A 57671-nucleotide genomic window follows, 5' to 3' on the forward strand; every position below is an offset into this window, starting at 1 on the left:
TGCCGTCGTTCCGGGAGTCGTTAATGCCCCGAGAATCGCAGCTTCCGCTTCCGCGCCACCGATTTCAACTTCAATCGACTGGAACTCCTTCTTAATTTCAGTCGCAATCATCGCCATTTGTAAGTGGTCGGATTTAACCATTGAGGCAATTCCAACCGCTTGTTCCATTGAAAACTCGCCAGCTAAGCCACCCTTAACATCAATCGGTACAGACGTTGTGACGGCTAGTAAATCTTGAATAAAAATTTCATTCAATGACTTGTTCGTTAAGTCCGCCATTGTTTGACGAACCCGTTCGAGCATGCCACCAATGTTTGTGCCTGCTTCACCATTAACGTTATCAATGTGTTTAAAGGTTGAAACAGCCGCCATGATTTTATCTGCCCCAGCAGCTAAATCGACCGTTTGCGTTCGCCCATCACCTTGAATTGTAATCGAACCAGCAGGAATGACCCGTGCCTTAACATCACCCTCTGGCGTTTTAATCACCACGGCTGACCGATTACCAATCAATGCGCGTGAAACTGGCACGATGTTCTTTGTTTCATCCGAATTTAGATTAAAGACTGTCGCAATCCCATACGGATTTGATAATTGCGTAATTACTTTCCCTTTATCAGCAACTTCAACGGTTGCCAACATGTCCAGTGGAATCTTGTCGATATATGCGACTTCATCCACAATCGGAATCACTTTATCAAGTCGATTATTGACTAAAACGCCATCATCCGCTTGTAAAATGGCTGCCGTAATTTGGTAACCTGATTGCCAATAAAGGTTAATCAGTTTGGCACTATCCACAAAATCAATCGTTTTAGGGATAACAACGATATATTGGCGACTTTTGTCAGTTTGCTGATACAATTCCGCAATGTTTACCGTATATCCAATCCCTAATCCCAATCCACCCGGTGTCTTAGGATTATGGCCAATCATTGTTGATTCAGTAATGATTGTCTCAGTAATGGTTTCCATCGCAACATCACCAATAACCGGTGTTGCTTCATTAATCCGAATCAGATCAACTGCTTCGATTGTTAGTTGGCATTTTTCAAGCAAACCATTAATCGCCGTTTTAATCCCAAACAGATTTTGCTTAGTCCCCTTGATTCCCGTTGTTTCTGCAATATTAGATTGAATAAACTGAATGCGTCCGTCTGATTCAATTTCGGCAAGCACGACTTCTGTTGACGAGTTACCAATATCAACACCAATGACCCTTTTCAAGTTAATCAGTCCTCACTTGAGATAAACTAGTTATCTCCTTTGAATTTCTTACGAATACCATACATTTCAACGGCTTCTCTTACAAAACCAGCTGTAATCTTAGCGTTATATTTATTTTCCAATTCGTTTGCAATAGCTAATAATTCTTCTTTTGTGGAACGATATGGTCTAAGTGCGCCGTACATTTCCAAAAGGCGTTCGTCCGGAATAGCTGTTAATTCAGCAGCCCGATCAAAGTTGCTCTTCAAAGCACCACGACCAGCACTTTCAGCGATTTCACCTTGCGCTTTCAATGTTGCTGGTGCAATCCGTAAATCTTCTGGTTTAACTTGACCATTTATTGCCGCTTCGATTGTAATTTCATTAATGTTCTTTCCGTTTGGTGCGTTGACCATTTCGGGATGTTTCTTGAAAAGTGGATAGTCAGCCGCAGTCATTTTAGTGTGACCAGCTTGATTATCTACTTTCCTAGTTGGTACTGTCGTTTCAGATTGCGGTGCTTGTTGACCAGCTTCCTTAACGATTTTATTAATTAGATCATTAATTTCAGACATATTCTCACCCACATTCTGCTAACTAAAGTTTAATTCGACTTCTTCAGGTTCTTTACCAATCACAACATATTTCGTTTCCTTAATATGCATTAATGCCGATTTAGCTTGATATTGAACCCGTGACATTTGATCATTGACAGTCGGTACCGGTGTTGGCGATTCGCCTTTAGCGTAACGAGCTGCATTGCGTCCGATTGCCCGGTATGTTTCCGGTGTAATAACGGGTGCCTGTGGGAACAATTCAAGATTTGATAAAGGTTCCAAATCCTTTTGGTGGATGATGGTTGTCCCTTTAGATTGAATTGCAATCGCAACCCCTGATCCTGAGTAACCGTCAGCTTCAGCGCCAGCAAATGAAACGTCTGCTGTTCTGTAAACTTTAATTACTCTGGCTTTTAATCCTTCTTCTTCAATCCCAGCAATGGTTTGTCGTAGAATCTCTTTGTGTGCAAGCCCCGTCATATTCTCAGTCATATGTTCTGCAAAACCGGGTAAGACTGCAATGACAACTTCATCCGTTGTTGTTCCCTTTTTAGCAATCCCCGTTCGCTTGAACCAATCGAGCTTAAGTGGTGCATCCGTTGCTTCTGGTTGACCAATTTTAGATGCCGTAGAAGCAGGTTTTTCCGTCACTTCTGATCCTCTGAAATCAACTTTACGGTCAACTTCTTGTGCTTCTGCAATGACTTGCTTAACAATCTGTCGTAGTAAATCTTCATTCACTTCAACCATGAATTACTGGCCTCCTTTTTGCAGTAATCAATCTAAACGTTAGACGGATTGATTGCCATTGGTATCGCTTTAATCTTTTCCCATAGCTCATCATCGATATGATATCCGGTACCAGGGCCATGGTAGTCATTACCATTGTTAACGGCTGAAATCACATTCCAGTCCTTATCAAAAATTGCTGATGTTTGCAAGAAATCACCGGCAATCCGTTGTTGTAATAACTTCAAGACAGTTTCTGCGATATCTTGGAAGCCACCTTCATAGAGACCTTTAATGATATCAACACCGGTAATGTTTCGGTCTAGAATTCCTTGTGCTGCCTTCATATCCTCAACCATATTTCGTTCAGGCATATCTTTAGAAGTATAGGCATAAGTTGCAGCTTCGACTTCTTCATCCGTAATAACCGGTAAATCCAACGCCTTAAAGACAGCTTGTAAAGCTCTAGCAGCTTTGTTCCGTACTTTAATCAAATCTTCTTCTTTAGCAGGAATAATCCCGGCATTAATCTTAAGATCGCGTTGCATTGCATAGTAGTCATCATAATCGGTCGCATCCGTATTAGAACCAGCAAACGTATTATCATAGTTTGGTACTGATGAGTAGCCTGATGAAATATAATCTGTGCCAGCAATAAATTGACCTAATAGTCTTTCCGTTCGGCGAATGTCAGAATGCGAGAAAGCCTGATCATTACCAGAAGCACATTCGATATCTAACATCATACAGAGTAGGTTTTCACCTAAAACTTCACGAATACCGGATGGCACAGCCCCTGGAATTCCGATACAACTAACAGCACCGTTTTGTAGTCCTTGTACCCCACAGCCTTTAGTGATAAAGATACAACGTGTTTCAAGGTATAACATCGACTTCCCTTCAGCGTAACCCATCATGACTTCAGAACCTGAACCCGAAGTAAAGCGCATCTTCAAACCACGTGAAGCATAACAAGAAGCTAAAAAACCTTTTGACCAAGGCGTGTCATCACCATCCGTGAAAACTCGTTCTGTTCCATAAACAGAAATTGTTTCAGCGTATGCTGTAAAACCGCGCATTCCCAAGTTCAATTCCATTGCTTCTTCAACAGAACATTGTGTGATTACCCCTGGACGACCCGTTTGTGCGCCAACCATAATTGAAATCGCGTTTAATGGTGCATAACGCGCAACAGCAGTTGTTGTTTCTTGTTCAGGGAAACCCCGTAACGCTGCATCCGCTGCATCGGCAGCTAACAACACTGGATTATCCCGAATATTAGTAACGTGAGCTTGTGTTGCTGGTGTCTTACGTGGTCGCATCTTTTGTGAAGCCATAATCATTTCTGCAAAGTTCAACTTACTAATAACGTCCGCTGCTTTAGCAGGTGTCATTGCAGTTGTAATCGGAATGATGTCTTCCCGACGAACGTTAGGATCAACTAATTTATTGGCAATTTCTAATGAATCCATCGCCATTACTTTTTCAGCGTCCTTAGTCACAACAGCGTGTTTAGCAATAAATTGATCAATTAAATCAAATTCAGCTTCCGTTTTACCATCCATTTCAACGATCTTACCATTTTCAACTCTTACACTTGGCTTAGGGTCGTTAGGACTTTCCATTGCGATTAAACCTTCTTCTGGCCATTCATCGACAAAACCGTCTAAATGGACAGGACGTTTTTCTAATTCTTCAACTCTTTTTTGTCGTTTCAAAATTGCACCCCGCTTTCCTTAAATATATGAAGGAAAATCATTCATTGGCGTATCACCTAGAGTACCCAGTAATTGCTCGCCAACTTCTCTAGCTGAAATAACAGCTTGACGAACAGCACCGGAATCCCCTGTGATGTGCAGAATGCCTTCGTTTGAATAACTCGTTCCAAAACCAGGTGAAGCAAAATCAATCGCTTCAACGTTGGCTGCCTTTAATGCCGTATCAGCCATTACAACGCCAATCCCAGCAGGTGCACCGGCAATTAAGCCGTATGCTTGACCTTCTGGTGCACCAAATGCCATATGACACGCTTGACTAGCACGGGCTGTGTATTGCAATTCTAAATGGCCAGCCTGGTTGTTATACACGTCACCAAACCGAGTTGGGACATTTTCTAACGCAATTTCGATTGCACGTCTAACGTCTGAAACATCTTGCCCACCAATTAGAATTAATGATCCGTGACCAGCGCCACCCTTTGTATCTCTTGGTAATTGAACACTGATGACTGTTGTATTTGTCCCTTTAACAGCTTCATCGGCCGCCATGATTTGTGGTCCGCCACCCGTTCTAGCAGAGAGGATTCCAATTGCACGGTAGTCCCCTTCGACATGTAACTTGGCAAATAAATCGCGGTCAACGTTTGCAATGACCATGCCGATTGTATCGCCAATTGGTGCTGTTCCCACAAATTCGGTTAGATTAATCGCAACATCCTTCATCTGATTCACCCCGTTTGTGACTTCATTAATGTCGTTTGATTGTAGTACCTTACTTAAAATATCGGTAACTAACTGTTCATTTTGATCTGCCATCTATCAATCACTTATTCCTGTGTTAGTTTTGATTGCATTTTGATTAATTTTTCAATTTCTTCATGAGGCCGTGGAATGACAAAGTTCGAAACAACTTCTCCAATATTTTCAGCAGCTGCAACACCTGCATCAACTGCTGCTTTAACCGCACCAACATCGCCACGGACCATAGTTGTAACTAAGCCATGTCCTACTTTCTCTTGACTAACTAAGCTGACGTTTGCAGCTTTTACCATTGCATCCGCTGCTTCAATTGATGGAACTAGTCCTCTTGTTTCAATCATGCCTAATGCTTCTAATGCCATAATGACGACCTCCAAATTTTTAATCTATAAAATGAATACACTTACATTATAGTGAAAGCGTTTGTTGATTTTTCGGTATCTTCTAGTATTCCATATTCTTAAAGTGTCATTAATTAGTCTAACAGTCTACATTCGCTATTAAAAAACACTGATATAACAACCTTTAAAAGACCCATAACTGTTCCATAAGTTTTCTATTAATAATTCCTTATTGATAATAATTCGACAGAATTCTAACAATTAGTTGTTTTTTGTAACTATTTTAGTTTGAAATATCATTTTATTGTTGTTTTTAAATGAAATTGTTAAAAATTAAGCGTTTTCAATAAAGCCTCTTGAAAAAAATTTTCCTGACTGTCATATTCTAACTAGTACCTTTCACGTTAGGAGTCTTCTATATGGTCCATAAGATAATTGCAATTAGTGGCAGTGATTCACCACTATCCTCTAATTTACGTCTGCTTCATTATTTGAAACTTCACTGCGCTGACGTATTTCAAATTCAATTACTTTCTATTAATCAATTACCCTTTCTATCTGCTGAAAATGCTGAAAAATATCAAGCCGATCTTGATTACGTACGCAATGTACTCCACGAAGCTGACGGCGTAATCATTGCAACTTCTGAAATCAATTATAGTGTTCCTGCAAACATCAAGAATCTAATCGATTGGTGTTCGTTAGACCCTTCAACATTACAACATAAACCAATCATGTTACTTGGCGCATCCACGGGACGCTTAGGAACTGTCCGGGCGCAGCAACATCTCCGCCAAATTTTAACATCACCCGGTATTAACGCCTGTATCACACATGAAACTGAATGTCTTGTAGGAAATGCACCTGATAAATTTTCGCCCGATGGTCAATTAATTGATTCCGAAACAAAAAAAATTCTGCACAATCTTTGCGCAGAATTCCATTCCCTCATTCAAAATAATTAATCATAAAAGGTGGTTCAATTTATGACACATGCTACGGGTTTAGAACGTATTATTCAAGAATACGTCCCTGGTAAACAACTCTCTTTAGCCCATATCGTCGCTAGTCCAACACGAGATCTATATGAAAAATTAGGGCTCAGCGATTGTCACGACGCAATCGGAATTATTACAGTTACACCTTCTGAGTCGGCGATTATTGCAGGCGATCAAGCGCTTAAATCGGGCGCCGTTGACGTTGGATTTGTTGACCGATTTAGTGGTTCTGTATTTATTACTGGTAAGGTTTCAGACGTCTATGCTAGCTTAGAATCTGTCATTTATTTTTTTGAAAATCGATTACACTTCTCCATCACTAATATTACTAAGAGTTAATTCGTTTACGATACTCTGATGGGGTACAATTAATATATTTTTTAAATATCTGACTAAAATAACTAACTTGTGGGTAGTTTAGCCGTACGGCGACTTCTTTCACGGTTAGTTTTTTATTCGCTAATAATTTGGTTGCCTTTTGCATTTTACGTACACTCAGATATGTCGAAAAGCTAAACCCGGTTTCCTTCCGAAATAACTTACTAAAATAATACGGAGATAAATAAATATGCGCTGCTACCTTGTCTAAAGTTAGCGGACGTTCAATATTTTCATCAATAAATTGGATTGCTTTAATAATCATATCATTAGTAGCATTAATTTGACGTAATTTAGCCATCATTTCGATTGCCGTTAGCTTTTCATGTGGTTTTTTAACTGGCTGAGATTCTTGAACGTTAAAAATTACTTGTTCTTGGCCTAATTCCAAAATATTCAATCTCAAGAGATGTTCTACCAACGACTGAACTAATTCACTTGTTTCCTCTAAATGCTCAGTTGCAACTCTCCGATAGCCTACCTGATTAGATCTACGCTTATCAATATATCTTGCGCAGCAAATATAACCAACAATCATGTTAAATTGTTTAATTTTCAATGGTAGCGATGCATGTTCTAATTGATAGTCATGTCGCTGAATACCACTAAGTGTTAAATCCTCACTGACATCATCATCAATCAACATCGCAGGTTCCACTTCAAGTGATCCGTATACTTCTGTTACCAAATGCCCTTCTATATCAACGATGTATAAAATTGCATCCCCGATTTTAGCAAGATTAGCAAGCATACTCGGAATCACTTGCTGATTAGCAAAAACCAATTTGCGAATATCGATTTCTTTCACGAATAGCACTCCCATTCTGAAAATAACAATTGATGCCCTAAACATAATTAAAATATTCACTATTCGGAATTACTATACTACAAATCCATAAAAATAAACAAGTATAAATTTAAAACAATCTTTCTGAAAATCGCATATATAAAGGCGTCATTTATTTGTAAGCGATTTAATTGTTTTTTAAAAATAATGGACTAATAAGTTAATTATTAGGTAATAATATCACAATTCCATTCAAATTTTTAAAGCTTTTTGTTTTCATTCCCATGCTTTTCTAAGCAAATATTTATCGATATTTAAAGCGTAATTTTGAAAAAGCTTGTAGTTCTCATTATCCCAAAAAATCATTTCTGTCATTTAATTTTATTTACACAATCATCAATTTGGTTGCTTCTTTGATAATATGCTATACTATTTTTACTTTTAGCGGAGGCATTCATGATGATTTCTATTTCTTATGGTACTTTGACTGTCAATCAGCATCAGTATATTCTTGCAGTTAGTCAAGCCGGTTTATGCTTCGTCGGCTCTCCAGATCAGACAATTAGCGAATTAACCACTTTTTTACCGGATGCTCAACCAAACGAGAATCAAACCGTCGTTGCACCGTTTGTAACTGCCTTGCAAGCCTATCTAACCGGCAAACAAACCACTTGGACCCTACCAATAGATACCACAAACGGAACCGCTTTTCAGCAAACCGTCTGGCAAGCATTGCAAACCATTCCGTATGGACAAACTACAACTTACAGCGCTTTAGCCGCTCAAATTGGACGGCCAACCGCAGTTCGAGCAGTCGCCTCTGCTGTTGGCCGTAATCCACTATTGATAGTCATTCCCTGTCATCGCGTCTATCGAAAAGACGGTAAAATAGGGGACTATCGTGGCGGGCTTGAGTTGAAGCAAGCTCTTCGTTTGCTTGAAATCCAGAGTAAATAAGAGAATTAATTTGAAATTTTATTGATAAAAGGCTATACTTATGATTAAGTTGGTGGTAGAATGTACGGTTACTCTACTCCTTTCAAATTAAGAAAAAGAGATGATTATTACGCAAGTAACTGATGTCTATGGGTTAACCCATGAGAACTGCAAGCTAGTTGAAACTGAAAATGATTTTACGCGCATCTTCTTAGCAGAAGGTCCTGATGGTACACGCTATACGTGCTTACTACCAGATGCTAAACCAAATCCAAAGTCTAACCAACACTTTGAATATGGGAACCCTGCAGATGCACCCTACTGACCACTAAAAAAGACGCCAACAGTTAAAGCCTGTTGGCGTCTTTTTTTGAAACAACTACCCGCTGGACTGGAGTATTCACCGTTCTGTCATTAAGATATCCAAAAATTGTTCGCCGTATTTTTCAAGTTTGTTTTCTCCCACACCTTTGACATCTAACATTTCAGTCAGCGAAGTGGGCATCATTTCACACATTGAATATAGGGTCTTATCCGAAAAAATTACAAATGGTGGTACGCCTTGATTTTCAGCTAAATCACGCCGTAACGCACGTAGTTGCTCAAACAATTCATTGTCTTCTGGCAACGTCTGTTGCACTTTAACTGCCATTTTACGGGTTACTTTAGCCTGACCCTTCAAGACCGCAACCCCCGTTGTCGTGATTTGGAGCACTGGATATTGGCCACCTGAAGCTTGTAAATAACCAGATGCCACTAAATAATCGATCAAACCACTGACTTCCTTTTGCGAATCCCCCCGCATTAAACCATAGGTCGGTAATTCATCAAATCGAAATTGCATGATTTTTTGATTCTTGGAGCCCGTCAACACTTGAGCCACCAGCACCTTCCCAAATCGTTCGTCCATCCGTTTAACACACGATAAGACTTTTTGTACATCAATCGTGATGTCTTGTTCTTCACGCGTATCCAGACAGTTACTACAACGGCCGCACGCTTCACAATCATCATCAAAATAATTAACGATGTACTGTTGCAAACATTGTTGCGTATTAGCATATTGCGTCATTTCCTGTAACTTGGCATATTCCTGTTGCTTATGGATGTCGTCCATTTCTGACTGATCAATAAAGAAATGTTGAATCTGCACATCATTCACTTTAAACAATAGAATGGCTTCACTTGGCAAGCCATCACGACCGGCCCGGCCAGCTTCTTGATAGTAAGCCTCTAAACTCCCAGGAATCTGAGCATGGACCACAAAACGCACATTACTTTTATCGATGCCCATGCCAAACGCATTAGTCGCGACCATTATCGGTTTGCGATCATAAAGAAAATCTTCTTGATTCTGGCGGCGTATTGTTTCGTTCAGACCACCATGATACATCGTCACATCCAACTTGGCCTTTTCAATCAGCTTTGTGAGCCGTTCAACTTCTTTCCGCGTGCTGGCGTAAATAATCCCAGATTTTTGTTTGTTGACCTTTAAATAGTCGATTAAGTAGCGATCACTATTTTGATTTTTAACTACTTGGAACGCAAGATTTTCCCGTGAAAAACCGGTTTTAACCTCATGTTGGATTTTCAAGCGTTGCATAATATCATCTGCAACCTGTGAGGTAGCAGTCGCAGTTAATGCCACAATCGTTGGCTGTTGCCGCATTTTTTGAATCGTATCGGTTAACCGTAGATAACTCGGCCGAAAATCGTGCCCCCATTGCGATATACAGTGCGCTTCATCGACCGCAATCAAATCAATTGTTAATTCCGCCAAATCGGTCAAAAAATAATCTGAATCTAAGCGCTCCGGTGAAACATAGAGTAATTTCACTTCGCCGCGTGCGGCCTGATTAAAGCGTTCTTGGACTGCACTTTGAGTCAATGTACTATTGATAAACGTGGCCGGAATTCCATTTTCATTAAGCGCATCGACTTGATCTTTCATCAAAGAAATCAAAGGCGATATCACCAGCGTTAAGCCAGATAGCATCAATGCTGGAATCTGATAACATAGCGACTTCCCGCCACCAGTTGGCATAATTGCTAAAACGTTAGTCCCCGCTAACAGTGATTCAATAACCTCCAATTGGCCTTCTCTAAAATGATCATAGCCAAATTTTTCTTTTAATACACCTTGTGCTTGCATCTCATTACTCCCGCCCGTTGAAATTTCTACCCTCTATCATAACAAAGATTCGTTAATTCCGGTTAATTGAATCTCAGTTTCAAGCATTCTTTCAATCAATTCTTACTGGCTGACAAAACCATCGATTTAGTGTTTAATTAGAAGCATCAAAGACTGTCAGGAGGCTTCCTATGACCTTGCAAATTAATGCCATATTGACCGCAACGCAAACGGTTATTGATTTCATCGATCTCCCCATTGCCCAACTATTAATTGAACAAACACCGGCTAATACAACCGCATTCGCACACCCCGCTTTATTCCTCGGTTTTGCGCAGCAACAACTGCAACAAATTGGACAACTCTCCCCACTTGAAACAGCCTCGACTGATCAAGTTGACACGGGTATCTGGATTACCATGAATCCTGAGTGGACTGAACAAATTGGCTACGTGGGGCAGCTACTAGCCGAACAAAGTCAACCACCGATAACGAGCGCCTCGCTTCCGTCCAACGTTCCTCAAAATTTCCGAACAACCTTAGCTCCAGCCGTTGAAGCCCTCATCTTGGTCCTCAGCCGCTTTGGTTATCCCCTGACCAAAAGCGCACCAGTCAAAGCAAAGCCGGCTAAAACACGTCATCGATGGACAAAAGCCGTCAGCCAAATCGAATTCACTGTTGCCACGCGCGAGGCACAGGGCACAGCCATCTGGCAAAAGCGCAACGAGATGTTATTGAAAGTGGGAGCACAATTGCGGCCAACCGCGCCACTTAATAAGGATGGCTCGTTTGGCTTTGCTGCTAAAATGGGTACTCACTTGCGCAACGAACATGCAGCGCAAATTCAAGACAATCAAACGACTGAAGACATTGTTTTCAAGAGCGTGAATGAAATCGGCCTCTTCTTATACTATGGCGGCACCAATAGTTGGCTTGAATTACGCGACGCAAATGGACGCTCAATTGAAGATTGGACTAAAATCTAAACAACACAACATTTAATAACGTAAAAGCAGTGCCTTTGATGCATAAAATCATCAATGACACTGCTTTTTAATGTTTCACACGAAACATTACTTACTTTTTAATATTTTTAAGTGCTTCTCGTTGGGCAAAAGTCATTAAATCATGTGATGCAACAAAAGCAACCACCCAGTTTGGATTAACCTTACCATAATTTCGCAACGCCCAACCAATTGCTTTTTGAATAAAAAATTCATCAGTATCAATGTCCGCCGTTATTGCCTCTACAAGGAAGCCTACATCCGTTTGGTCATAAAAACTTAGTTGCAAGGTAATCGCAATCCGTCGTAGCCAAAAATTATCAGCACCTAAAAATAAATGACTAACCCAGTCAAACTCGTCCGGACGGTATTTAACATATGCGCTAAATACTTTGCGCCACTCATCAATACTATCCCACCAGCTTTTTTGAACAATCAAGATCATTAAGTGTTCTAAATCGGCCCGTCGCCACCGCCGAACTGCCCGTAAAGCCAAGTCAATGGCAACATATTGATATTCACGTGTTGATTGCTGATACAGCTCATCAATCAATTGCATTAACCGTGACGGTTCAAATTGTTTCACAGACTGCCATAATTGACGTTCAATCAGATGCCGCTCTGGTGCTCTGACTCCATTAAATTCAAATTGACTCTGCATGTATTTTTTCATTGCCGTCTGATTCTCTGGATATGTCGGTAATTTAAAATTCATGTATTTCATCATCCCTCTACTTCAACTTTTTAAAAGTGTCGAGCTAATTGACTAGCCGATGCCATTGCAGCTTTCATGATAGCTGGTGCCTCTTCTGGTGAGTGATCCGCCCCTTCAATGCTTACCGGTAAGACTTCATCGACCCCAGCAAAGCCAAGGATAGCTTTAACATATTGTGACGCAAAATCCGTACCAGCATAAACCCCGCCGGCGGATTGAATATGCACTGCCCTTTTACCAATGACTAACGGTTCCGCCGCTGTCTCAGTATATTTGAAAGTCTTGCCAGCAACCATCACAGTATCCAGCCATGCTTTTAATTTCGTAGGAACATTAAGATTCCATAGCGGATTAGCAATCACGAACTTCTCCGTTGCTATGTATTGATCAGTATAATGATTAAATTGCTCTAATTTTACTTGTTGAGTAATCCTTAATTCAGTGACTGGTTGTCCCGCTTTTAGCGCTGTCCATGCGCATAATAGGTCTTGATCGATTTCCGGAATATCCGCTTGATAGAGGTCTAACCAACTGATTTCATCTGCCGGATGATTAGCCTGATAAACCTGCATGAACTGATTTAATACCGTAATTGTGCGTGAATGCTCAGCCGTCAGTGGATGAGCCTTAACAACTAGTACCTTACTCATTAAATTCCGCTCCTTTTCAGTAACTATATTTTAATATATTGCCATTAATATTGTCTACCACAGTTTGCCAACTTGTCACTATTCTTTAAAGCGCAATGCTTCTTAAAATCAGCGATTAACCACTAGCCCATTTTGTTCCATATAATCTCTTCAGTATGTGTGCCATTACTCTTTAGGACGGATAAACTTGCATTGGCAACCATTTTTTGCGCCCGAATTTTTGCAAAGGGAATCCCCAGCATGGTATTAATAACAAATAATAAAATAATCCCATGCGCAACAATTAATACATCACCATCAGGGTATGTCTTTTGTACGGTTTTAATCACAGTCATCCCGCGCTTTAAAACTGCTTGATAGGATTCCGCATGAATTTGCTTGGCATCAAACAATTCTGGATGATGAAAGTAGTTTTCATACTGCGGATGTTGCGTCAAACTAGCACCTGGCTGTCCTTCCCAATCACCGAGTGCCATTTCCTTTAAATTATCAACAATCATCGTTGGCGGTGGCGACTGATTAAGTTGCGCTACTATCGCATCCATCGTTTCAACGGCACGGGTTAAGGGGGATGTCAGTAATGCGTCAAACGACTGCTCCGCTAACAAGGTCCCTAACCGTTCAGCCGCCGCTTTCCCGTCCTCCGTCAAAGCCGTATTGGTCCCGCCACCATTGAAACACTGTGCTTGATTGACCATTGTCTCACCATGACGCACAAAATAAAAAGTTGTCATCTGTATCCCACCTTTACATGTCTCATCATACTATAAGACAATAAAAAAGCGCTGTCAAAATTATCCAGATTTTCTTAAAATAATGATTATCATTCGTCTCATATCTTTTCCATCATACTGTATTCTTTCTATGGAAATACTAAAGTCATTTATACTTTTACCATGATTGTTCTAGCGTAAACCCATGCACTTATATAAAGAAATTTTCTAGATAATAGTCCAAAATGATCCGACTTTTACCGTAATAACCGATGGTGATTGGTACTTTGATTCAGCAAACATCATTCAAGCCTCAATATGACATACCGTTAGCGGCCCTTTCATCGAAACCGGTTTTTAATTTAACTTCGGCGAAAATATTATGAGTGGCGAGTATTTTACGCTCGCAACATTATCATTTGCAACAAAGTACGCGTATTGCGCGAAATTCCAACCAAATAAAAGGACTGACAAAATTGTCAGTCCTTTTTAAGCTGCAACTACATAGCAATTTCTTAAGTCCTTGCAATCATTATTTTGTAATCAACTTCTTTTCAATCAAGTAATCATGCGCCACGTCACGCGCTTTACGATGTTTAACTTGAACTTGATAGTTCATCTGTTGCATTTCGTTTTCAGTAATCTTATCAGCCAAACGGTTCAATGCTTTAACCACTTCTGGATGTTTTTTAGCAAACTCTGCCTTCATGATTGGTGCCCCTTGATACGGTGGAAAGAAGTGCCGATCGTCTTCTAAGACAACTAACTTGTAGCGCGCAACTTCCGCATCGGTTGTATAACCGTCGACAACATCGACTTTCCCATCTGCAATCGCTTTATAACGAACACTCGGTTCCATAATCTTAGCGTCCAAGTTCAAGTGATAAGTCTGCTTTAAACCTTGGTAACCATCTTTTTGATGATAAAAATCTGGATCAAAGCCAGCAGTAAACGGGCGGTTCAAGGCTGCTAAATCAGAAATCGTCCGTACATTATATTTCTTAGCAAAAACTGCACTAACGGCTAAATCATAACCATTTTGATAGTGCATCGGTGATAAATATGCCATATTAAATTGTGTTTGTAATGCCTGTTGTGCATGGCGATATGTTTTCACCGGATTCTGGTTAGTCTTAGTTGGCGACTTCACCAACGTTTGTAAAACCGTTCCTGTAAATTCAGGATAAATATCGATTTTATCAGCCTTCAATGCATTAAATAAGAATGTGGTTCCCCCAAAATTTGGCTTGACCGATACTTTGTATTGCGGACGATCCGCTAAAATCAAATCACGATACATATTCATCAATATTTCAGGTTCACTACCCAACTTACCGGCAATCGTAATCTCCGTCTGTGGGGTTTGAAACCTTACGATACCTTCAATCACGCCAAAAAGACCCACAAAAATTGCCAAACTGAGCGTGATCTTTTTAAATGATAACATGCCTAACCAGCGAATTAATGCGCTGACCACTAACGCCAAACCAGCCGATAATGTGGCTCCTACCAATAGTAAGGCATTATTATTCGACTGAATCCCAACAAGAATAAACGTCCCAAGACCGCCCGCGCCAATCAAGGCCGCTAAAGTTGCTGTCCCAATAATCATGACGAGTGCAATCCGCAAGCCTGAAATAATCAGCGGCATCGCCAAGGGTAATTCAATTCGTAAAAGACGTTTAGCCCGTGGTAATCCAAAAGCAACTTCTGCTTCTTTTAACGCAGGGTCAATACCGCTAAGACCCGCATATGTATTTTGAAAAATCGGCATTAAGGCATATAAAACTAAAGTAATCACAGCTGGTACTGTGCCAATTCCAACCAATGGGATTAATAATCCTAATAGCGCCAAAGAGGGGATTGTCTGTAAAACACTCGTGACTTGGAGCATTGCTTCAGCTAGTTTTTGATGCGTCATTAGAATAACCGCTAACGGAATTCCAATCACGGCTGCAATCAATAATGCTAGTAGTGAGATTTCAAGATGTTGTCCGAGGGCTTGCAATAACTCACCGGATTGTGTCGTTAAAATCTGTGTAATTTGTTCAATCATCATCAAAGCCCCCGTTTCGCAATGAACGTCGTTAGATCAACCATCGTCAATTGCCGCTGCATTTGTCCATCGGTTGCTGCTATCACATTATCCGGCTGAGCGATTAACTGCTGAGCTAATTCAGCTAAAGTGGCGGTCTTAGCAATCGTCGGTTGCCGACTAACACTAGTGCCTAAATCGACCAGCAATAAATCTTGCACCGTCAACGACGTCGGTTGACGTTCGATGTCAAAAAATTCACGAACGAATTCATTTTTGGGCTGGTTAAAAATGGCTTCTGCCGTCCCAATTTGTTGAATACTCCCCTGACGCATCACTGCAATTTCATCACCCAATCGCAGCGCTTCTTTCATGTCATGGGTCACAAAGACCACCGTATTATGTAATTGCTTCTGCAAATGCAATACGAGGTCTTGTAATTGCGTCCGGGTAACTGGATCCAATGCGCTAAATGGTTCATCCATTAAAACTACTTTAGGCTTGGCGGCAAGCGCTCGAATTATCCCAATTCGCTGTTGTTGCCCCCCTGACAGCTCGTTTGGATACCGATTAGCATATGTATCCGGATTCAGATTAACAAGTGCTAACAGCTCACGGGCACGCTGTTGTCGATCAGCTTTAGACCATTTTAAGACTTCAAGTTGTATTGTAATATTCTCTTCAATTGTCAAATGTGGAAAGAGCGCAATGTTCTGTAATACATAGCCAATATTAAGGCGGAGTGTTTGCACATCCATTTGATCAATGGGTTGCCCATCAAACTTAATCGTCCCACTTGTCGGTTCAATCAACCGATTTATCATCTTAACTGTGGTCGTCTTACCACTACCACTTGGGCCCACCAACACAAAAAGACCATTGTCTGGAATCGTCAATGTTAGCCCATCTAAAGCTAGACTTTGCGCATACTCTTTGGTGACACCTTCAAATTCAATCATACGCTGCTCCTTTTGCCCGTTAACAATTTTATTAACTTATTGTAACACTTGCCGATTATCACGCCAATTCACGTGCTTTCACGGTCAATTCAATCTTTTTGATTCACTTGCGGACTATGCTAGGATAAAGTTGAATTGAAACTGAGGAGGTTTTAGTATGCAAACACATTTCGATACAATTGTCATCGGTGGCGGGCCTGGTGGGTTAGCGGCTGCCTACAGTCTCGCTGAGCAGCAGTCCGTCTTAGTCGCTGAAAATGATTTATGGGGCGGTACTTGTCCCAATCGCGGCTGTGATCCTAAAAAAATGCTCTATTCAGCCGTCGAAATACTCGATCAACAACAAGCACTGCAAGCGCATGGCTTACGCGGAAAAAGTACCATTAATTGGTCTGAACTCATGGCCTTTAAACGTCACTACACCCAACAGGTCCCAGAGAATACTCTAAATGGTCTGCAAAGTGCTGGAATTCAAACTATTACCGGTACCGCCCACTTTGTTGATTCACAAACTTTACAAATCAACAAAATAAACTATACTGCTGCGCATTTCATCATTGCGACTGGCCAAACACCTACGATTCCCACCATTGATGGTCAAGAATTTTTGCAGACGAGCAATCAATTCTTAGACCTCAAGCATTTACCCGATAAAATTGCCTTCATCGGCGCCGGTTATATTGCTATCGAATTGGCCAATATTGCGGTTACCGCAGGTGCTGAGGTTCATATCATTCAGCATAATAATCGAATTTTACGTGATTTCCCAGTGGCAATGACCTCGGAACTCGTGACTAGTCTTCAAAACAAAGGCGTCCAATTCCACTTTGGAACAACGGTCACTGGAATTCATAAATCAGCAAAAGGTCTCACTCTCAACAATCCTGACGGTTTGATGCTAACGGTGAATGCCGTTTTTGCCGCAATGGGCCGCAAACCCAATATCGCCCAATTAGCATTAGAAAAAGCTGGGGTAACAACGAGCAATCATGGCATTCAAGTCGATGACCATTTAATGAGTAGTAATCCACGAATTTATGCAATCGGTGATGTGGTCGACCGCCCCCAACCCAAGCTAACACCGGTCGCTGGCTTTGAAGCGCGTTACGTAGCTGGTCAACTATTGCAAACCAATACGACTGCAATTGCCTATCCACTAATCCCGCACACTGTCTACGCTAGTCCACAGATCTCACAAGTTGGTATCACCGTTAAAACGGCCCAAGATAATCCTCGCCAATATCGGATTAAACAACAAACCACTACCAATTGGTACACCTTCAATCGAATTAAGGAATCAAACGCAATCGTGACAACTATTTTTGAGCGCCAAACCAACCAACTTGTTGGCGCCGCAGCCTACACCACACTTGCCGAAGAATTGATTAATTACTTTACAACCCTGATTAAAAATCAGACCACCGCAACTGAACTCACTGATACCATTTATAACTACCCAAGCCCAGCGAGTGACTTGAAATATTATTATTAACATAAAAAAGTCTAATTTAGCATCCGCTGAATTAGACTTTTTTCTATTATTATAGCTCGTTGTCGATGACCCCCGTTCCCTCTCGATACTCAGAAGGTGTCATCCCAGTTTGTAGTTTAAATAATCTGTAAAAGTACCCATGATTCTGATAACCAACAAATGATGCTATATAATTCACATCATAATATTTAGTATTCTGCAGCATATCCAAGGCAATATTAATTCGATAATCATTTAAATACTGCGAAAAACTACGCCCCATATCTTGCTTGAATAATTGCCCTAAATAAACGGCGTTTAAATGTAATTCCTGAGCAATCATTCCTAATGACAATGGTTCTGAATAACGATTTTCAACAATTTGACACATCGTCGCAACATTTGTAGTCAAATGTCGTTGGACCACCTCGCTAGTTTCTTGGAAAACATTAACAATAGCACGCTCAATTTCTGAAACGACCGTTGCCTGATTGATCGCAACAATCGCCTTTGTCTTTGTTTCTGATTTCAATAATTTCTCGTTCAAAACTAAAACAACAATCAATGCAAATTGTCGCACTAGTACGTCGGACGCATTCGAATTTTCTAACCACTTAGTTTGGGTCACAAACCATTTTTTAAACATGGATAGGTCAAATCCTTTAATAGCAGCTTTAACTTGCGCATATCCTGGTAAAATTACGCTATCATCGGTCATTTTATGATTCGTTAACCACTGCAATCCATAAGGTGATTCAAAGAAATACTGACGGGCAATCTCCGCTTCCAATTGCTGATAAGCTTGCCTGAAACTGCCAACCACAACAATATCGCCAATAATCATCGGTCGGTGCCGATTACTGACTCGTGATGGTGCCTTTTTGATAAACTGTCTTAATTGATTTTCTGTCCCTTGAAAAATAATGATATAATCGTGGCCTTCTAAAAAGAACCCTTTAACAGCGAAGATCGTCTGCAAATATGCGACCAATGCCCTTGGTGGCTTTGGGTTTAAAATACCAATTAACCGGACATTTTGTTGACAACTTATATTTAACTTTTGCATCAAATCTTCACTATTTTGCATGTCAGTACTTTGTAATAGGGCCCGTGTCTGCGCCTGCATTGCCAGGTCAGCCATCTGTTGATAATTTTTTTGTTTCTCTATATGCTCAATTGCACTTTGGAGTGCTTCGATTAACTCATCAGTATCAATCGGTTTTTTTAAATAGTTAACGGCTCCTTGTTGTAAGCCTGCTTTTACATAGTCAAAATCTGAGTACCCCGAAATAACAATCAGTGCCATATCCGGTTGAATTTTCTTTGCCTGAGCAACAAAACTCGGACCATCTAATTCTGGCATATTCATATCAGAAATTAAAATATCGATTGGTAACTCTTGCAATTGTGTTAATGCTACTAGTGGGTTTTGTTCTGTTACTTTGACCTCCAACCTCAGTGACGCCCAATCAATTATCTTACGATATCCGCGTAATAACATGTATTCGTCGTCAACAATCATTACATTGAACATTTTAGAATCATCCCTCTACATTAATAAAATGCATTGTTACCTGAACACAATTTGTATCAGTAACGCTAATTACCATATCAAATGAATCCCCAAAATAAGCACGCATTCTTAAGTACACATTTTGAAGACCAATCGATGATCGTTTCTCAATACTATTGGTATCTCTCATCTTCTGATTGATTTGAACGACTTGTCCTTCAGTCAATAAATGTCCGTTATTAATGATTTCAATTGTAATTTGTTGATCCGCTTGATGTACCTTGATACTAAGGGCATTATTATTCCGAGTAAAATCAACGCCGTGAACAAAATAATTCTCTACAATTGGTTGAATCATAAACTTCGGTACTTTAATTGCACCGACACCCGTATCCATTTTAATTTGATAAGCGAGTCGATCCGGAAACCGAACTTGGTATAAATAGATGTATTTATCAACAAAAGAAAGTTCTTTTTTTAATGTAGATTGTGCTGAAAAATCAGTATTATTTTTCAATAAAGCCGCAAAACTGTAAACTACTTTTGCAAGTTCTGGCTGGTTAGCATCAATTGCTGCCATTCGAATATATTCCAATGTATTCGACATAAAATGCGGGTTTATTTGCGCTTGTAACGCACGAATATTTGCCTCTTGATTCGATATTTTCAATTGGTATATGGTATATACGTATTCATGAATCTCTTCAAACATCTGATTAATCCCGTCGGCAAGTGTTTTTAAATCTGTCTGTTTAGGGATAACAGTAACCCGCGTAGCCAAATTACCTGCACTAAAATGACTAACCGTCTCTACAATCATCTCTAACTGTTGCTGGTATCGTCTGAAAAGCAATCGCAGTCCACTACTAAGTCCAATCAATAGAATCAACCCACTTACGACAATTGGCAAAGTTCGGCTAAACATCATTTGTCTTGCCTTAATCTGATTGACAATCATCACCGCAGTATATCCGGACGGTAATATTTTACGTTGCACCTGATATCCCGTTAGCTGATCAATTCGATTATTAGCCATTGCCTGAACAATCTTTTGCTTTTCTTTATTCATAACACCCTTACCTGAATAGTAAAAAATTAGCTTACCCTGTGGTGTGCGCATAAATAGTTGTATCGGAATCGCTGCATCAATCTGGCTTAATTGATGTTTAAAATTTTGCACCCTAAACGTTATATTCAATGTCCCATCTACATTAAGCGTATATGGGTTAATCAACGGGGTTGTGATAGCAAATGGGTCCTGCCGCTGTTCGCTTCTATCGAATATCAATGTACCACCTGGTCTATCTTGTGTTGCCATAAATGTTTTTTTCTGGTTAGCAAGCCGTAAACTGAAACGCGCTACTTGTGGATGATTCATTAAAAATAATCGTGTTTCATTCGGCCAAAAGAAATAATGCCCAGAACTAATCGTCTGATCCGTCGCGTAATCACTATATTCCGTTAGTGATTTAGTGAAATATTCATTCAAGTTTGCTAAGGTCTCCGAATTTGCAACTAACTGATTTGCAAATTGTTGACTAATTTGTAAACTTCGCGAAACATCACTTGCCATTTCAGTCGTGATCGTTGTTTCAACTTGATTTAATTCTGCATTATAATTTTTAATACTCGACCAGACAAAGAAAGTCGTCACTAACAAGACAGTCATCGTTAGAATAACCGTGTATAAATTAATGAGCCAAATAAAGCTTGATTTCATGTGTTTCTTCGGTCTAATCATCACTAAGCCACTTTAAGTTGCCGATCAATTTTTTGATACCAACCTCGAGATAGCCAGTCGGCTAATACCACATAGGTGCCCGGTAAGAAGAAAAGGATTAATCCTGGCCATTTTTTAGCCGCTAATACAATTGCAATGGTTGCTGTAATAAAAAAGAGTAATTGATAAAAACTACTGAAAAATTGTGCAAAGGCTAACTTAACAGCATTGTACATTGAGACTTCATATCGAGCTCGAAGCAGTAAGGTAAAAATACCAACGCAAAAAGTGAGTGTAATTCCAAAAATAATCAGGAATTGGACCATTACCATCCAAGCATAGTTAAGCTGGGTGCTCAAATATAAGTTATACATTAGGATTAGAATGACGCCGATAAATACCCATGCATTTCGATTAACATGCCAAAAATCCTGTTTAAATAGCTGCCAACTGGACTTAAACCGATAACGTTGAGAAGCCCACTGATTCTCCATAAAAAGTTCTGTCACGACATGTAATGCTGGCCCGATTCCAAAAACTACTAATCCCAATAATGTGAAAAACCAAAAATAAATGGTCATCAGGAATAAAACATAGACCCTTGTAAAAATAGTTTGTGTTGCTTGTCCAATCATTATGCTATCCCCTTGCTAACTCACTATGCTTTAAATGCGCTTTCATTGTTAATGATACCTATATCAGGATGATTGTCAAATGAATTTTTCCGTGAGTAAAATCTAAAAAATACTCAGATCAACTTGTGATCTGAGTATCCCTAGCTCAAAATACTTATTGTTTTGCTAAGAATGCATCATATTGAGATTGTAATTCTTTTTGGACCTTGTCATAACCAGCAGTCTTTAATTCCTTATCCATTTTAGCAATGGTTGGTTCTGGATCAGCTGTCCCTGTATTTAAGATATCTAAATACTTACTCATGACATTTGATAAGTTGGTTACTTCGGTTTTAACTTTTGTTGTATCAGGGTTAAAACCCAGTGCAACTGATTGTTTAGCGTCTTTGATATCTGCTTTACGTTTATCGATCATTGCATCTGTTACCGAATTTTGAGTATACAGATTATTGTTATTCCCCATCATCCAAGCCCCAATAAAGTAATTTGGTTTGTACTTATCAGTTAACTTAATCTTCCCTTTGGCTCTATCAGTAAAGTTCCATTGTTGACCTTCAAGACCCCAAGTAATGTTGTTTAGTAATGTTTTATCAGTATTCAATAAATTAAGCACTTTAACCGCCGCTTCTTTATGTTTAGATGTCTTTGAAACTGTCCATACAGCAACTTGTGCCTGCGTTGATGATTTAAGAGGTTCCGTAATTGGTTTTGAAATCATCTTCTTACCACCGGCATTATTGATTAAAGCTGTATCGCCATAATCATAAGGGCCTTGTGTTTCTTGACGGACGAACCATGTATTATCTTGTAAATTATATTGCGTACTTGAAGTTGCCGCATCTTGAGGGATGTAGCCCTTCTTATAGAAGCCGTGTAGTGTGTTTAAGATGCCTTTCATTTCTGCAGTATCATAAACATTGACCACTTTCTTATCCTCACCTTTTGCATCAATTGCAAATGGTAAGCCATTACCTAACGGAAAGTCCATATGTGCAGGCGAAGCTTTATACCCTTGGCCAATTGCGAAAGCTGCTACCCCTGGTTTTTCTTTATGCAATTGTTCAAGGGCCGGTTCCATGCTTTCATATGAGTTAACATCATCAATGTTAATATTATACTTGTCTATGAATGATTGGTTAAATGTTAAAACATTTTGTGCATAGATATTGGCATTAACTGGGAACCCGTAAATCTTATTATTAACAGTTAAGCCCTTCCAATAAGCAGGATCTACGCTATTATAAGCTTTTTTAGCATCTTTTTTAAGTAAGTCAGTTAAGTCAGCATAAGCCCCCTTAGCAGCATTTGATGGATAATTCTGGGCAAAAGCTAAATCATAATCATCTCCCGAAGTCACCATGACATTATATTTTTGTTCATAATCCCCCCAGCCAATAAAGGTCATCTTTAAATTGATGTCTTTATAAGTCTTATGAATTTCCTTATTCGCTTTGTTAATAATTGCAGTATAATTCTTCGGTTTATCACCGGGCATGTACATCGAAACAGTGGTCTTTTCATTATCTGCACTTTTTCCTGATTTACCACACGCGGCCAATACAGTTGCACTTAAGGCAACCATCCCAACCACCGTTAAATTTCTAACCCATTTTTTCATCTTGTAATTCCTCCTCTTAACATTTTAAGATTGCTAAAACACATTGCTTACCCTTTAACACCTCCAATTGTCATCCCTTTTACAAAATACTTCTGAAAGAATGGATACGTTAATGCAATTGGTAAGGTTGCGATAACAACCACGGCAAAGCGCATTCCTTCAGCAGGAATATTTTGCGTTAACATCGCAGAACCACCACTTGACATTTGTTGCGTCATCACTTGGATATTATTTTGAATCTTAACCAATAAATATTGCAACGGGATTAACTTATCATCTGTGATGTAAAGTAATGCATTCATCCAATCATTCCAATAGCCTAATGATGTAAATAAGCTAATTGTTGCAATCCCAGGAATCGCTAATGGAATCACAATACTTCTGAAAATTCGCATTTCAGAAGCGCCATCAATTCTCGCAGATTCGATAATCGCTTCTGGAATTGATGTTTTGAAGAACGAGCGCATGATCAAGACGTTATACACCCCAAAACTCATTGGTAAGATTAGCGCCCAAATATTATCTTTTAATCCCAGCATTTGAGTCACAACTAGGTAAGTTGGTACCATTCCGGGAACAAACAACATTGAAATTAATGCAAAGATTGTAAAAAACTTGGCATAGGCAAAATCTTTTCGTGAAATGGCGTAAGCATAAGTCGATGCGAATAAACTATTCATCATCGTCCCAACAATCGTAATGAAGACGGTTACCCCTAACGATGTAATGACTTGCTTACTCATCTTACCGAGGTAAACATAACTCGTTGTCCCCCAATGTTTAGGCCAAAATTGGTACCCATACATTGTAATATCAGATTCTTTTGTTAACGACAAAATAATAATGAAGAAAAACGGAAGAATACAGCTAAGCGCAAAGATGGCTAGAAAAATATTGAAGAACAAGTTTGTTCCGCTACTAAATTTACGAATTTCAACTGCTGAAATATGTTTCTTTTTTCGCATCTCCGACACCCCCTAAAATAATGCTGATTCTGGTTGCTTCCGCCGAACAACCCAGTTTGAAAGAATAATTAATAGCGCACCAACAACTGATTGCAACAACCCAGCTGCAGTCGACATCCCAATATCATTTGAAGTGGTTAATGCGCGATAAATATACGTGTCAAATGTTTGAGTCACATTAATCAATGCGCCAGAGTTTCTGGGGATCAAGTAGAACAACCCAAAATCACTCCGGAAAATCCCACCGATGTTTAAGATTAACATCAATGTGGCAATTGGCATGATATGTGGTAAAGTAACATTCTTAATTTGTTGCCACTTGCTTGCACCATCGATCATTGCGGCATCATAATACGACGGATCAATCCCCATGGCTGTCGCAAAGTACAAAATACTATTGTAACCAATTCCCTTCCAAACACCGAGAAAGACAATAATGAACGGCCATACCCATGGCGAATTATAAAAATCAATTGGACGACCACCAAAGGTTTGGATCATATGGTTGAGAATCCCTTTATCAGTGCTTAAGAATGCGTAAACAAAGTATGCTAGGATTGCCCAAGACAAAAAGTATGGGAAAAGCATTGCCGTTTGATACGTTTTCAAAAGCCGTTGGTTCCGTAATTGACTCATAACAACCCCAAAGAAAATCGCAAAAAAGAAATTCAATAAGAGGAAAGTCATGTTATAACCAACTGTGTTTCTTAGCACAAGCCAAAAGTCGGCCGATTTGAAGAAGAACTTAAAGTTGTCAAATCCAACCCATGGACTATGCAAAATACTATAGATAAAGCCTTGATCTGAATATTGAAAATTTTGAAATGCTACAACATTGGCTAATACTGGAATATAGAAGAAAACGATTAAGAATAATGTCCCCGGCGTCACCAACATTAAAAAAGCACGATTATCCCATAATTGCTGTAAAAATGGTTTCTTTTTCTTAATTGAGCGAGACATTTGTTTAGATCCTTTAGTCATCGTTTCTTCCTCCTTTCTGATTCAAATTAATTGTAACCGCTTTCTAAAACAATAACAATCTACATATTCAATACCTTTATATACAAATTTAAGATTTTATCGATATCACGACTCTAAAAAGAGATATCACCCGCACTGACAATTTCTTGATACAGACCATGACCAACCAATCCGTTACTTTTTTTATCCATTGGTAATAACGGTTCCCTAAGTTCTAACAAGGCATCTCGCCCAGCTTGCCATTCAGAGATTCGCCAAATCACCGTATCAGCTCGCATTAATTGACCACCTAGGCGAATATCCATTATTTCATAGCCATTGCCACGGCGTTGCTGGTGCCATACTTGCCGTGCTAATGACGCTAAGCGTGTTAGCGATTGTTTAAATTGGCGAATTGCTTTAATCGCTGATTCCCCCAATTCAAAACCTGCGTCAACTGCCCTTAACTGACTGATTGCTTGCAATGCCAATACTTTATCAATCAATGTTCGTGCCAACTGTTGATAGTAAACTCCCGTCAGTCGATTAGCTGCAGATAAACTAGTTTGCCCTAATTGTTGCGCCAACTGTTGCCATTGTTGTTCCATATTGATTTGTGCAAAATTAGCTGCGTACCGTTGCAATAGCAGATCTTCGTAAAGCACTAACTTGCTGACATTATCAGCATCCGTATTAGCACCTTCTGTAAAGTTGTCGAACCGATCTAACGCCTTGTAAAAGGTTGGCTTCTCACCTTGCGTAAGTTCAAAATCGCGATCAATAATCGCTGGTGTCACCTGATCATGATACTGGTAAGCCGCAAAAGCCTGTAATCCATACCACCCAGTACTAATTGGTACTTCCGAGCCATCATCAAACCACATCGTAGCAATCACTTGTTTAACTTGTGCTTTTTTAGCAGCGTTTAAACCTGCTTTAACTGTCGCTAACATTTTACTTTGATCTGGTGCTAAGGCACTCCAAGTCCAGATGCCACCAGCAAATACAACATCATCACTCAACTCAAAATGTTGCGCTAACCGACTTGTATAGGTCGCTTCATCTTCATGGTAATAGTCCCAGTAGACCTGCCCCACCTTAGGTAAACTCGCTTTGAATTCTGATGTAAAATGCACATCAGGATCGTACATTTCATGTTTTGGTGATGCGAAAGTGAACCAAAGATCACTCCACATATAGGGTTCTAAGCCCATTGATTCGGTTACTTCTACGACCATCTTAAGTTGTGACAAAATCAGCGTTTCTTGATCTGTAAAACCATTTTGGTCCAAATAAGCCCCACGGCCCAATTGGTACGCTTCATCCATCCCAATATGAATCCGATTCGTTATAAATGGTTCTGTCGCAGCACGCACCACATGTTCAATAAACGTCCGCGTTTCAGAGGCCCCCACTAATAGTGTATCTGCAGTATCCCGAACGGCGTGATGTGCATCCCATTTCAAAGCATTGTGCATATGCGCCAAGGTTTGAATAGCTGGCACCACAGTTACTCCGAAGCGTTCCCCATATAATGCGACTTCGTGTAGTTCTTGTTGTGAATACCGACCGCGTCCACGACCAAAATAAGGCTCTTCTGGCACTTCAAATAAATCTTCCAAGTATAACCAGAGTTCTGTATAGCCCATACTAGCAATCTTATGAATATATTGTTTTAGCATCACCACAGTTGCGACTCCATTACGAGCAACATCTAACATCGCGATTAATTGCTCAAAATTGGTGCCTTGTTTGACTTCAAAATCCTGACCACCTGTCACAAGCCCATTATAAAGTGCAACAGCATGCATCAAATCCGCGGTCGTACCGTATGTAATGGTGCCTTTACCACCTTGCCGTGTCACTTCAATTCCAGCTACTCCCTGTGTACATGCCACTAGCACGGGTTGAGCCATCGCATCTGCATCTAAAAAGCTATTTGCAGCCAATAGTTGGGTAGTTGTTAAGCCTTCAAGTTTAACCATTGATTGTCCTCCTCAATCATTATAGCTATATGATAGCGCTTACTCAATCTTGTTAATATCACTAAACCATAGTAATTTGTCTATAAATTATAGGTCACACAAAAGGGATTGGAACAATCTATCGTTTGCCCCAATCCCTGATAAAACATCTATGCTTGAGCGACTAAACTACTAAAAAAATCTGTTAGTGCTGGATTATTTTTTGTATTGATAAAGTTAATTATTTTGACTGGATCATTTGCATTGGCACGAATAAAATCATAAATCTGTCGTTTTAATTCATATGCAATTTGCATTGCTTGTAAAGCTTGATATGACTGTTCCGCCAACGTTGGTGCCTTAAACTGTTGTTCGATTATTACACCATGCGCTGTCTGATTATTGACCTTAAGTTTATCACAATCCAGTAACGCCAATGTATACGAACGCCCAACTGGCACAATCTGCTCTGGATCATCTACGGAAATTGTCAACTGTCCATCTGCAGTTAATTGGAAAGTGGTCTTGGCAATTTTTGTCCCTTGATGTTCATACAAGCTGTATTCATTTGTATAACAACCGAAAATCTGAATTGTGATAACTTCTGGTAGTTGTTCCAAATCTTGTTGTACCGTACTCGTCATTGGCACAATTCCCCCTTGTTTCACTAATACAGGATATTGCGTGATTGGTCGATACAAATTAATTTGTTGTTCGCCGATATACTTTTGATGGGTAAAGAAATCATACCAAGTGCCCTCAGGAATCCAAGTGGTGGCTTTTGCTTGTTGTAATTGTTGGTCTTGCGGTTCCACAATCGCTGATACCAATAACTGACTACCAAAGAAATATTCATCGCGATAATAGTAATAAGTTTCCATATCAGGATAGTGATAATAGATTGGTTGGACAAGTGGCGTTCCCCATAGGTGTGTTTTGATATTCTCACTATCTAAGTAAGGAATCAATTGATGACGTAACCGTAAAAAATCACCCATCACTTGGCGGTTTTCAATTGGATACCGCCACGGTTCCTTACCCGAAAAAGGATTGTCTGAGCTATGCAAGCGATTGATTGGACTAAACACACCATACTGCAACCACCGTGTTTGTAATTCTGGATCATACTCACCAATCATATGCCCACCGATATCGTGACTCCACCAAGAATAACCGATATTGCTGGCAGTTGCTGTGAAATACGGTTGGAACTTGAGTGATGCCCAACTAATCCAAGTATCACCTGAAAAGCCTAGCGGGTAACGATGACTACCGGGACCGGCATAGCGTGAAAGAATCAATCCACTCCCATTGTTACGGCGCTGATTATCCAAATAATGATAATGATTAAGCGCTTTTAAAATATCAAAATCGGTAGTATCAAAATACCGATCCTGTTGCCAGTCGATCCACCAGAAATCAATGCCCTCATTTTCAAGCGGATGATGGACATCCTCAAAATAGCTTCGTCTAAATTGTGGATCCTTAATATTGAAAACAGCCGGCTCTTTTCCAGTTATATCTAGCCCCAATCGTTTAGCTACTTGCGGATAAGCTGCTTCAAAAGAACGAATCCCGGCTGCCGGATGGATGTTGAGCGTTACTTTCAACCCCTTCTGGTGGAGCCAATTTAACAGACGCTCGTGCTGCGGAAATAAAACCGGTTGCCAAGTATAACCAGTCCAACCACTCCCCTCGTTAGCTGGGATATCTGTTAAATGCCAATCCATATCAATCACAGCAACCGAAAATGGCAAGCGCTCTTGTTCGAACCGTTCAAAGAGTGCTTGGTATTCATCTTGCGTGTAAGCATAATACCGACTCCACCAATTACCTAATGCATACCGCGGTAAAATCGGTGACGGTCCCGAAAGTTTAAAGTAATCCTGCACCGCTAATTGATATTGCCGGCCATACGCAAAGTAATAAAGATCAACCTGATCACAGTTTTCTGGTCCTAATTCTTGATTATCGAATAAAATATTAGTCGTTGTATCATCAATTAAAGCATAGCCATGCCGCGAAATAATCCCTTTTTCCAAATCAATTTCGCCATCCGCCTCATCTAATGTCCGCGCGGTCCCAAATAAGTTCCCGCCAACTGGTTCCTGACCAAATAACCACCGACTAAAATACGGCTCATAGCCATACTTCGCGTCAATCCACAACGTTGTCGCTGAAAATTCTCCACCATCGTAATACAAATGAAAGCCCACTGTTTCAATCTCAATCAAATGCGCTTGCCGGTTATGATAAACTTCCACTGTTGTTGGTGTTGTAAAATTCCGATTCTGTGCAAAATAAGTAAAGTGTTCTTCAAATTGACCTTCATTAGACCATTCAATTCTAATTAAATAGTCGGTAATCACACTAAAGCGATAATTAGGTCCTGTAATTATTTTAGCTGGCACGTCTTTAATCCTCCATTTACTAATGATGCCTAATTATTTAGTTTAAGCATGTCGTATTGTGATTGATATAAGCGATAATATTGTCCATGTTGAGCAATCAAGTCGGCATGATTTCCGCGTTCCACGATTTGACCACCCTCAATATAAAAAATTTGATCACTATTTTTAATCGTTGATAGTCGATGCGCCACAATAAATGACGTTCGCCCTTTCAATAATGCATGTAAGCCTGATTGAATTAACGCTTCGGTCTTCGTATCAACACTTGACGTAGCTTCATCTAAAATTAGAATCCGTGGATCTGCCAACAACACCCTTGCAAAGGCAATTAGCTGGCGTTGTCCTGAGGATAATGTACTTCCGCGTTCTTCCACTTTAGTTTGATAACCATCTTTTAAATCCTTAATAAAATGGTCTGCATGGACAATTTTAGCAGCTGCCATAACTTCTTCATCCGTTGCATCAAGCTTCCCGTAACGAATATTCTCCATAATTGTACCCGTAAAAATAAATAAATCTTGCAACATCACGCCAACTTGCTTGCGCAGAGAAGCCAGTGTCACTTTTCGGACGTCGTGCCCATCAATTAAAACGGCACCCTCACTGACATCATAAAATCGACTTAATAAATTAATAATCGTGGTCTTCCCAGCACCCGTTGGTCCTACTAGTGCAATTGATTGGCCTTGATTAACTTCAAAGTGAACATCATTTAATACGTTCTTTCCTGGTTCGTAACGGAAATTAACGTGGTCGAAAACAACTTGACCACTAATCTGTGGTAAATCATATGCGCTTGGCGTATCCATAATTTCAATCGGTTCATCTAGCGTTTCAAAAATCCGTTCTAAATAAGCTGTCGCTGTAATCAGTGAATTATAGAAGTTCCCAATATTAATAATAGGATTCCAGAAATTATTGATATAACCAATAAACGCAATTAAGGTCCCGGTGCTGACTTGCACACCAATTTGTCGAATACCAACAAAGTAGATTAAACACATGGTAATCACCGAAATATTCTGAACCCCAGGCCATAGCAGTAACTGAATTTTTACGGCATGCATCCAAGTCTGCTTATTATCTTTATTGATTGCATCGAAAATTCGAAAATTCTCATCCTCACGTGCAAAAGATTGCGTCACCTTCACACCAGCAATACTTTCATGAATGTAGGCATTTAAATTAGATTGTTTGTTACTAAGAACTTGGTAGGCTTTTCGCTGACGATTTTGAACCACCATCACCATCAACGCCAGCAATGGAATCAAGGCCAAGCTATACCAAGTTAACCGTGTGTTAATCGTAAACATGAAAATTAGCGTAATCACGACGTTAAAAACATCCGATATTAAATTAACTAACCCATTACTCAATAAATCACTTAATGTATTGATGTAATTGACAACTCGAATTAATATCTTGCCATGTGGTCGATTATCAAAATAGGCAAATGATAGCTTTTGTAAATGTTGAAAAATATCTAGTCGCATATCTTTCAATACATCCTGACCTAATTCAGTGATGTGATAAATTCGATAACGCAAACACCAACCGATTAGGATCAGTGATCCTGTATATAAAACACCAATCCACAGTAACTGCTGAACATCCTGCGCTGGAATGACATTATCAATTACAATTTTAGTAAAATATGGACCTAACATACCAGCCACATTCGCAATAATAATTACGATAAGAATTCGATAGATTGGTTTACGATACGGTTTAACGTACTGCGCTAATCGGGCATAATCGTGCCAACTAAACTGTTGAACTAGTGTTTCATCAACGTCTGATCTATTTCGCTGTCCCAATTTGCTCCCCCTTTTCTAGGCCCAACTGTTTCTGGAAAACTTCATAATATTGACCGTGACGCCTCATCAATTCAGTATGTGTTCCGGATTCTACAACTCGTCCCTTTTCTAACAACAGAATTAAGTCCGCATCCCGAACTGACGAGATGCGATTAGCGATGATAAACGTTGTTTTCTTAGTCATCATCTTAGCTAGTTCGTGTTGAATCTTCGTTTCAGTTTCCATATCCACGGCCGAAGTTGTATCATCTAATATCAAAATCGCCGGGTCTTTAGCTAACGCGCGCGCCAACGAAATCCGTTGCTTCTGCCCACCAGAAAGGCCAACCCCACGTTCGCCAACAATCGTTTCGTACCCTTCTGGCATTCGCTCAATAAATTCGTCCGCGTCTGCGACTTGCGCAACTGTTTGAATCAGATCACGCGCCATTTGTGGCCGTCCAAACGCAATATTTTCCTTGATTGAATTTGAAAATAAAAAGACATCTTGCATGACCATCGAAATATTATCGCGTAATTGTCGCGGTGCATACTCCCGGATATCCCGGCCATCGATTAAAACTTGTCCTGTACTTGCATCGTAAAAACGACTAATCAAATTAATTAACGTCGTCTTACCAGAGCCAGTTTCTCCAATAATCCCAATCGTCTGCCCAGCTTTAGCAGTAAATGAAATATCCGCTAAGATGGCATTATCGGGGTCGTCTTGAAAATGGAAACTAACATGATCAAACATGACATTCCCTCTGATTCGTTTGGTTTGATCCGCTGATTTCGGCTGAATGGCTGGTTTTGTCGCTAACATTTGCCGAATCTTAACACAAGATGCCAAAAAGCGTTCCGTATCATTAATCAGCCATCCACTCATCCGCATCGGCTGATTGAGCATCCATAAATACCCGTTAAAAACGATTAAATCACCTAAGGTCATTTTATTTTGAATGACCAAATAACCACCAAAAATGAGAGCAATCACGTTCAAACTATTCGCGATTCCGTCTTGCCACGGGAGAAACCGTTTAGAAACCTTAGCAGCAGCCATGTTCTGTTGCTTATAATCCGCATTGTGCGCACTGAATTTAGCAATCTCGTAATCTTCACGTACCAGTGACTTCACAATCCGATTCCCACTAATATTCTCTTCAACCATCGAATTCAATCTGGAGAAGCTCTGCCGAATTGCAAAAAAAACTGGATGCTGTGCTTTAGCCATCGCTTGCGTTAAGATATAAATCACTGGTGTCACAACCACCAATGCAAGGGTTAATTGCCAATTAATCGTTATCATTACAATGATTGAAACAATAAAATAAAAAACACATTCTAATATCTGATAGCTAACCCATGAGATAAAATGCCGGATTGCATCAGTATCACCCGTCATTCGCGTCATAATATCGCCAACTCGCGTATGATTAAAAAAATCAAAATCTAGTTCGTGCAGTTTGGCATACATACTTTCACGTAAATCAAAGATTGCATTTTGCCCTGTCTGTTCTACCAAAATTTGATACAAATAGCGAGTCACTGTGCGTACCACTGTAATGCCAATCATTAATACTAATAATGGTACTAATAACGCATCTTGATGTGCGTCAATTACTTGATCGACAATTAAACCCATAATATACGGATTCACTAGAATTAGTCCTGTACTAATGATGAAGAGGCTTAATGCCAGCACTATTTTTTTGCGATTTGCTTTAACATATTGCCAAACCCACTGAAAATTGTTCATTCTTCGTCCCTCCAATCTTTCAATCAATTATTATCACTATTTTATTTCTGATTAACATGGTATCTTCATCCTAATTAAGGTATAACAGCCTTAATCAGAAAGCGCTTTATTACGCTGAAAGACTGATTATCGATGCGCTAGGCTGATGTGAAAAATTTAAACCCTGATAATTAGGTCCTACTCAAAAATAATGAATTCCAATATAAAGTAATTGAGCAAGCTTGGCGTTTAGTCACCGAGAGCGACCATCCAGACAAGCGAATCATGGCTCTTGATTAGAGGCATTATCATTGAAATGCTAGTCTTAATTTAACCAACCAACAATCTACCGCAAAGATATCAGTCTAGATTAGCTGGCATATGAACATTACGTTAGCACAACCCACCTCTCCAAAATTTTTAAAGATACACTCACGATCCAACTACGTCTTGAAAATGTTCGTGAGCTCTTACAAGATGCGGATACGACTGTCAAACAAGCCGCTTCAGCAGTTAGCTATGATGATGCTTACCATTTCAGTAAACTATTCAAGAAATATTATGGCGTCTTTCCTTCACCAATTGATTAAAAAGGGCCTCTAAAAGAAGTGCCAAACTTCTTCTAGAGGCCTTTTAGCGCGGATTAGCTCATTAACAAATGACACAGCGTCAAATCATAGTTGTTCCGCAAATCAAAACCCGTTAATCTGTAAAATTTATCTATTCGATAAATTAAGGTATTCCGATGAATAAATAGCTGTTTTGCTGTTTGGCTCAATTTGCCATGGTTCTTAAAGAAAAGATTTACCATCTGGTTTGTTTCGCTGTCCGCTGGCAAACTAACCCGCAACGCCCTAATCAACGATGCAACTCCTTGATCATGCTGAATAAGATATTGAAATAGGCTTGGCGAAAAAGTATTAACTGCCGCTTTTTGAGATTGGCTGAACAACTGTTGTTCCATCTTAAATAACCCTGGTAACATCTGATTAACTGGCCAAAAATGACCAACATAGAATGTCGTCGTCGTATAAAACATAGCATCCACCGATTGTAAAATCCCAGCAAAGTTGGTTTCTACAGCGTCATTTTGTTTGACTTCAATTAAGACGCCAGTCATCCCATCAGTCCAAAAGGCATCATAAACTTGATTGAAATACGCTTGGAGTGCAGCTAACCAATCCGCTTTTGAAACAGCATTATCGGTAAATTTCACCTGAAATTGAATTACGCGACTATCGCATTCACTTTTAGTAGGTAACTTAGTACTTAACCCCCATAGAAATGAATACCATGACCGCTGCTCATTTTCGGCTGGCTGTCCCAAACGACTTAACAACGCCTGTTCCGATTCAGATAAATTAGCACGCGGAATCGACAACCACTGATTATCAAGCATCAAATCAATGGTGTCGGCTGCATTATGCGGTAACTGATTGACCTCCAAATCAGGGTAAATTGTCTTCAATTGCTCAATCGACAACATTCACTGATCGCCTCGCTTTATTCATTATTAACGGATTGCCTCTGTTGTTTGACTATCAAAAAAGTGTGCCTTATTTAAATCAAAGACAAGTTGAATTGAATCACCAGGATTATGGAAATCTCTAGCATCAACTGTTGCCACAAATTCTGTTCCGTCTACTTTTGAGTATAGCATTGAAGTTGCACCCAATAATTCCGAAACAATCACTTCAGACGTTACAACCCCTTGAGGCCACGTTTGAATGAACGTTTCTTCCGCGTGAATGTCTTCTGGACGAATTCCTAAAATTAAATCTCGCTCGTTATAACCCTTTTCATTTAAAAGTTTAGCACGACCTTCAGGAACGGATAAACATAATCCTTCTCCGTCCGTAATTTGACCATCTTTATAATGAATATCAAAGAAGTTCATAGCAGGAGAGCCCATGAATCCAGCAACAAATTTGTTGTTTGGTGTATCATACACTTCAGATGGCGTTCCAATTTGTTGAACTTCACCCATTGACATAACAACAATCCGATCAGCCATAGTCATTGCTTCTGTTTGATCATGCGTGACATAAATCGTTGTTGTGTTCAAACGTTGGTGTAACTTAGCAATTTCGGCACGCATGCTAACTCGTAATTTAGCATCCAGATTAGATAAAGGTTCATCCATTAAAAAAATTGGTGCATCCCGCACGATTGCCCGCCCTAATGCAACCCGTTGGCGTTGTCCACCAGATAAATCGGCCGGTTTACGATCTAAGTAATCTGTTAATCCAAGTACTTCACCAGCGTAGTCAACCCGTTTAGTAATTTCGGATTTATCATATTTTCTTAATTTCAAACCAAATGCCATGTTATCAAAGACGCTCATATGTGGGTAAAGTGCATAATTTTGGAAAACCATCGCGATATTCCGGTCTTTAGGGGCTTCATCATTCATTAATTTGCCGTCAATTTTTAAATCGCCTTGCGAAATGTCTTCTAAGCCAGCAATCATTCGTAAAGTCGTTGATTTACCACAACCAGAAGGCCCAACAAAGACGATAAATTCCTTGTCCTTAATGTGTAAATCAAAGTCTGCAACTGCATAACCTGCATCCTCTGCATTCGGATATTTTTTATAAATGTGATCTAAATCAATTTCAACCATTAGAAACCATCCTTCCTCAACATATTTTCATTCTATCAATAAAGCGCTTTCTTTGGTATGACACTTTTAACAAATCTCACGGCTAATCCTTGGTGATTTTATCAAAAATGTCGATCTCAACTATGCTTTGAATCGATAGCTTCTAATCTCAGCAGGCGCGAGCTCACTGTCAATCGCCCGTTCAATTGGCATACTTTGAAAATCAACTAACGCATCTATACCTGTATTTGAGATCTGTACTGAATGTGGTGTGCTATCCAAATTATAGCCACGAACGATTAATTGTTGGTCAATATCCCGTTCAATTCCCGTCACTGCAAAAGCATTATCCGGATCGTCAATTATTAGCCATTGTCCAGCGTTAGCCCGTTGCCCAGGATGGCGTGTTGTCTGAACCGATAACATTGGCGCCGCAAAAGCGCGTGCTAATCGGTAACTTTTCAATCGATCGGTAGTTTGTGGGCCATGGAAAATCAACGCAAAATGAGCATGTTGTGGGCCTTGACATTGTGCTTCTGGTGTTAAGAAATAACCCCAATCGCCTAATTCGCCGACACTTCTTAAAAGGGTCACTGCAATCGTACTATCCTGTGGTAAAATTTCGTATTCATTTAACCCATCACTAGCGACAGTTACCCCACCTTGATCGTCATGCAAGTTAACAAATGCTTGTTGGCGTTGTGGATTAGTTGGGTTTTCCCAATATTTTTCTGGGCGATTATTGCGTTTAACCACTTCAAAAATTGACTCTGATTCATTAAAGTCGGTCTGTAATTGCGTTGGGAACAACACTCGTAACCGATGGTCCATTGCTTGATTATCATAAGTTAAATCAAACTGTAACGTTGGATTATCCGCTTCTAAGGTCACTGACAAATGTAATTCTAAATCAATCATTTCTGAACTACGCGTTGCTTGACGATGTGTAATATCAATGACTGCCCGTTGCTCATACGCTAATTGAGCAGATGCCTGTTTAGGAATTTGGAGTGTGCTATTCAGTTCGATTGTTGCCTTTTCAGGCGTATTTTGTTTAATTTGCAAACGTGGTGCTTGATCGGTTGAGTAGATTCGTTTTTGATCCGCTGTTTCTCTATAGATATACTCATTCCCCATATCACCTGTATCCTCGATGACAACCATTCGTTGATAGGTTTTATGTGTTCGCTTATCCAGAATCGTCAATGACCCATCCACTTGTGAAATCGTAACCGTCAGATAGTCATTCTCTAGAATATGACCGTCTGTTATTAACGACCCAGATGATTGTTCAGCATATCGTTGGTTTTGCGCTTCTAATTGTAATGCAAAAGTTTCCCAACCAAATGCGGCTAAATCATGGACTTGTACTTCAACTTGTGCATAGACACCGATATATGGTACTCGGAAACGATCATCTGGTAAATCAGCACCAAATCGAGTCGTATACCCTACCACACGCCCCGCAACAGCTTGACCATTACCATCAATAATGGTGTAATGGCGGTTTTGTTGGGCAATCAATTGCATTTTAGCGAATTGTTCGTCGGGGCGCCCGTCTTTGAAAAGTGCCCGGTCCAATTCCACTTCTGCCGTTACAACTCCACTCCGGGCAATGTCACTCGGATTAATGACCACAAATGGCAATGTGTCTTCTGGGAACTGATTAGTTCGAATATCTGTCACTAATGCCTTTTGTGCTTCTTCGCTAATTGATTCAGCAACTGCAGCCACTTTTTCAAAACGAGTCATCATTTCCCGATGCACTGGATCAATTGAACAGCCCGTAATGCTATCGTGAATATGATTTTCTAGTAATACTTTCCAAGCATATTTTAATTGTGCCTGTGGGTAGTCTCTCTTTGGCAACGCAATCGCTGCTAATTGAGTTGCTTCATTGATTAATTTGCGTTGGACTGCCGCATTTTTTTGTTTTAAATAGACCCGAGAAGAAGCCGTATTCGTTAAAGTATACCAACCGTCTGTTTCTTGGGAGGTTAACTCACCCTCGATTGTACTTAAGTTATCCGGTAAATCCGCCTTAACAGCTGCTAAATAATCATCAAAGTTTGAATGAATAAATTCATAATCTGGGAATAATTCCCGAGCAACTGCCAATGCTTGTGAAATATCCTTCTGGACGGGCTGGTGATCGACACCGTTCATCAATAACAAGTTGTCCGTTGAGGCGTATTTTTCAACATCTGCTATTTTTTGTTGCCAGTAAACCTTCGCTTCCGTTGGGTCAACTGGAATTTCATTTCCGTTGCTGTACCAATTAGCAAAAAGAATCCCCAAGACTTCACTCTTATCGGGACCAATCCACTTCATTTCAGAAAATGGCGATTCAAAATTACCATCGGTTACTTGGTTGTTAAGTCCTGTTGGTTTCACACCACGACCAAAAGCCACTGCATCAAGTCCCGCTAGTTTCAACATTTGCGGTGTTTGTCCCATGTTGCCAAATGTATCTGGGAAGTAACCAATCCCCATCATTTTACCGGCCGCTTCAGACATTTGCCGACCAATTTGGAAATCTTTAACATGTGCTTCTGGACTAATCAAGAAGTCATCTTGTAATACATAAAATGGTCCAACACGCAGTTTGCCATTAGCGATTGCCCAATCAACCCGTTCCTTATTTTCTGGACGAATAGCCAAATAATCATCAATTATAATCGCTTGCCCATCCAATTGAAAGCTATTAAATTCTGGATCATTGTCAATTAAATCCAACACTTCGTCGACCAATTTAACGAGTCGTAAACGATGCTTTTCAAATGACATATACCATTCACGATCCCAATGACTATGGGAAATGACAAATACTTTCTTCTTCATAATTTCTCTTCCTCTCAGTAACCAATCACTATTGTTTAACGCGTAGGCCTAAATAATCCATTAATAACTCACAATACATCATATTTGCCCAAGAGAACCATTCCCGCGTAAATTGAGCTGGATTTTCAACATCAAAACCTTCATGCATCATATTCGTACCACCTGTTGTAGTTGCCAATAAGTTTAATAACCGTAATTTCTCAGCACGATCTGATTGTGTTAATCCTTGAATCGATAATGAAATTGGCCAAATATAATTTTCTGGTGTATGTGGACTCCCTAGTCCTTGACCGTACGTTCCAGCATAAAAATAAGGATTTTCTGGACTCAATAACGTCTTACGGGTTGCTAAGTAGGTTGTATTATCTTCATTTAAGTAGCCCAAATAAGGCGCGCTCATCAAATTAGGAATATTACCATCATCCATCAACAATGCGTTCCCTAAGCCATCAACTTCATAAGCATAAATCGTTTCGCCTGCTTCATTTTGCATCGTTCCGTATTTTTCAATGCCACTTTGAATTTCATCAGCGAGGGCGCCTGCTTCGGCTGCTAAAGCCGTATCAACCACAATCGTTGAAAAAATTTCTTTCAGATACCGTAAGATAACAACTGCAAACATATTGGCTGGCACTAAATAACCGTAAACACATGCATCATCACTTGGTCGAAAACCTGACCAGCTCATCCCGGTGTAGCCGACCGGTTCTCCCCGACCTTCTCGAGTCAGCGAATCTTCAGGCCGATCTTCAACGCGCTCAAACCGATAAGGCGATGTCTCATGATGTTGTTCAACCTTAATCACATGCAATAATTTCTTAACGGCCGAAACAAACGTTTCATCAAATTGTGCCGTTAAACCTGTATTCTTATACAATAGATAGGCTAATTGCACAGGATAGCAAAGTGAATCCAATTCATACTTTCGTTCCCAAATCCAAGGCCCCATCGCGGTTCTATCGGTTTGATGACCATGGCCATTAGCTTCAATATTAAAAGCATTCGCATATGGATCTAAATCCATATTGAAAAACTGCCGCTGAACAACTTTTAGAATTAATGCCGCTATCTCAGGATCTTGCTGGGCCATCACCAGGTATGGGCGTAATTGCGCCGTTGAATCGCGCTGCCACATTGCTGGAATATCGCCCGTTAAAACGAAAGCGTTTCCAAATTCATCCATATCAATTGTTGTTTCTAAGGTATTGGTATACGTAATATCGAATATTTTTGCTAATTGCGCTTGATCTGTCGAGCACCGTTGATTAATTTCAGTTACGAAATCCCGAACAGCTTGTGTTACATACGATTTTGTCATTTTATCACCACTTGTTATATTTTTTTACAAACCAAGTATATCATTTTGGATATTATTTTCTAGTGTTTTACACAAAAAATATTTGTTTTATTTAAAAAATGATATACAATTATTTATATCAAGTATGTTAAGAGGCTTAAATCATGGCAACCAATTCAAATAAATATTTACAAATTCTAAGCGACCTAAAGCAACAAATCTGGTCCCAATATTATCAAGCTGGTCAGCAATTGCCGTCTGAAAATGAGTTAGCACAGACCTATCAAGTCAGTCGAATTACTTCTAAACGCGCATTACAAGAACTAACTGACAGCGGCCTGGTGGAACGCATTCAAGGTCGGGGGACTTTTGTGCGTAAAACGCTCACCGTGCGACCACGCACAAATCAGATTCTTCTCGTCATCCCATTCGCAGCAGAAACCGGTCTAGGCGACTACATTACAGGCATCAAGGAAGTCTTAACGAGGCACCAACAATCATTAGTCGTCGTTGAAAATAAAGACGTGACGGTTGCAAACTTCACACAGCTCGCCCAACAATATGACGGTATTCTCTTTTACCCGCAAGACTTTGCCAATGAATTACCGATCATCAATCAAGCACTGTTACTCCACTTACCATTCGTCTTGATTGATAAGACAGCTATTAATTTCCCATTACCTGCCGTAATTGCCGATAATGCGCAAGGGGGCTATTTAGCCACCAATACGCTCATTGAACACGGTCATCAAAAGATCGCCTTCTTATCGCAAAGTCCGCTGACGACAGCGCTAAATTCATCAGCTGCCCAACGATATTTTGGTTATCTCAGGGCACTTAGCGAACGCGGCCTCAAGTTTACAACAGACTCGCTGACTGCGACTGAAATTGTGGCACAGGATTTCACTAACTTAGTGCCCTTTTTAACTACGAACCAAGTCAGTGCCGTTGTCTGTGAAAATGATGTCTTGGCCCTTCGTCTGCTACCATTTTTAGCTGAACAAAATATCACGGTACCTGAACAACTATCGGTCATCGGGTTTGATAATATCCACCAAACCGTAACAAGTTCTCCCCAGCTGACGACCATTCAACAAAACTTCCACGAAATTGGTCATCAAGCCGCCACCTTATTACAAGCGCGCATCGATAATCCATATGCACCGCAGGCGCCACAACTAACGGTCCCCGTTAAGTTGATGCAACGCGCGTCTGTCACACAACCATCGCTTACCAAACATTAAACCCATCAATTCTTTAGAGGAGGCTTCATAACTGATGCAAATCACACCCATTGATACACGCGTAGGTACTCAAAGTAAATACCGCTTCTCAAACGGCAATACATTGCCCTTGACTGGCACACCCTTTGCAATGAATTATTTCACCGTTCAAAATAACGGGACTGAAGGCAGTTGGTTTTTTGATCCACAATCCAGACGCTTTGAAGGTTTTCGACTCACTCACCAACCGAGTCCTTGGGTGGGCGATTTCCAACATTTACAAATTCTCCCCATTAATCGCATGACGACTCGAATTAACGATTTTGCAGGATCGTTTGACTATCAACGCGCTACTTTTTCACCAAGCCGCATCGCACTTCACGATAATCGCTACCATATTGATAGCGAGCTCACAGCTTCCACATATGGTGCTGTTATTCGTAGTCGTTACGAACAGCATGCGGCCGGCGTTCAATTCGAATTACCCGGTAAGTTTGAATTAACCTTATTTAAACACGATATCGTTGGCTGGATTTCCAACTTCTCCGAATGTGAAGATCCAGATTTTAAAATGTACATTGCATTGCATTTTTCACAAGCGCTTGATTTAGCCGCTACCCATCTTTATACAATCAATTGTGACCCAATCACCGTTACCGAATTAACTCATCTAGCTGGGCAGGACGCACGTTTATGCGTCTTCTTTAATAGTGCTGAGAATGAACTACAACTCGCCACTTCTTTCATCTCAGTTGAACAAGCACAATTAAACCTACAACGACAACTGCCAAAACAATTTGATCAACAGCTGACTGAGGCGAATCAGAGTTGGCATCATTACTTGAACCGCATTGTTGTCGATGATGTGCAACATTCCGAACGCGTCCAGATGTTCTACACGATGCTCTATCGCCTCTTTCTCTTCCCACAAAAGTTCTATGAATTAGATACCCAGCAACAACCCGTCCACTATGATACAAAAGCACGGATGGTCCGTTCAGGCGTACTCTATACCAATAATGGTTTCTGGGACACCTATAAGACTGTCTATCCATTCTATTCAATCATCGCGCCAGAAATTTTAACTGAAATGTTACACGGTTTTTTAAACAGTTATAATGAAACCGGATTCTTACCAAAATGGCTGTCACCTGACGAACGCGGAATGATGCCCGGCACATTAATTGATGCTGTCATCGCCGATGCTGCCAGCAAGAGTCTCCTATCACAAACTGATTTATCGCATTTCCTAGAAGCAATGCTGACTGGCGCCACCGTTCAAAGTCCTGACTCAAAATACGGCCGGCGGGGTACTGAAGACTATCTTAAATACGGATACGTCCCCAATACCCACGACGAAAGTGTCAATCACACGCTTGATTACGCCTACAGTGACTATTGCATCTCGGTTGTCGCAGAGCAGTTAGGCAAGCCCGAATTAGCCCAAAAATACCGGAAAAACGCCCTTAACTATCGGCATTTATTCGATTCAGACACCCAATTTATTCGTGCTAAAGATCCCGCGGGTCATTTCCAAGCCAACTTCTCAGCCACTGAATGGGGTAACGGTTACGCTGAAGGCAGTGCTTGGCAAAACGGGTTTGCCGTCTATCAAGATATCGCTGGACTTGCTCAACTACACGGCGGGCAGCAATCCTTCTATCAAAAGCTTGTCACATTAGTTAATACTCCACCCATTTTCGAAGTCGGGAGTTATGGCTTTGAAATTCACGAAATGACTGAAATGAATGCTTTGAATTTCGGCCAACTCGCCATTTCCAATCAGCCTAGTTTTCACATCCCATATTTATTCACCTATGTTGATCATCCAGAAATGACGCAACTACTGGTTAAACAATTATTAATGACCGCCTTTACAGACCGCCCCGACGGCCTGCCTGGTGATGAAGATAACGGGTCAATGGCTGGCTGGTATGTCCTATCGGCACTTGGCTTTTATCCAGTGACCCCAGGGAGTACCGAATATATTTTGGGTATGCCATTGTTTGACAAGGTAACACTCAAATTACCTGATAATAAACAGTTTGTGATTGAGGCCAAACAAAACGTCGATCATCACTTATTCGTTAAAGACTGGTTAGTCAATCAACAATCCTACACCTTACCATTTATCACGCATCAAACATTAATGGCTGGTGGTACTCTAACTGCTAACTTAGGATTAGCACCTAGTTTGACTAAGCCAACAAAAATGCCATTTTCAATTAGTATCAATAATTAAAAAAAAACGCCCTCTTAAGGACGTTTTTTTAATGCTGGTTACGTTCGATATGAACGATTAGATAGATAAGTTCCTCTTCTGTGATTGTTAATTGATACTTACGATCAATAAATTTTACGATTAAATCCGCAATCTGTGTCGCTTCAGGATATTTCTGTCGTAAGTGTTGATTCATAAAGGCATCACTACCCGTCAGTTGTTGATTACTCAATAATCGTTCCGCAAAAAATTTAATATGCGTTATTAAGCGTTGATAACTAATCGATCCTGTTTGAATTTTATTCTTAACTTGATACCGGATTAAACTAACAACATCATCCACCAATGCGGTCACTTTCATACTATCGTAATCATTAATGCCCTCTTTTTCTGCATTAATAATATGAAAAGCAATATTAGCAATTTCTTCTTTAGGCAAAGTCACGCTAAACTTTTCATTAATTAGCCGGACTGCAAACTCACCAATTCTAAATTCTTCAGGGTAATAATTCTGCACTTCCCAATACAATTTATTCTGAATGTGCATCCCATTCGATAATCGTTGTAGTGCAAAGTTAATATGATCCATTAGTGTAAACGTCAATCCAGCATTTAGTTTTTGCTTCAATTGCTGTCTTGCATATTGATTAATCTGTCCCGTTACTTCGATCACTTCATTCGGCATTTCTTCAAGTAATGCCATGATCTGCTTTAGCTGTGGGGCTGCCACAGGCACAAACCATTGATTGCCAATGTCATCTTCAACTTGCATCCCTGGCTTTTTACCATAACCAATCCCCTTCCCAAGAATGATGAGTTCTGCATCTTGCGCATCTGTTGCCAAGACAACACTTGAATTTAACACTTTCTTGATTGTCAGGTCCATTTACGCAATTCTCCCTTAATTATAAATTAGCACCATTTTCTGAAATTACTTTTTGATACCAATAAAACGAATCTTTTCGGTATCTTTTAAGCGTACCGTTTCCGGCATCATCTTCGTCTACGTAAATAAAGCCATAACGCTTAGACATCTGTGATGTCCCCGCACTAACTAGATCAATTGGCCCCCAACTTGTATAACCCATTAAATCAACACCCATTTCAACAGCTTTTTTCATTTCACTGAGATGTGCTTGGAAATAATCAATGCGATATTGGTCGTTAATCGTACCATCGGCATTTAACGTATCCTGTGCGCCCATCCCATTTTCAACAATCATTAATGGTTTTTGATAGCGATCGTATAACTCTAATAATGAAATACGGAGACCCACAGGATCAACAGACCAGCCCCATTCGGTCGTTTCGAGATAAGGATTCTTGCCACCAACAACTGTATTCCCACTTGTCAATTCCAAGTTAGTCTCATCGCTCGCTGATACCAATGACATGTAATAACTAAATGAGATAAAATCGACTGGATTTGCTTTGATGATTGCTAGGTCTTCATTGGTCATTGTAATTTGAATATGATTGCGTTCAAAAAAGTTTAAGATTAGTGGTGGATAAACACCCTTCACTTGCACATCTGCACAGAAGTAATTCATTGTATTTTTATTAAATGATGCTAATACATCTTCTGGCGCACAGGTATTAGGATAGTCCGTTAACTTAGTTAGCATACAGCCAACTTGACTATCTGGAATCAATTCATGACATAACTTTGTGACCATCGATGATGCAACGAATTGATGATGCAGCGCTTGATATTCATCTTGTTCTAGGTGCTTCGACTGATCGGGAATAATGCCTGCTGAGGTGAACGGATGACGCGTTACACTGTCGATTTCATTAAACGTTAACCAATATTTTACATCTGAGAAGCTCTCAAAACATACCCGACTAAATTTAACAAAATAATCAATTACATCGCGAGAAACCCAACCATTTAGTTTCAAACTTAAGTTGAGCGGCATTTCATAATGCGATAGCGTAATAATCGGCTCGATTTGATATTGTTTTAATGTCGCGATTACATCTTTATAAAAATCAATCCCTGCCTGATTAGGTTTTGCTTCATCCCCGTTTGGAAATAGCCGCGTCCAAGCAATCGATAGCCTAAACGCCTTAAAACCCATTTCTGCAAATAATGCAATATCTTCTTTATAATGATGGTAAAAGTCAATGCCCCGTCGTTTGGGGTAATCAGCAACCGTCTTATCAGCAATTGCTTTTTGAATATTTTCAGTCGTAATTTTAACCTGATTTTGATAATCTTTCACATCAACGTTGGCCTTATACATCGCAACATCGGCAACCGACATTCCCTTACCATCAGTATCCCAAGCACCTTCAATTTGGTTAGCAGCGACCGCGCCACCCCATAAAAAATCATCTCTAAATCCCATTATTTTTACCTCTTCTTTCTTAGATTAAGCCATTACTGGTGGTAAATCAACGCCTTGTTCACTCGAATTAGTCACAATCATCATGACGGTTGGATCAAACCCCGCTGCTTTAATTTGGGCTAAATCAAACTTCAAGAGCACATCGCCTTGTTTAACCGGTTGTCCTGTTTGCACTTGAGCATCAAAATATTTGCCTGCCAACTGTACTGTATCCAGTCCAACATGAAATAATATTTCTGCACCGCCGGCCGTCTTTAACCCCAATGCGTGCTGTGTTTCATACACCATCATGATTTCACCGTCGCTTGGTGCCAGTAATTCACCACTATCTGGGATAACTGCAATCCCATCACCTAAAACACCGCTCGAAAAAACATTATCATTTACTGCTGTTAATGCAATTACTTGACCAGAAATTGGCGTAGCTAATACCTCTGAACCAACAACATGCATTGCTTTTTGACCATTATCTACGGTCGTTTTTTTATCTTGCCATAAGATCAATCCCAATATAAATGAAAGTACAAGCGAGATTGCAAAGCCCCATAAAGCATGTACTAAGTTAGCGGCGTTAGCTTTATCAACAAACAACGTCATACTAGCGAGTCCTGGTCCAACTACTGCAAATGCTTTTAGCCCAACAAACCCAACATATGCCCCACCAACTAAACTGCTGGCCATCACACTAAACATTGCCCGCTTATTCTGTAATGTAATCCCGTAAAGTGCTGGTTCCGTAATACCAAATAAAGCCGAAATACCGGCCGAAATCGCCGTTGCTCGCATTGCTTTATCTTTTGTTTTAATGGCAATTGCAAAGCAAGTGCCACTTTCCGAGATATTATGTGCTAACGAAGCCGGAATATAAAGTAATTCACTTTTAACGCTACTCATGGCTGAGACAACATATGGAATCATTGCCTTATGCATCCCGGTCGCTACCATAAATGGCAAAACCGCTGCTAGTAATGCTGTTGCCACCCACCCAAAATGGCTAAATAAAAATAGGATGACTGCCGTGAACCCTTCACCAAAAATATACCCTGCTGGTCCAAGCACTAATAAAGTAACTGGTACCGCAATTGCCATACATAGTAATGGTACAAAGAAAATCCGAATCGCTTTAGGACAGTATTTAGTAATATATTTTTCTAAAACTGCGTAGAATGATACACATAAAATCGCCGGAAACACTTGTGATGCGTATGTAATGTTCCGGACTGGCAAGCTCATAAATTGCATCCCAGCAGTTAATGCCGTCGTCATATCCGGAAGCAACAATGCAGCGACCGTTGATACTGCTACTAAGACATTAACCTTTAATTTCTGTGCCGTTGTAATCGCCACTAGTATCGGCAAGAAATAAAGGGGAGCGGTTCCAATAAATGTTAAAATTTGATAAGTCGAACTTTTATCACTCATCCACCCTAACATGGCAAACAACATTAATAGCGACTTCAGAATCCCACCACCAGCAATAGCCGGTACTAACGGTTGGAAAATACCAATAATAAAATCAAGTATTACTTGTGTCCATTTTTGTTGATTCTGACCCTGATTAACATCCAGCACACCTAATGTAGCATTTACCGCATCAAACATTTCAACAACATCATTACCAATGATAACTTGGCATTGACCAGTTGCAATGACTGCCCCTAACACACCCGGTATTTTCTTTAAGGCCTTTAAATCAGCCTGATCAAAATTTGCTAATGTAAACCGTAACCGTGTCGAACAATGAATAAGTCCGGTCACGTTTTGTTTACCACCAACTGCTTTAATAATTGCCTTTGCACTTGTTTGATAATCCGTCATGATCATCCCTCCTAGAAATTAAAAAAGGACCCAAAGATACACCCATATCATGGCGTTATCTTCGGATCCTGCCTGCACAACCAGTTACATGTCCATTAAATATATTTAACTTAAATTCATTGTAAGCGTTTTACCCTTGAATGTCAAACCTTTATTTATTTACTTTTATTTATGATAAGGCGATCCCTAACGTAAAACAGATTAATAGTTATTAATCTACCTATTTGTGATACGGACTTACATCACGATTGTAAATTAAGATAGAAACTAGGCTTTTACGTTCAAATTTATATCTTCCAAATCTCATCAAACGCTATACGGGCAAGCTTTTCTGTCCTATTTGTAATATCTTCAGCTGTCCATTCTTCTTTCGTACTGTTATCTTCCAAAAATTTCTTAACAACCATATAATCTGATTCAGCTAATATTTGTTTCTTTTCTTGAAACAGCTTGGCACCCATCTTACTATTTAATTCTTGTCCCAATGGTAATAGATTCCCTATTTGGCCACCATTTTCTACTTTTTCTACTTGCGGAGCAATGTGATCCAGACTCATTTTGTACATTTTTAATTCATTCGTATCTCGATAACTATTTTCAAATTTTCTGAAAATATACTGTATTAATTTTTTATCTCTAGTTACTTCATCTAGAAAAATTAATTTTTCAAATCCATTTTTAAATTGAATATAGGTTGGCTTTTTCTTTCCAATATCTATTCCAAGATCATCAATAATTTTACTCGTATCAGCCTTATTTTTAGCCACTCTAATTTTTTTTGCATATTTTGCCATTAATGATTCAATCCATGATGGATTTCCTTTTGAAAGTTTCACTAAAAAATGCATATTTTCTAGTATACCAAATGCTTTACGAAATTTAGCACCACTAATCAGCCCTCTATTCTCAATCAATGATAAAATTAAAGATCTAGATTGCTTATTATTCAATATGTGCATAAGATCAAGCGCTTGATATATTTCTTTATCATTAAGGTCCGGCCAGTCTTCCAACATTGGAACTGCAATTTTAATATAAACATCCGCAGATTTTTTTAACTTATCTATAAATCCAGTATAGGCTTTTCTATTTTGAGGAATTTCTTTCAAAAATCGTTCATATAGTTTAGATGCTGGAACACCACTGTAATTTGAAATCCAAAAATGCCTATAGAAGTCCCCAATTTTTACCAGCTCTGACCTAGAATATACTTTCTTCCTTAGTGCTTTCCAATCTTCTTTGGTTTTATCAATAGGACTTTCACTGTCTAATGTTTGAAATATTTTATTCTTAATAAGATCTATAGGCTCTAAATCTTTTCCTTTTGCATTTAAGGTTTCAAATATAATATTTGCAGTATCTTTATCTGGTACAATAATTTGAATTACAGATAACGCTAAGAGTTGATCTCTCAGTGCCTTTAAAAGTTCGACATACCCTATATCATTTATATACTTAATTTCTTCTGCATTTCTCTCTTTTTTAAATATCTTTCTTAGTTTCTTTTCACTTAATACATCTTGATAATATTTATATGCATTTAAAAGACGTACCTCTTCTTCAGTTTCAGGATCGCGCTGATCTCTCTTATCAACCTTTGACTGTATACGTGTTTGAAAAAAAGGTTTAGGAGATTCATTTCTAAGTCTAAAAACAGGAGCTCCATCATTATTCTGGAATTCAACATACTCATGAACCTGATCGGATAAAACTTCTTTTTTTTGTTCATCAAATAACTGTGTAAGTACTGAAAATAATATTGTTATAGTTGTCAACCTCTGTTGACCATCAACTACTAACAATTGCTTTGAAGACTGCCTATTATCAACAAGAACTAGAGAACCTATAAAATAATTTCCTACGTCTAGTTTTTTATTATTTCCTATAGCAATATTTGCAACTACATCCTCTAAAAGAGCCAATAATTCATTATCTTCCCAAGAATATTCTCTTTGAAATCTAGGAATTACATACTCTGTCTTAATTGACAATACATCATCAATACTAGTTGGACCTGCAGTCATCTTAATATTTTCAGCCACTTACCATTACTCCTTTTTTAAGTTACCAAGTCAATAAAAGTTTATCATTGACACTTTTATATTGTTTACTTCTCCCACCATTTTGAAGCCTATCTATCATAGATTTACCTACATCTATAACTATATCTCTTTCAAATAACCCTCTAGGTGGTTCAACAACTTCTCCGTCCTTACTTAAACTATTTAAAGATACCATTACTCTTACATTTCTAGCCTTTGCATCTTCAATTTTATCCCATAAATCTTCTAGCAAGAATGCTTGTGCTCCATATAGGATGGTCTGACTATGTGTATATGGTGGATCACAATATATTAAATCACCTTCTCGAGCTCTCAAAAAACTTTCCTCAAAACTCTCTTGTCGAAAATTCGTATTAACGTCTGTTAATATATCATGCCATATATCAACTCTTTGGCTTAATGTTCCTGTTGATATCGGTGTATGTGGCCCGATCGGAGTACTCATAAATCCATCATCTTTTCTGAATCTTATTATTGCAGAATATGCAGACCTAGATACGTAAAAAAAATCTAGCGGATTCCCTGTGTTATTGTACGAATCAATAGCTTTCTGGTATGCTATCTTCCTATCATCTTTAGCCAAATCACTCCAATATGCATATCTATCGACTAACAAATCAGGTGAATTCTTAACAATATTAAAAATATCCACTACTGGAGTCATTATATCTGAACCATTCAATGACTCAAAGTGTTTATTAAATTCATAAACATTAGAAGAGTAATACGCTAAATGTCCTAGAACAGCCCCACTCCCTAAAAATGGTTCATAATAATTTTGAATATCATCAGGCATATATGATATTATTTCATCTGCAAATCTATGTTTATTACCAACCCACTTAAATAGCTGTGGCAATTTCTTTATTTTATTCATCTAAATACCTCTTTACACTTTCTATAGTTTATCATAATTTAGATTAGGTAATTTCTATTTATTTATATTTATTTCCAAAAATATAGAATTTATTATTTTCCATAAAAACCCGATTTCCCGCCATATTTTCAAAAGATGTCATCTTTTATCTGGTCTTTTGATTTTTCTTTATTATGTGATATTTTTTATTTTTTTACGGGTTTTCGGGTTTATTATTAGAATTCCCTTCTATGCTGTTGTTTTCAGAAGCCCCGTAGCAACCCGCTGCGCCTAAACGCGTGGGTGCAGCTGGAGTTCTGATGGTCTTATTATATCTTTGACTAGTCAGTTTAACTGTATAGGCACGCAAAAAGGCACTAGGGCGCTCTTGAAGCGCTGTTAGTGCCTTTTTATTTAGATATGGTGTAAGATTTTTTACAAACTGACTATCGATTGTTAGATTGATGTACAAGAGTCTTTTTTCATTATCGATTTGAATGTTATCAATTAGCGCAACGATTAGTTGCTTAGTCAGCATGATGTCATCACTCTTGAAGATTTGTCCCACCTGTTTCAGTAACCATTGCATATCCAATTTATCTGGCAAATCTTGTAGTCGTTCAATCCCATGCCTAGCACGTTGCATTATGCTTTCATTCTGCTCAATCTCTTTTCTGAGTCGTTCCTGATTCTCTTCAATACCAATACGAGCGTCTGGCATAGTTATCAACATTTTATCTAACTCATTTTGTTGTTTCCTGAGTCTTATTATTTCATTAGTCCAATTATCAATCGATTGCTCCAACTCTCTTTGTTTGATGATTTTGTTGTGCTGAATTGCAGTCATCGTTGCATCCCCCATCTCAATCGTATTCGTAAGCTCGATTAGCCTATTGATTACTAATGTATCAGCGACTTCTTGCGGAATCGAATTAGCATGACAAATCCCTTTTTCCTTTCTAGATAGCGCACAACTATAGTACTTTCTCTCTACACATTCATCTGATTTATTTTTATTGCGGGTTGTAGTCACCGTCATGGGGCCGTCACACTCAGGACATTGAATTAGCCCACTCAGCAGATACTTACTTCGATGGTTCCAGTTTCTTGTCTTTCTTACATTATTGATTTTAGCATTAGCTGCATCCCAAACTGAATCCGCTATTATTGCCTGATGCTGCCCTTCAACAATGATAGGGTTAAGATTTAACCCTTTTCGATGCTTTTTATCCCAATCTTCATAGCGATTATAGACAGACAACCCTTTGAACGTAGGATTGATTAGAATCGTCCTGATTGCGGTTGGTGAAAACTGATTACCTAGCTTTGTTCTGTAACCTTGACTATTCAGCCGGTCTGCTACCGACTGGAAGGTCCCCAGTTCTATATACCAATTATAGATATTTCTTACTGTAGCGGCTTCTTCTTCATTGATGATTAGATTTCGTTTGCCGTCAGCATCACGGGCATTATTATAGCCCAATAGCTGCGTACTATTAGAATAGCCCGTCGATGCCCGTTGTTTCATACCGGCTTTGACGTTCGATGCAATTGTGTTACGTTCCATTTCCGCAAATGAGCCTAGAATTTGTAACATCATTTTCCCTACAATCGTACTTGTATCAAAAGACTCATCAACTGAATAGAAAGCTACATTATTACGCTCAAATTGATCAACAAATACTAACAGGTCCTTTAGATTACGAGCTAATCGCGAGTATTTCCATACAACAACAACATCGAACTTGTTATCCTTGACGTCTTCTAGCATCTGCTTTAGTTGAACTCGTTTTTTCGTTGACTTACCACTTATTCCTCTGTCTGCAATACATGCGCTAATTCGTAACCCGTTTTAGCACAGAATTGTTTAATATTATTGATTTGCGCATCAATCGAATAGCCATTTTCTGCTTGATCAACAGTATTAACACGGACATACGCGACAGCTTTCTTCATATTCTGACTATCCATCCTACCTAGACTCCTTCTGGTTTCAAATCAACCGTAATTTGTTTTTCTGTGATCCAAACATGTTGAATGCTTTATTTTCGTCCACGACAACACTAGTGACATACGTTATTAGTATCGTTTCCACTAGTCTAAGTGCCTCAGCTGATTGAAGCCAATTCCTGACATCTACAAAAGTAGGTATATCGTGATTTTCTTCTATCAATTGCTGCATTTCAGCTTTAGTTATTTTATGGTTTAGATACGCCTGAATAGGGTCATTTTTGACAACCTTGGTTTGCCCCTTCAACTGATTGGCAACTGACTTCGCCTGTATTGCTTTATCTAGAATTGGTTTTAGTTGTGCTTCCAAGTTAGTCGCGTTCATCCTGAACGACGGATGCTTCTTATTGCTACAACTCAAATACTCATGTACTTTCGAACGCCACTTTTGTCGCTCACATGATAGAAAACGCCCACAGACTGGACAAATCACTTTATGTTTGAGGATTGATTGGTTCGGCGTTGGTCTCACTTTTCGTGCTTTATCTGTACGTATTACTTGCACGCGTTGAAAGGATTCTTTTTCAATGATGGCTGGAAACTTATTTTTATCATAGCTATTTTCATCTACCCCAGAATACCGCGGATTGATCAAGATATTTCGAACCGTAGTTGGTTCCATCTTCACCACTTTAGCAATCCGTCGGAATCCGTAACCTAGCAAGTACAAATCATAAATTTGTCGTACAACACTAGCCTCAGATGCCACAATACCTACACAAGCACTATCTTTATTCCAAAAATAGCCATAAGGTACTTTTGAACTAATCACTTGTCCATCACTCATTTTTTGAAAATAAGATTGTTTTTGATTACTGCGAATTGTCTCACGTTCGAACTCTGCCAAAATAGCATACATATGGGCTTGGAATTGCTTCATTTCATAAGTACCACTCGTCTGTTCAGTTATACTAACTACCCGAACATTATGTTCAGCACACTTTTGCATGATAGTCAGAAAATTACTGACATTCCGCGACAAACGACTATATTTGTAGCACAGTACAAGCGTAATTTTCTCCCGCTCAATCAGTTGTAACAACAGCTTCAAACTAGGTCGATTAGTATTACCACCACTCCCAATATCCTGAAGCTCATGTTTGAGAACGATATTCTTATCTTTACGGTAGTCACTAATCAGTTGACTTTGCATAGCCAACGAATAGTGATTGATTTGACTTTGTTTCGTAGTTGAAACACGCATATATGACGCGGCAATTTCAGCCATCATCATCACCTTCTTTTTTAGCGGAAACGTACGCTTCCAATATTACTTTTGATAATAATTCAGTTTCGTTAATCATCGTTAGTTTCCACCTTTACCATCCCCGCTTCAACGGCTTCTTTTCCGAAAATCTGTTCAGCCAACGATTCCTGGTCAAGTAGTTCGTCTGCCTTGGTTTTATACCTTAACCTGATATCAGTTGACAAAGCTGTAAAGTTCTTGACTTCAGACGGCTCAATCTTCAGCCTGTAAAACGTTATCCGACTTTTATTGATGCTTTTTCGACTAGTCAATCGATCGCTTCCTGCAACTAGATGACCACTTTTTTTCCATTTTTTTAGGATAATAGCCGTATCTTCATACTGCAAATCAGTAAGCATTTTCTTCAACTCATTAGCAATGACGTCAACCACTAAATATTCAGTATTGCTAGCGTCAAAGAAACCAATTAGGTTGGCTTCGACATACTGGCCGTCATATTGAATACGTTTTTGATTACTTATTAACGCTTGCATAATGTCGTTAAAAGAACGTTCACCAATATCGGCTGATTGTTTTAATCCACAGTATTCAATCACCAATTCTTGAATTTTTTGGGCATCAATCGCGAAGCCCATGCAATCGTTGATTAATTTAGCTGTCGTTCCGATTACAGCAACTTTATCAGCAATCCGATTTTTAAAGTTAGCGTTTATTAGTTGTTCGTTAGCTATTCGCGCCATTTCATTGAAGGTTGCTTCAACCATATTAATACCACCTTGAATGTCTTGACCAAACACGGCTTCAACAAAATCACGAAGCCACCACCCATTATTTTGAGTGGCAAACTGCTTGATACGATCTGACTGTTCAGCTGAACTAGTCTAATGATCAACTTCAAACTCAAGGGTGCGCGCCAATATACCATCATTTTGACTAGATTTTTCAATGATTGATTGTTCACCAGTTGAAATGACTACTGTTTGCCATCGTTTTTGGGGTCTTATTTCGCCATTTTTATTAGCCCGCGCTTTTTCAAGACCCTGACTAATGTTGTAAAGTAGCGACGTTATATTAGTGCCACGGTAAACTGATAACTCGTCGTAAACTAATGGAATACCAAAGTTGTTATTTAGTTTAATTGTCACAGCGTTTTGGGTATTCATCCAAGAATTGAACAAGCTACCATCCCCTGAAATCGGTCCTGCAACGCTTGCAGCTAGCTGAGCTGTTGTAGTCTTGCCAGATGTTGATTGTCCCTTTAGCGCAAAAATCAACATCCCTATATCGGGTTTGAAACGATTAATAATTGGTACAAGTGCCGCACTCAGTCCCAACACCAGACCCAACTTTAAGTTAACGTTATTTGATAAATCATTATGAATCGGGCAATTTTTATCATTTAATTGATAATGAACCCCTTGCGGCACTAACTGATACTGCGTTGAATCAAGCATAACGTTAGACGAACCAACTATCATAGGCACGATAACCTTATCCATTGCAAAAACTGTTTGATTATTTAACTGCGACCAACCAATAGTCTGGTAAGCTAAATCCGTTTGTAGTAGCTTGCGTTGAGAAATCAAAAATTCGTTAACTTCGTTTTTGTTCTTGGTTGTGATGTCCATTCCAAACTCAGATAGACCTTCAATTTGGCGAGAACCTAGTTGTTCGGCCGGAATTGTAATTGCTTTGACGCCGGATTTTCCGGCATAAAACAACAATTACAATTGTTGCTCCATGGAATCCGCGTCTTGAACTACTTTTTCGATGAAAATGGCATCGCAAACCCTTGTTATCTTTGGTTTGTTGTTAGCAGTGCTATCCTTATAGATAGTAACGCCGCCCAAATGGTAGTCGCTCGGCAACTCGAAATATTGAAAACGGTTTATGTTAGCCATTCTTAATGACCTCCCTTTTGCAACTGTTCTTCAGGAGGACATGTCACTCGCCACATTTTCATAACATGCCCAGTGCTTGTTCGCCTTAGGTACCTGTTAGTTAACAAACCTTTGCGTTTCAACGTATTGAGATGCCCACCAACACTGCCTGCTGGAATTCCTAAATTAGGTGCTAATGAATAGATCTCTCCTGTCGTGAAATCTGAAAATCCGTAATGTTGAAAAATAAACAAAAATAAAACCTCGTATTGCTTTAATGAATTGTACATGATACCGCTCCTTTCAACTTGTCCTAATTACCCGCTGGCTTAGGACTGAATTCAATATACAATGTTTGAAAAGAGTTGTAGTGTACAAAAAAAGTACTACCTTTACGGTGTACTTTATGAATACATTAATCTATTAATTTACTAATTTTGCTTCTACTAAACTTGATTTTATTAGATTCACCTGTAACGATAGCTGATCTATTCGTTCTACGATTTGACGATTATCGTAATCATTAGCAATTGAATTGGCCTCCTCCGGAGATAAAGTACTTAAATCATCAGCTAGTTTCTCTAGTTCGTCCATTATTTCTTCAATTTTCTCCACCATCAATTCAATATCATATTTATCAACAAATCCCTCAGGAACATCTGATGTATCGATATACTCACCTGTTGCAAAACTTTGAAGGTTCACCAGTACCTCAGCCATTGCAGCATCGTATAATCCTAGCTTTTCTCTATCATCAAATCGTTTACTTAGTGTTGTTCCTTCGCCAATCATCGGGCTGAGCAATCCCACTACAAGATTTATTTTACTATCATCAATAGCACGAAGACCGTTGTTAGCAAGCTCGGTTATATATGCTCTATTCGCTTCATTATCTAGTTCTTTCAAAAAATCTTTATTATATTCTTTAAACTTTTTTTGGAATTCATCTACTCTGGCTTTAATAGGTTTACTCAAGTCCTTCAACGCAACATTCTCAGCATTTTCAGGAAATTGATCTAAATATATAGCAGCGACTAATTCTGATAATTTCATTTTTTCTCCTTTAAGTACCATATTCTCTTAATCACTGGCTTCAATGGATGGCTCACACTCCCTTTTTCGTCAACCAGTAGCTTTATGTTTTTATTATCTAACACTGATAATACTTCTTGCAATCGTTTTTTAGCTCTTTTATTCTTCTTAGTGAAAGTGCTTGTTGCCAAAATCACTTCATCTAAGTGAGCGGCCTCCAGACGAATAACTCCGAGTGCCGTTTCTTCTCTTTTGGGGTCACCTCCCGCACCCTTCAAACTAGAAAACACATTGCATAGCACAAAGCCCCCGTACCCAAGCTCATATAAGTTATTCGTAATTTTCATCATCGTCAAGTCACTTTGAATCCCATTCGCTGATGTTGGGTAATTGCTAATAACCATGACTTGTCTCTTTTTCCCATCCCATACACGCTTTACCATGTAACGATTTTGCCCATCCGCTGAAAATTTACTTTCAATTAGCATGGTAGTCTGTTCTGCTTGTTTCATTATTATCTCACTCACCTTTCATGACTTCTGAAATAACTGCTGTTATAGCTATTAGGCATAGTTTTACACAAAAATTCATAACACTTTTTCCTCCTTTATTTTTTTAGCTAAGATATCATCCTGATTTTTATCCGTTATAATAATGACCAAATAACAAATTGATCTTATCTGGGCTTCATAAAAATGAGCCAAAAACTCGCTGGGAAGCTCAATCCCGAATTCATTCTGCACATCAGTTTCATCTTTAGTCAAAATATCGCTTTCAAAACCAACATCAGCAAGAGTCAATGTACAGCCGGTTTTCAATCTAAACATTTCAAGTGCGGTCATATTTACATCAATCAATAC

At 39.3% G+C, this 57671-nt stretch carries 51 protein-coding genes (1 of these 51 only partly in view); 9 read left to right on the forward strand and 42 right to left on the reverse strand.

Going from position 1 to position 57671, the window contains the following annotated elements:
• The 6 genes in view from FC90_RS01580 to FC90_RS01605 are tightly spaced (at most 32 nt apart) and all read right to left on the reverse strand, a layout consistent with a single transcriptional unit that may run on beyond the window.
• Positions 1-1227, reverse strand: the 5' portion of a protein-coding gene (locus FC90_RS01580) for a diol dehydratase reactivase subunit alpha (protein ID WP_057907560.1). Its footprint begins 606 nt before the window's first position; the window shows 1227 of its 1833 coding nt (coding positions 1-1227); its start codon is at positions 1225-1227; its stop codon lies off the left edge, out of view.
• A gap of 26 nt (positions 1228-1253) precedes the next feature.
• Positions 1254-1781, reverse strand: coding sequence for a diol dehydratase small subunit (locus FC90_RS01585; RefSeq protein WP_057907561.1), 528 nt, complete (start codon positions 1779-1781; stop codon positions 1254-1256).
• A gap of 18 nt (positions 1782-1799) precedes the next feature.
• Positions 1800-2513 (reverse strand): propanediol/glycerol family dehydratase medium subunit, encoded by a 714-nt coding sequence (locus FC90_RS01590; RefSeq protein WP_057907562.1) that lies wholly within the window; start codon positions 2511-2513, stop codon positions 1800-1802.
• A 32-nt stretch (positions 2514-2545) separates the two neighbouring features.
• Positions 2546-4210, reverse strand: coding sequence for a propanediol/glycerol family dehydratase large subunit (locus tag FC90_RS01595; RefSeq protein WP_057907563.1), 1665 nt, complete (start codon positions 4208-4210; stop codon positions 2546-2548).
• An 18-nt stretch (positions 4211-4228) separates the two neighbouring features.
• Positions 4229-5026: a propanediol utilization microcompartment protein PduB gene (gene pduB / locus FC90_RS01600; RefSeq protein ID WP_057907564.1), complete on the reverse strand. Its 798-nt coding sequence runs from the start codon at positions 5024-5026 to the stop codon at positions 4229-4231.
• 11 nt (positions 5027-5037) lie between these two features.
• Complete coding sequence (locus FC90_RS01605; protein WP_039098529.1) at positions 5038-5331, reverse strand: BMC domain-containing protein; 294 nt, start codon at positions 5329-5331, stop codon at positions 5038-5040.
• Between the two features lie 398 nt (positions 5332-5729).
• Here FC90_RS01605 and FC90_RS01610 point away from each other — a divergent pair, with 398 nt between their 5' ends.
• Positions 5730-6275 carry an NADPH-dependent FMN reductase gene (locus FC90_RS01610; RefSeq protein WP_057907565.1) on the forward strand — a complete coding sequence of 182 codons (546 nt, stop codon included), beginning with the start codon at positions 5730-5732 and terminating at the stop codon, positions 6273-6275.
• A 21-nt stretch (positions 6276-6296) separates the two neighbouring features.
• The gene (locus FC90_RS01615) at positions 6297-6647 is read left to right on the forward strand and encodes a BMC domain-containing protein (protein ID WP_057907566.1); all 351 of its coding nucleotides are present in this window, start codon (positions 6297-6299) and stop codon (positions 6645-6647) included.
• On the opposite strand, the gene FC90_RS01620 is transcribed toward FC90_RS01615, so the two are convergent.
• On the reverse strand, positions 6637-7494 hold the full coding sequence (locus tag FC90_RS01620; protein ID WP_057907567.1) for a helix-turn-helix transcriptional regulator: 858 nt from the start codon (positions 7492-7494) through the stop codon (positions 6637-6639). The genes FC90_RS01615 and FC90_RS01620 overlap by 11 nt on opposite strands.
• Positions 7495-7932: 438 nt before the next feature.
• Here FC90_RS01620 and FC90_RS01625 point away from each other — a divergent pair, with 438 nt between their 5' ends.
• Both FC90_RS01625 and FC90_RS01630 read left to right on the forward strand, forming a co-directional pair.
• Positions 7933-8430 (forward strand): methylated-DNA--[protein]-cysteine S-methyltransferase, encoded by a 498-nt coding sequence (locus FC90_RS01625; RefSeq protein WP_057907568.1) that lies wholly within the window; start codon positions 7933-7935, stop codon positions 8428-8430.
• A 100-nt stretch (positions 8431-8530) separates the two neighbouring features.
• On the forward strand, positions 8531-8734 hold the full coding sequence (locus FC90_RS01630) for a hypothetical protein (RefSeq protein WP_057907569.1): 204 nt from the start codon (positions 8531-8533) through the stop codon (positions 8732-8734).
• 75 nt (positions 8735-8809) lie between these two features.
• On the opposite strand, the gene recQ is transcribed toward FC90_RS01630, so the two are convergent.
• Positions 8810-10561 (reverse strand): DNA helicase RecQ, encoded by a 1752-nt coding sequence (gene recQ / locus FC90_RS01635; protein WP_057907570.1) that lies wholly within the window; start codon positions 10559-10561, stop codon positions 8810-8812.
• A gap of 170 nt (positions 10562-10731) precedes the next feature.
• On the opposite strand from recQ, the gene FC90_RS09165 reads away from it, so the two are divergent.
• Positions 10732-11526, forward strand: coding sequence for a hypothetical protein (locus FC90_RS09165; protein WP_057907571.1), 795 nt, complete (start codon positions 10732-10734; stop codon positions 11524-11526).
• Positions 11527-11617: 91 nt separating this feature from the next.
• On the opposite strand, the gene FC90_RS01645 is transcribed toward FC90_RS09165, so the two are convergent.
• The 5 genes from FC90_RS01645 to FC90_RS01665 all read right to left on the reverse strand — a co-directional run bounded on the left by FC90_RS01645 (position 11618) and on the right by FC90_RS01665 (position 16616).
• Entirely contained in the window at positions 11618-12259 is a 642-nt protein-coding gene (locus tag FC90_RS01645; RefSeq protein WP_057907688.1) for a DNA alkylation repair protein, read from the reverse strand.
• 29 nt (positions 12260-12288) lie between these two features.
• Entirely contained in the window at positions 12289-12909 is a 621-nt protein-coding gene (locus tag FC90_RS01650; protein ID WP_057907572.1) for an NAD(P)H-dependent oxidoreductase, read from the reverse strand.
• A gap of 122 nt (positions 12910-13031) precedes the next feature.
• Positions 13032-13643 carry a histidine phosphatase family protein gene (locus tag FC90_RS01655; RefSeq protein WP_057907573.1) on the reverse strand — a complete coding sequence of 204 codons (612 nt, stop codon included), beginning with the start codon at positions 13641-13643 and terminating at the stop codon, positions 13032-13034.
• A gap of 511 nt (positions 13644-14154) precedes the next feature.
• Entirely contained in the window at positions 14155-15678 is a 1524-nt protein-coding gene (locus FC90_RS01660) for an ABC transporter permease/substrate-binding protein (protein ID WP_057907574.1), read from the reverse strand.
• A 2-nt stretch (positions 15679-15680) separates the two neighbouring features.
• A complete protein-coding gene (locus FC90_RS01665; protein ID WP_057907575.1) occupies positions 15681-16616 on the reverse strand; it encodes an ABC transporter ATP-binding protein in 936 nt (311 codons plus the stop codon).
• Between the two features lie 157 nt (positions 16617-16773).
• Between FC90_RS01665 and FC90_RS01670 the strand changes: the two genes are divergently transcribed.
• Positions 16774-18108, forward strand: coding sequence for a dihydrolipoyl dehydrogenase family protein (locus FC90_RS01670; protein ID WP_057907576.1), 1335 nt, complete (start codon positions 16774-16776; stop codon positions 18106-18108).
• Positions 18109-18157: 49 nt separating this feature from the next.
• Here the strand turns inward: FC90_RS01670 and FC90_RS01675 are convergent, their stop codons facing one another.
• The 10 genes from FC90_RS01675 to FC90_RS01720 form a co-directional block, all read right to left on the reverse strand.
• Entirely contained in the window at positions 18158-19621 is a 1464-nt protein-coding gene (locus FC90_RS01675; protein ID WP_057907577.1) for a response regulator transcription factor, read from the reverse strand.
• A 7-nt stretch (positions 19622-19628) separates the two neighbouring features.
• The gene (locus FC90_RS01680; protein ID WP_057907578.1) at positions 19629-21341 is read right to left on the reverse strand and encodes a sensor histidine kinase; all 1713 of its coding nucleotides are present in this window, start codon (positions 21339-21341) and stop codon (positions 19629-19631) included.
• Positions 21342-21343: 2 nt separating this feature from the next.
• Positions 21344-21955 (reverse strand): YesL family protein, encoded by a 612-nt coding sequence (locus tag FC90_RS01685; RefSeq protein WP_057907579.1) that lies wholly within the window; start codon positions 21953-21955, stop codon positions 21344-21346.
• Between the two features lie 154 nt (positions 21956-22109).
• Positions 22110-23573 (reverse strand): ABC transporter substrate-binding protein, encoded by a 1464-nt coding sequence (locus FC90_RS01690; RefSeq protein WP_057907580.1) that lies wholly within the window; start codon positions 23571-23573, stop codon positions 22110-22112.
• 47 nt (positions 23574-23620) lie between these two features.
• Complete coding sequence (locus FC90_RS01695; protein WP_057907581.1) at positions 23621-24538, reverse strand: carbohydrate ABC transporter permease; 918 nt, start codon at positions 24536-24538, stop codon at positions 23621-23623.
• A 12-nt stretch (positions 24539-24550) separates the two neighbouring features.
• Positions 24551-25489, reverse strand: coding sequence for an ABC transporter permease (locus FC90_RS01700; RefSeq protein WP_404804639.1), 939 nt, complete (start codon positions 25487-25489; stop codon positions 24551-24553).
• Positions 25490-25635: 146 nt separating this feature from the next.
• A complete protein-coding gene (locus FC90_RS01705; RefSeq protein WP_057907582.1) occupies positions 25636-27486 on the reverse strand; it encodes a beta-N-acetylhexosaminidase in 1851 nt (616 codons plus the stop codon).
• Positions 27487-27635: 149 nt separating this feature from the next.
• Complete coding sequence (locus tag FC90_RS01710; RefSeq protein ID WP_057907583.1) at positions 27636-29876, reverse strand: glycoside hydrolase family 31 protein; 2241 nt, start codon at positions 29874-29876, stop codon at positions 27636-27638.
• Positions 29877-29905: 29 nt separating this feature from the next.
• The gene (locus FC90_RS01715) at positions 29906-31693 is read right to left on the reverse strand and encodes an ABC transporter ATP-binding protein (protein ID WP_057907584.1); all 1788 of its coding nucleotides are present in this window, start codon (positions 31691-31693) and stop codon (positions 29906-29908) included.
• Positions 31677-33431, reverse strand: coding sequence for an ABC transporter ATP-binding protein (locus FC90_RS01720; RefSeq protein WP_057907585.1), 1755 nt, complete (start codon positions 33429-33431; stop codon positions 31677-31679). Before FC90_RS01720 ends, FC90_RS01715 begins: the two co-directional genes overlap by 17 nt.
• A 353-nt stretch (positions 33432-33784) precedes the next feature.
• On the opposite strand from FC90_RS01720, the gene FC90_RS09620 reads away from it, so the two are divergent.
• Positions 33785-34000, forward strand: a complete 216-nt coding sequence (locus FC90_RS09620; protein WP_083481993.1) for a helix-turn-helix domain-containing protein — start codon at positions 33785-33787, stop codon at positions 33998-34000.
• Positions 34001-34053: 53 nt separating this feature from the next.
• Here FC90_RS09620 and FC90_RS01725 read toward each other — a convergent pair whose 3' ends face one another.
• The 4 genes from FC90_RS01725 to FC90_RS01740 form a co-directional block, all read right to left on the reverse strand.
• A complete protein-coding gene (locus FC90_RS01725) occupies positions 34054-34896 on the reverse strand; it encodes a PucR family transcriptional regulator (protein WP_057907586.1) in 843 nt (280 codons plus the stop codon).
• A gap of 27 nt (positions 34897-34923) precedes the next feature.
• A complete protein-coding gene (locus FC90_RS01730; protein WP_057907587.1) occupies positions 34924-36033 on the reverse strand; it encodes an ABC transporter ATP-binding protein in 1110 nt (369 codons plus the stop codon).
• Positions 36034-36153: 120 nt separating this feature from the next.
• Positions 36154-38853 (reverse strand): alpha-mannosidase, encoded by a 2700-nt coding sequence (locus FC90_RS01735; protein WP_057907588.1) that lies wholly within the window; start codon positions 38851-38853, stop codon positions 36154-36156.
• 28 nt (positions 38854-38881) lie between these two features.
• A complete protein-coding gene (locus FC90_RS01740) occupies positions 38882-40171 on the reverse strand; it encodes a glycoside hydrolase family 125 protein (RefSeq protein WP_057907589.1) in 1290 nt (429 codons plus the stop codon).
• A gap of 143 nt (positions 40172-40314) precedes the next feature.
• Here FC90_RS01740 and FC90_RS01745 point away from each other — a divergent pair, with 143 nt between their 5' ends.
• Positions 40315-41394, forward strand: coding sequence for a GntR family transcriptional regulator (locus FC90_RS01745; RefSeq protein WP_057907590.1), 1080 nt, complete (start codon positions 40315-40317; stop codon positions 41392-41394).
• Positions 41395-41428: 34 nt separating this feature from the next.
• Entirely contained in the window at positions 41429-43615 is a 2187-nt protein-coding gene (locus FC90_RS01750; RefSeq protein WP_057907591.1) for a GH92 family glycosyl hydrolase, read from the forward strand.
• Positions 43616-43643: 28 nt separating this feature from the next.
• Here the strand turns inward: FC90_RS01750 and FC90_RS01755 are convergent, their stop codons facing one another.
• From FC90_RS01755 to FC90_RS01815, 15 genes are all read right to left on the reverse strand, one after another.
• Positions 43644-44480: a PRD domain-containing protein gene (locus FC90_RS01755; RefSeq protein ID WP_057907592.1), complete on the reverse strand. Its 837-nt coding sequence runs from the start codon at positions 44478-44480 to the stop codon at positions 43644-43646.
• A 19-nt stretch (positions 44481-44499) separates the two neighbouring features.
• Positions 44500-45945 carry a glycoside hydrolase family 1 protein gene (locus FC90_RS01760; RefSeq protein WP_057907593.1) on the reverse strand — a complete coding sequence of 482 codons (1446 nt, stop codon included), beginning with the start codon at positions 45943-45945 and terminating at the stop codon, positions 44500-44502.
• A 24-nt stretch (positions 45946-45969) separates the two neighbouring features.
• The gene (locus FC90_RS01765; RefSeq protein WP_057907594.1) at positions 45970-47763 is read right to left on the reverse strand and encodes a beta-glucoside-specific PTS transporter subunit IIABC; all 1794 of its coding nucleotides are present in this window, start codon (positions 47761-47763) and stop codon (positions 45970-45972) included.
• A gap of 287 nt (positions 47764-48050) precedes the next feature.
• Positions 48051-49805, reverse strand: a complete 1755-nt coding sequence (locus FC90_RS01770; RefSeq protein WP_057907595.1) for a DUF262 domain-containing protein — start codon at positions 49803-49805, stop codon at positions 48051-48053.
• A 22-nt stretch (positions 49806-49827) separates the two neighbouring features.
• Positions 49828-50703, reverse strand: coding sequence for a DNA adenine methylase (locus tag FC90_RS01775; protein WP_057907596.1), 876 nt, complete (start codon positions 50701-50703; stop codon positions 49828-49830).
• 193 nt (positions 50704-50896) lie between these two features.
• A complete protein-coding gene (locus FC90_RS01780) occupies positions 50897-52522 on the reverse strand; it encodes a recombinase family protein (RefSeq protein ID WP_338043104.1) in 1626 nt (541 codons plus the stop codon).
• The gene (locus FC90_RS09170) at positions 52492-52653 is read right to left on the reverse strand and encodes a recombinase family protein (protein ID WP_157053032.1); all 162 of its coding nucleotides are present in this window, start codon (positions 52651-52653) and stop codon (positions 52492-52494) included. Before FC90_RS09170 ends, FC90_RS01780 begins: the two co-directional genes overlap by 31 nt.
• A 22-nt stretch (positions 52654-52675) precedes the next feature.
• The gene (locus tag FC90_RS01785) at positions 52676-53920 is read right to left on the reverse strand and encodes a recombinase family protein (RefSeq protein WP_057907598.1); all 1245 of its coding nucleotides are present in this window, start codon (positions 53918-53920) and stop codon (positions 52676-52678) included.
• A 68-nt stretch (positions 53921-53988) separates the two neighbouring features.
• Complete coding sequence (locus FC90_RS01790; RefSeq protein ID WP_057907599.1) at positions 53989-54663, reverse strand: hypothetical protein; 675 nt, start codon at positions 54661-54663, stop codon at positions 53989-53991.
• 117 nt (positions 54664-54780) lie between these two features.
• Positions 54781-55620, reverse strand: coding sequence for a DUF927 domain-containing protein (locus tag FC90_RS01795; RefSeq protein ID WP_162258673.1), 840 nt, complete (start codon positions 55618-55620; stop codon positions 54781-54783).
• A 3-nt stretch (positions 55621-55623) separates the two neighbouring features.
• Complete coding sequence (locus FC90_RS09175) at positions 55624-55800, reverse strand: hypothetical protein (protein WP_157053033.1); 177 nt, start codon at positions 55798-55800, stop codon at positions 55624-55626.
• Positions 55801-55802: 2 nt separating this feature from the next.
• The gene (locus FC90_RS01800; RefSeq protein WP_057907601.1) at positions 55803-56069 is read right to left on the reverse strand and encodes a hypothetical protein; all 267 of its coding nucleotides are present in this window, start codon (positions 56067-56069) and stop codon (positions 55803-55805) included.
• Positions 56070-56202: 133 nt separating this feature from the next.
• The gene (locus FC90_RS01805; protein ID WP_057907602.1) at positions 56203-56832 is read right to left on the reverse strand and encodes a hypothetical protein; all 630 of its coding nucleotides are present in this window, start codon (positions 56830-56832) and stop codon (positions 56203-56205) included.
• On the reverse strand, positions 56829-57323 hold the full coding sequence (locus FC90_RS01810; RefSeq protein WP_057907603.1) for a DUF1643 domain-containing protein: 495 nt from the start codon (positions 57321-57323) through the stop codon (positions 56829-56831). Before FC90_RS01810 ends, FC90_RS01805 begins: the two co-directional genes overlap by 4 nt.
• 75 nt (positions 57324-57398) lie before the next feature.
• Entirely contained in the window at positions 57399-57668 is a 270-nt protein-coding gene (locus tag FC90_RS01815; RefSeq protein ID WP_057907604.1) for a hypothetical protein, read from the reverse strand.
• Positions 57669-57671: the final 3 nt, after the last annotated feature.

The organism is Latilactobacillus graminis DSM 20719 (assembly GCF_001436415.1).
Classification (GTDB): Bacteria; Bacillota; Bacilli; order Lactobacillales; family Lactobacillaceae; genus Latilactobacillus; species Latilactobacillus graminis.

Excerpts from the sequence above, each read along its gene's own strand:
- FC90_RS01585 (WP_057907561.1), bottom strand. The coding sequence starts at position 1,781 with ATGTCTGAAATTAATGATCTAATTAATAAAATCGTTAAGGAAGCTGGT.
- FC90_RS01590 (WP_057907562.1), bottom strand. The coding sequence starts at position 2,513 with ATGGTTGAAGTGAATGAAGATTTACTACGACAGATTGTTAAGCAAGTC.
- pduB (WP_057907564.1), bottom strand. The coding sequence starts at position 5,026 with ATGGCAGATCAAAATGAACAGTTAGTTACCGATATTTTAAGTAAGGTA.
- FC90_RS01605 (WP_039098529.1), bottom strand. The coding sequence starts at position 5,331 with ATGGCATTAGAAGCATTAGGCATGATTGAAACAAGAGGACTAGTTCCA.
- FC90_RS01610 (WP_057907565.1), top strand. The coding sequence starts at position 5,730 with ATGGTCCATAAGATAATTGCAATTAGTGGCAGTGATTCACCACTATCC.
- FC90_RS01615 (WP_057907566.1), top strand. The coding sequence starts at position 6,297 with ATGACACATGCTACGGGTTTAGAACGTATTATTCAAGAATACGTCCCT.
- FC90_RS01625 (WP_057907568.1), top strand. The coding sequence starts at position 7,933 with ATGATTTCTATTTCTTATGGTACTTTGACTGTCAATCAGCATCAGTAT.
- FC90_RS01630 (WP_057907569.1), top strand. The coding sequence starts at position 8,531 with ATGATTATTACGCAAGTAACTGATGTCTATGGGTTAACCCATGAGAAC.
- recQ (WP_057907570.1), bottom strand. The coding sequence starts at position 10,561 with ATGCAAGCACAAGGTGTATTAAAAGAAAAATTTGGCTATGATCATTTT.
- FC90_RS09165 (WP_057907571.1), top strand. The coding sequence starts at position 10,732 with ATGACCTTGCAAATTAATGCCATATTGACCGCAACGCAAACGGTTATT.
- FC90_RS01645 (WP_057907688.1), bottom strand. The coding sequence starts at position 12,259 with ATGAATTTTAAATTACCGACATATCCAGAGAATCAGACGGCAATGAAA.
- FC90_RS01650 (WP_057907572.1), bottom strand. The coding sequence starts at position 12,909 with ATGAGTAAGGTACTAGTTGTTAAGGCTCATCCACTGACGGCTGAGCAT.
- FC90_RS01655 (WP_057907573.1), bottom strand. The coding sequence starts at position 13,643 with ATGACAACTTTTTATTTTGTGCGTCATGGTGAGACAATGGTCAATCAA.
- FC90_RS01660 (WP_057907574.1), bottom strand. The coding sequence starts at position 15,678 with ATGATTGAACAAATTACACAGATTTTAACGACACAATCCGGTGAGTTA.
- FC90_RS01665 (WP_057907575.1), bottom strand. The coding sequence starts at position 16,616 with ATGATTGAATTTGAAGGTGTCACCAAAGAGTATGCGCAAAGTCTAGCT.
- FC90_RS01670 (WP_057907576.1), top strand. The coding sequence starts at position 16,774 with ATGCAAACACATTTCGATACAATTGTCATCGGTGGCGGGCCTGGTGGG.
- FC90_RS01675 (WP_057907577.1), bottom strand. The coding sequence starts at position 19,621 with ATGTTCAATGTAATGATTGTTGACGACGAATACATGTTATTACGCGGA.
- FC90_RS01680 (WP_057907578.1), bottom strand. The coding sequence starts at position 21,341 with ATGATTAGACCGAAGAAACACATGAAATCAAGCTTTATTTGGCTCATT.
- FC90_RS01685 (WP_057907579.1), bottom strand. The coding sequence starts at position 21,955 with ATGATTGGACAAGCAACACAAACTATTTTTACAAGGGTCTATGTTTTA.
- FC90_RS01690 (WP_057907580.1), bottom strand. The coding sequence starts at position 23,573 with ATGAAAAAATGGGTTAGAAATTTAACGGTGGTTGGGATGGTTGCCTTA.
- FC90_RS01695 (WP_057907581.1), bottom strand. The coding sequence starts at position 24,538 with ATGCGAAAAAAGAAACATATTTCAGCAGTTGAAATTCGTAAATTTAGT.
- FC90_RS01705 (WP_057907582.1), bottom strand. The coding sequence starts at position 27,486 with ATGGTTAAACTTGAAGGCTTAACAACTACCCAACTATTGGCTGCAAAT.
- FC90_RS01720 (WP_057907585.1), bottom strand. The coding sequence starts at position 33,431 with ATGAACAATTTTCAGTGGGTTTGGCAATATGTTAAAGCAAATCGCAAA.
- FC90_RS01725 (WP_057907586.1), bottom strand. The coding sequence starts at position 34,896 with ATGTTGTCGATTGAGCAATTGAAGACAATTTACCCTGATTTGGAGGTC.
- FC90_RS01730 (WP_057907587.1), bottom strand. The coding sequence starts at position 36,033 with ATGGTTGAAATTGATTTAGATCACATTTATAAAAAATATCCGAATGCA.
- FC90_RS01735 (WP_057907588.1), bottom strand. The coding sequence starts at position 38,853 with ATGAAGAAGAAAGTATTTGTCATTTCCCATAGTCATTGGGATCGTGAA.
- FC90_RS01740 (WP_057907589.1), bottom strand. The coding sequence starts at position 40,171 with ATGACAAAATCGTATGTAACACAAGCTGTTCGGGATTTCGTAACTGAA.
- FC90_RS01745 (WP_057907590.1), top strand. The coding sequence starts at position 40,315 with ATGGCAACCAATTCAAATAAATATTTACAAATTCTAAGCGACCTAAAG.
- FC90_RS01750 (WP_057907591.1), top strand. The coding sequence starts at position 41,429 with ATGCAAATCACACCCATTGATACACGCGTAGGTACTCAAAGTAAATAC.
- FC90_RS01755 (WP_057907592.1), bottom strand. The coding sequence starts at position 44,480 with ATGGACCTGACAATCAAGAAAGTGTTAAATTCAAGTGTTGTCTTGGCA.
- FC90_RS01760 (WP_057907593.1), bottom strand. The coding sequence starts at position 45,945 with ATGGGATTTAGAGATGATTTTTTATGGGGTGGCGCGGTCGCTGCTAAC.
- FC90_RS01765 (WP_057907594.1), bottom strand. The coding sequence starts at position 47,763 with ATGACGGATTATCAAACAAGTGCAAAGGCAATTATTAAAGCAGTTGGT.
- FC90_RS01775 (WP_057907596.1), bottom strand. The coding sequence starts at position 50,703 with ATGAATAAAATAAAGAAATTGCCACAGCTATTTAAGTGGGTTGGTAAT.
- FC90_RS09170 (WP_157053032.1), bottom strand. The coding sequence starts at position 52,653 with ATGGATAGTCAGAATATGAAGAAAGCTGTCGCGTATGTCCGTGTTAAT.
- FC90_RS01785 (WP_057907598.1), bottom strand. The coding sequence starts at position 53,920 with ATGGCTGAAATTGCCGCGTCATATATGCGTGTTTCAACTACGAAACAA.
- FC90_RS01790 (WP_057907599.1), bottom strand. The coding sequence starts at position 54,663 with ATGGTTGAAGCAACCTTCAATGAAATGGCGCGAATAGCTAACGAACAA.
- FC90_RS09175 (WP_157053033.1), bottom strand. The coding sequence starts at position 55,800 with ATGGCTAACATAAACCGTTTTCAATATTTCGAGTTGCCGAGCGACTAC.
- FC90_RS01800 (WP_057907601.1), bottom strand. The coding sequence starts at position 56,069 with ATGTACAATTCATTAAAGCAATACGAGGTTTTATTTTTGTTTATTTTT.
- FC90_RS01805 (WP_057907602.1), bottom strand. The coding sequence starts at position 56,832 with ATGAAATTATCAGAATTAGTCGCTGCTATATATTTAGATCAATTTCCT.
- FC90_RS01810 (WP_057907603.1), bottom strand. The coding sequence starts at position 57,323 with ATGAAACAAGCAGAACAGACTACCATGCTAATTGAAAGTAAATTTTCA.